The sequence below is a fragment of the Streptomyces sp. NPDC086777 genome (assembly GCF_040702065.1).
GTDB lineage: Bacteria > Actinomycetota > Actinomycetes > Streptomycetales > Streptomycetaceae > Streptomyces.
Map to the genome: position 1 here is coordinate 1 of NZ_JBFBJI010000039.1, position 55348 is coordinate 55348.

The 55348-nt window shown below is 73.2% G+C and carries 54 protein-coding genes and 2 pseudogenes (1 of these 56 cut by a window edge); 28 read left to right on the forward strand and 28 right to left on the reverse strand.

What is annotated here, in order from left to right:
• Together AB0472_RS36900 and AB0472_RS36905 are read right to left on the reverse strand one after the other, a co-directional pair.
• A pseudogene (locus AB0472_RS36900) lies at positions 1-669 on the reverse strand (hypothetical protein); the annotation flags it as partial.
• A complete protein-coding gene (locus AB0472_RS36905; protein ID WP_366363250.1) occupies positions 666-1946 on the reverse strand; it encodes an FUSC family protein in 1281 nt (426 codons plus the stop codon). The pseudogene AB0472_RS36900 and the gene AB0472_RS36905, both read right to left, overlap by 4 nt.
• A 197-nt stretch (positions 1947-2143) precedes the next feature.
• Here AB0472_RS36905 and AB0472_RS36910 point away from each other — a divergent pair, with 197 nt between their 5' ends.
• The 4 genes and pseudogenes from AB0472_RS36910 (at position 2144) to AB0472_RS36925 (ending at position 5787) form a co-directional block, all read left to right on the forward strand.
• On the forward strand, positions 2144-2542 hold the full coding sequence (locus AB0472_RS36910; protein ID WP_366363252.1) for a DUF3592 domain-containing protein: 399 nt from the start codon (positions 2144-2146) through the stop codon (positions 2540-2542).
• 448 nt (positions 2543-2990) lie between these two features.
• A pseudogene (locus AB0472_RS36915) lies at positions 2991-3946 on the forward strand (reductase); the annotation flags it as partial.
• 220 nt (positions 3947-4166) lie between these two features.
• Positions 4167-5456, forward strand: a complete 1290-nt coding sequence (locus AB0472_RS36920) for an ROK family transcriptional regulator (RefSeq protein WP_366363254.1) — start codon at positions 4167-4169, stop codon at positions 5454-5456.
• A gap of 109 nt (positions 5457-5565) precedes the next feature.
• On the forward strand, positions 5566-5787 hold the full coding sequence (locus tag AB0472_RS36925; protein ID WP_366363256.1) for a hypothetical protein: 222 nt from the start codon (positions 5566-5568) through the stop codon (positions 5785-5787).
• Between the two features lie 243 nt (positions 5788-6030).
• Here the strand turns inward: AB0472_RS36925 and AB0472_RS36930 are convergent, their stop codons facing one another.
• The 3 genes from AB0472_RS36930 to AB0472_RS36940 all read right to left on the reverse strand — a co-directional run bounded on the left by AB0472_RS36930 (position 6031) and on the right by AB0472_RS36940 (position 9045).
• Positions 6031-6993: an SDR family NAD(P)-dependent oxidoreductase gene (locus AB0472_RS36930; RefSeq protein ID WP_366363258.1), complete on the reverse strand. Its 963-nt coding sequence runs from the start codon at positions 6991-6993 to the stop codon at positions 6031-6033.
• Positions 6994-7295: 302 nt separating this feature from the next.
• Positions 7296-7958 (reverse strand): HAD family hydrolase, encoded by a 663-nt coding sequence (locus tag AB0472_RS36935; RefSeq protein WP_366363260.1) that lies wholly within the window; start codon positions 7956-7958, stop codon positions 7296-7298.
• Positions 7959-7992: 34 nt separating this feature from the next.
• Positions 7993-9045, reverse strand: coding sequence for a PHP domain-containing protein (locus tag AB0472_RS36940; protein WP_366363261.1), 1053 nt, complete (start codon positions 9043-9045; stop codon positions 7993-7995).
• 67 nt (positions 9046-9112) lie between these two features.
• Between AB0472_RS36940 and AB0472_RS36945 the strand changes: the two genes are divergently transcribed.
• On the forward strand, positions 9113-9370 hold the full coding sequence (locus AB0472_RS36945; protein ID WP_366363263.1) for a hypothetical protein: 258 nt from the start codon (positions 9113-9115) through the stop codon (positions 9368-9370).
• 16 nt (positions 9371-9386) lie between these two features.
• Here the strand turns inward: AB0472_RS36945 and AB0472_RS36950 are convergent, their stop codons facing one another.
• Both AB0472_RS36950 and AB0472_RS36955 read right to left on the reverse strand, forming a co-directional pair.
• Positions 9387-10631 (reverse strand): family 16 glycosylhydrolase, encoded by a 1245-nt coding sequence (locus AB0472_RS36950; RefSeq protein ID WP_366363264.1) that lies wholly within the window; start codon positions 10629-10631, stop codon positions 9387-9389.
• Positions 10632-10800: 169 nt separating this feature from the next.
• A complete protein-coding gene (locus AB0472_RS36955) occupies positions 10801-11490 on the reverse strand; it encodes a VanZ family protein (protein WP_366363378.1) in 690 nt (229 codons plus the stop codon).
• Between the two features lie 239 nt (positions 11491-11729).
• Between AB0472_RS36955 and AB0472_RS36960 the strand changes: the two genes are divergently transcribed.
• Positions 11730-11855: a hypothetical protein gene (locus AB0472_RS36960; RefSeq protein ID WP_366363382.1), complete on the forward strand. Its 126-nt coding sequence runs from the start codon at positions 11730-11732 to the stop codon at positions 11853-11855.
• 72 nt (positions 11856-11927) lie between these two features.
• Here the strand turns inward: AB0472_RS36960 and AB0472_RS36965 are convergent, their stop codons facing one another.
• Positions 11928-12560 (reverse strand): DUF4230 domain-containing protein, encoded by a 633-nt coding sequence (locus tag AB0472_RS36965; RefSeq protein ID WP_352366637.1) that lies wholly within the window; start codon positions 12558-12560, stop codon positions 11928-11930.
• A gap of 224 nt (positions 12561-12784) precedes the next feature.
• Positions 12785-13597: a helix-turn-helix transcriptional regulator gene (locus tag AB0472_RS36970; protein WP_366363266.1), complete on the reverse strand. Its 813-nt coding sequence runs from the start codon at positions 13595-13597 to the stop codon at positions 12785-12787.
• 77 nt (positions 13598-13674) lie between these two features.
• Between AB0472_RS36970 and AB0472_RS36975 the strand changes: the two genes are divergently transcribed.
• Both AB0472_RS36975 and AB0472_RS36980 read left to right on the forward strand, forming a co-directional pair.
• Complete coding sequence (locus AB0472_RS36975) at positions 13675-14391, forward strand: SDR family NAD(P)-dependent oxidoreductase (RefSeq protein ID WP_366363268.1); 717 nt, start codon at positions 13675-13677, stop codon at positions 14389-14391.
• A 59-nt stretch (positions 14392-14450) separates the two neighbouring features.
• Complete coding sequence (locus AB0472_RS36980; protein ID WP_351486593.1) at positions 14451-15407, forward strand: ribose-phosphate pyrophosphokinase; 957 nt, start codon at positions 14451-14453, stop codon at positions 15405-15407.
• A 172-nt stretch (positions 15408-15579) separates the two neighbouring features.
• Here the strand turns inward: AB0472_RS36980 and AB0472_RS36985 are convergent, their stop codons facing one another.
• Positions 15580-15972, reverse strand: coding sequence for an anti-sigma factor antagonist (locus AB0472_RS36985; RefSeq protein WP_366363270.1), 393 nt, complete (start codon positions 15970-15972; stop codon positions 15580-15582).
• Positions 15973-16186: 214 nt separating this feature from the next.
• A complete protein-coding gene (locus AB0472_RS36990; RefSeq protein WP_366363272.1) occupies positions 16187-16615 on the reverse strand; it encodes a MarR family transcriptional regulator in 429 nt (142 codons plus the stop codon).
• A 116-nt stretch (positions 16616-16731) separates the two neighbouring features.
• On the opposite strand from AB0472_RS36990, the gene AB0472_RS36995 reads away from it, so the two are divergent.
• A complete protein-coding gene (locus AB0472_RS36995; RefSeq protein ID WP_366363274.1) occupies positions 16732-18189 on the forward strand; it encodes an aldehyde dehydrogenase family protein in 1458 nt (485 codons plus the stop codon).
• A gap of 25 nt (positions 18190-18214) precedes the next feature.
• On the forward strand, positions 18215-19321 hold the full coding sequence (locus AB0472_RS37000; protein WP_366363276.1) for an NAD(P)-dependent alcohol dehydrogenase: 1107 nt from the start codon (positions 18215-18217) through the stop codon (positions 19319-19321).
• A gap of 9 nt (positions 19322-19330) precedes the next feature.
• Here the strand turns inward: AB0472_RS37000 and AB0472_RS37005 are convergent, their stop codons facing one another.
• The 3 genes from AB0472_RS37005 to AB0472_RS37015 form a co-directional block, all read right to left on the reverse strand.
• Positions 19331-20281, reverse strand: a complete 951-nt coding sequence (locus tag AB0472_RS37005; RefSeq protein WP_366363278.1) for an NADP-dependent oxidoreductase — start codon at positions 20279-20281, stop codon at positions 19331-19333.
• Positions 20282-20379: 98 nt separating this feature from the next.
• Positions 20380-20946: a TetR/AcrR family transcriptional regulator gene (locus AB0472_RS37010; protein ID WP_366363280.1), complete on the reverse strand. Its 567-nt coding sequence runs from the start codon at positions 20944-20946 to the stop codon at positions 20380-20382.
• Positions 20943-21305, reverse strand: a complete 363-nt coding sequence (locus tag AB0472_RS37015; protein WP_366363282.1) for a DUF1304 family protein — start codon at positions 21303-21305, stop codon at positions 20943-20945. Before AB0472_RS37015 ends, AB0472_RS37010 begins: the two co-directional genes overlap by 4 nt.
• A gap of 347 nt (positions 21306-21652) precedes the next feature.
• On the opposite strand from AB0472_RS37015, the gene AB0472_RS37020 reads away from it, so the two are divergent.
• Genes AB0472_RS37020 through AB0472_RS37040 form a run of 5 tightly spaced genes read left to right on the forward strand, consistent with a single transcriptional unit; the run spans position 21653 to position 26099 of the window.
• Positions 21653-23482, forward strand: a complete 1830-nt coding sequence (locus AB0472_RS37020) for an ATP-binding protein (RefSeq protein WP_366363284.1) — start codon at positions 21653-21655, stop codon at positions 23480-23482.
• 5 nt (positions 23483-23487) lie between these two features.
• The gene (locus AB0472_RS37025) at positions 23488-23898 is read left to right on the forward strand and encodes a roadblock/LC7 domain-containing protein (RefSeq protein ID WP_046733906.1); all 411 of its coding nucleotides are present in this window, start codon (positions 23488-23490) and stop codon (positions 23896-23898) included.
• Complete coding sequence (locus AB0472_RS37030) at positions 23895-24266, forward strand: DUF742 domain-containing protein (RefSeq protein ID WP_366363286.1); 372 nt, start codon at positions 23895-23897, stop codon at positions 24264-24266. Before AB0472_RS37025 ends, AB0472_RS37030 begins: the two co-directional genes overlap by 4 nt.
• Positions 24247-24852: an ATP/GTP-binding protein gene (locus AB0472_RS37035; RefSeq protein ID WP_366363287.1), complete on the forward strand. Its 606-nt coding sequence runs from the start codon at positions 24247-24249 to the stop codon at positions 24850-24852. Before AB0472_RS37030 ends, AB0472_RS37035 begins: the two co-directional genes overlap by 20 nt.
• Positions 24849-26099 carry a cytochrome P450 gene (locus tag AB0472_RS37040; protein WP_366363289.1) on the forward strand — a complete coding sequence of 417 codons (1251 nt, stop codon included), beginning with the start codon at positions 24849-24851 and terminating at the stop codon, positions 26097-26099. Before AB0472_RS37035 ends, AB0472_RS37040 begins: the two co-directional genes overlap by 4 nt.
• A gap of 59 nt (positions 26100-26158) precedes the next feature.
• Here AB0472_RS37040 and AB0472_RS37045 read toward each other — a convergent pair whose 3' ends face one another.
• The 3 genes from AB0472_RS37045 to AB0472_RS37055 form a co-directional block, all read right to left on the reverse strand.
• On the reverse strand, positions 26159-27889 hold the full coding sequence (locus AB0472_RS37045) for a hypothetical protein (protein ID WP_366363291.1): 1731 nt from the start codon (positions 27887-27889) through the stop codon (positions 26159-26161).
• 619 nt (positions 27890-28508) lie between these two features.
• A complete protein-coding gene (locus AB0472_RS37050; RefSeq protein WP_366363292.1) occupies positions 28509-30143 on the reverse strand; it encodes an amidohydrolase family protein in 1635 nt (544 codons plus the stop codon).
• A 12-nt stretch (positions 30144-30155) separates the two neighbouring features.
• Complete coding sequence (locus tag AB0472_RS37055) at positions 30156-31649, reverse strand: APC family permease (RefSeq protein WP_366363294.1); 1494 nt, start codon at positions 31647-31649, stop codon at positions 30156-30158.
• A 128-nt stretch (positions 31650-31777) separates the two neighbouring features.
• On the opposite strand from AB0472_RS37055, the gene AB0472_RS37060 reads away from it, so the two are divergent.
• Together AB0472_RS37060 and AB0472_RS37065 are read left to right on the forward strand one after the other, a co-directional pair.
• Positions 31778-32506 (forward strand): TetR/AcrR family transcriptional regulator, encoded by a 729-nt coding sequence (locus AB0472_RS37060; protein WP_366363296.1) that lies wholly within the window; start codon positions 31778-31780, stop codon positions 32504-32506.
• 54 nt (positions 32507-32560) lie between these two features.
• Positions 32561-32953: a VOC family protein gene (locus AB0472_RS37065; RefSeq protein WP_366363298.1), complete on the forward strand. Its 393-nt coding sequence runs from the start codon at positions 32561-32563 to the stop codon at positions 32951-32953.
• A gap of 6 nt (positions 32954-32959) precedes the next feature.
• Here the strand turns inward: AB0472_RS37065 and AB0472_RS37070 are convergent, their stop codons facing one another.
• A complete protein-coding gene (locus tag AB0472_RS37070) occupies positions 32960-33265 on the reverse strand; it encodes a DUF4235 domain-containing protein (RefSeq protein WP_366363300.1) in 306 nt (101 codons plus the stop codon).
• A 16-nt stretch (positions 33266-33281) separates the two neighbouring features.
• Entirely contained in the window at positions 33282-34298 is a 1017-nt protein-coding gene (locus tag AB0472_RS37075) for a glutathione S-transferase C-terminal domain-containing protein (RefSeq protein ID WP_366363302.1), read from the reverse strand.
• A gap of 116 nt (positions 34299-34414) precedes the next feature.
• Here AB0472_RS37075 and AB0472_RS37080 point away from each other — a divergent pair, with 116 nt between their 5' ends.
• Positions 34415-35392 (forward strand): cation diffusion facilitator family transporter, encoded by a 978-nt coding sequence (locus AB0472_RS37080; protein WP_366363304.1) that lies wholly within the window; start codon positions 34415-34417, stop codon positions 35390-35392.
• 209 nt (positions 35393-35601) lie between these two features.
• Here AB0472_RS37080 and AB0472_RS37085 read toward each other — a convergent pair whose 3' ends face one another.
• The gene (locus tag AB0472_RS37085; RefSeq protein WP_366363306.1) at positions 35602-36042 is read right to left on the reverse strand and encodes a nitroreductase family deazaflavin-dependent oxidoreductase; all 441 of its coding nucleotides are present in this window, start codon (positions 36040-36042) and stop codon (positions 35602-35604) included.
• A gap of 123 nt (positions 36043-36165) precedes the next feature.
• On the reverse strand, positions 36166-36798 hold the full coding sequence (locus AB0472_RS37090; protein WP_366363308.1) for a LysE family transporter: 633 nt from the start codon (positions 36796-36798) through the stop codon (positions 36166-36168).
• A 293-nt stretch (positions 36799-37091) separates the two neighbouring features.
• On the opposite strand from AB0472_RS37090, the gene AB0472_RS37095 reads away from it, so the two are divergent.
• Both AB0472_RS37095 and AB0472_RS37100 read left to right on the forward strand, forming a co-directional pair.
• Positions 37092-38333, forward strand: coding sequence for a cytochrome P450 (locus AB0472_RS37095; protein ID WP_366363310.1), 1242 nt, complete (start codon positions 37092-37094; stop codon positions 38331-38333).
• Between the two features lie 12 nt (positions 38334-38345).
• Positions 38346-38546 carry a ferredoxin gene (locus AB0472_RS37100; RefSeq protein WP_133022756.1) on the forward strand — a complete coding sequence of 67 codons (201 nt, stop codon included), beginning with the start codon at positions 38346-38348 and terminating at the stop codon, positions 38544-38546.
• Between the two features lie 197 nt (positions 38547-38743).
• Here the strand turns inward: AB0472_RS37100 and AB0472_RS37105 are convergent, their stop codons facing one another.
• Positions 38744-39295, reverse strand: a complete 552-nt coding sequence (locus tag AB0472_RS37105) for a TetR/AcrR family transcriptional regulator (protein WP_366363311.1) — start codon at positions 39293-39295, stop codon at positions 38744-38746.
• An 88-nt stretch (positions 39296-39383) separates the two neighbouring features.
• Between AB0472_RS37105 and AB0472_RS37110 the strand changes: the two genes are divergently transcribed.
• From AB0472_RS37110 to AB0472_RS37120, 3 genes are all read left to right on the forward strand, one after another.
• Positions 39384-39842 (forward strand): nuclear transport factor 2 family protein, encoded by a 459-nt coding sequence (locus tag AB0472_RS37110; protein ID WP_366363313.1) that lies wholly within the window; start codon positions 39384-39386, stop codon positions 39840-39842.
• A 21-nt stretch (positions 39843-39863) separates the two neighbouring features.
• Positions 39864-40397, forward strand: a complete 534-nt coding sequence (locus AB0472_RS37115) for a flavoprotein (RefSeq protein ID WP_366363315.1) — start codon at positions 39864-39866, stop codon at positions 40395-40397.
• Positions 40398-40502: 105 nt separating this feature from the next.
• A complete protein-coding gene (locus AB0472_RS37120; protein ID WP_366363317.1) occupies positions 40503-41471 on the forward strand; it encodes an aldo/keto reductase in 969 nt (322 codons plus the stop codon).
• 94 nt (positions 41472-41565) lie between these two features.
• Here the strand turns inward: AB0472_RS37120 and AB0472_RS37125 are convergent, their stop codons facing one another.
• A complete protein-coding gene (locus tag AB0472_RS37125) occupies positions 41566-42348 on the reverse strand; it encodes a phytanoyl-CoA dioxygenase family protein (protein ID WP_366363319.1) in 783 nt (260 codons plus the stop codon).
• A gap of 69 nt (positions 42349-42417) precedes the next feature.
• On the opposite strand from AB0472_RS37125, the gene AB0472_RS37130 reads away from it, so the two are divergent.
• Positions 42418-43314 (forward strand): helix-turn-helix domain-containing protein, encoded by an 897-nt coding sequence (locus AB0472_RS37130; protein WP_366363321.1) that lies wholly within the window; start codon positions 42418-42420, stop codon positions 43312-43314.
• A gap of 414 nt (positions 43315-43728) precedes the next feature.
• Entirely contained in the window at positions 43729-45594 is a 1866-nt protein-coding gene (locus AB0472_RS37135; RefSeq protein ID WP_366363323.1) for an RICIN domain-containing protein, read from the forward strand.
• Between the two features lie 12 nt (positions 45595-45606).
• On the opposite strand, the gene AB0472_RS37140 is transcribed toward AB0472_RS37135, so the two are convergent.
• The 5 genes from AB0472_RS37140 to AB0472_RS37160 form a co-directional block, all read right to left on the reverse strand.
• Complete coding sequence (locus tag AB0472_RS37140; RefSeq protein ID WP_366363324.1) at positions 45607-46095, reverse strand: universal stress protein; 489 nt, start codon at positions 46093-46095, stop codon at positions 45607-45609.
• Positions 46096-46149: 54 nt separating this feature from the next.
• Positions 46150-47409, reverse strand: coding sequence for an SLC13 family permease (locus AB0472_RS37145; protein WP_366363380.1), 1260 nt, complete (start codon positions 47407-47409; stop codon positions 46150-46152).
• Between the two features lie 70 nt (positions 47410-47479).
• Complete coding sequence (locus AB0472_RS37150; protein WP_366363326.1) at positions 47480-48736, reverse strand: hypothetical protein; 1257 nt, start codon at positions 48734-48736, stop codon at positions 47480-47482.
• 191 nt (positions 48737-48927) lie between these two features.
• Complete coding sequence (locus AB0472_RS37155; RefSeq protein WP_366363328.1) at positions 48928-49647, reverse strand: DUF4232 domain-containing protein; 720 nt, start codon at positions 49645-49647, stop codon at positions 48928-48930.
• A 128-nt stretch (positions 49648-49775) separates the two neighbouring features.
• Positions 49776-51182, reverse strand: a complete 1407-nt coding sequence (locus AB0472_RS37160; protein ID WP_366363330.1) for a serine/threonine-protein kinase — start codon at positions 51180-51182, stop codon at positions 49776-49778.
• A gap of 46 nt (positions 51183-51228) precedes the next feature.
• Here AB0472_RS37160 and AB0472_RS37165 point away from each other — a divergent pair, with 46 nt between their 5' ends.
• The 3 genes from AB0472_RS37165 to helR form a co-directional block, all read left to right on the forward strand.
• A complete protein-coding gene (locus AB0472_RS37165; RefSeq protein ID WP_366363332.1) occupies positions 51229-51777 on the forward strand; it encodes a sigma-70 family RNA polymerase sigma factor in 549 nt (182 codons plus the stop codon).
• 171 nt (positions 51778-51948) lie between these two features.
• Positions 51949-53148, forward strand: coding sequence for a glycosyltransferase (locus AB0472_RS37170; protein ID WP_366363334.1), 1200 nt, complete (start codon positions 51949-51951; stop codon positions 53146-53148).
• A 398-nt stretch (positions 53149-53546) separates the two neighbouring features.
• Positions 53547-55348, forward strand: the 5' portion of a protein-coding gene (helR, locus tag AB0472_RS37175) for an RNA polymerase recycling motor ATPase HelR (RefSeq protein ID WP_366363336.1). It continues 370 nt past the right edge of the window; 1802 of the gene's 2172 nt are visible here — the first part of the coding sequence; the start codon lies at positions 53547-53549; its stop codon lies off the right edge, out of view.

Genomic DNA, 55348 nt, shown 5'->3' on the forward strand with positions numbered 1-55348 from the left:
GGACCGGGGAGGGGCGCGGTCAGAGCAGCCCGCGCTCGCGGGCCCGGCGTACCGCGTCGCCGCGCCGAAGCCGCCGGCCGACCGGCTGCTGCGCAGCCGCTCCCGGCCCAGCCGCTCCCGCCGCAGCCGCTCCAGCCGCTGGTACTCGGCGAGAGCCTCCTGCGACAGCGGGAAGGACTGGAGCTGCACCCCGCCCCACACCTCCTCGCCGGTGACCTGCCCCTCCACCGTGGCGCCCAGCCCGAGCGGCACCGCCACGAACTGGCGCACCGTGCCCTTGCCGGAGTTGATCCCGTCCAGCCACGGCTGCCGGGGGAGCGCCAGGTAGTTCTGCGGCTGCTGCGAGAGCCGGTCGCTCCACGGCTTGCCGGACACCGCGCACACCTTGCCGACACCGACCTGGAGAGCCGCCGGCCGTGTCGTGCCCGCGAAGCTCAGCCACATCGCCTCGCGCAGGTACACCGGCAGCATCACACCGCCCCGCGCCCGCCACTCCCGCGGAACCGTGTCCGGGTGGTCGCTCACCCGCCGCACGGGGAACTCCCCGAGCCCCGGCGGCAGCGGATGCGTGCCCGTCTCCGGCAGCCGCAGCGTGCGCACGAACCGCACCGCCACCCCGCCCGGCAGCCGCAGTGTGTTCCCCTCGATCCGTACCGCCGTGCCCGTCATCGGCGTACCCCCTTCCCCGTCCTTGACGGAGAACGTCCCGGACCGCCTCCCCGGTTCCGCCGCAGCCGCTCCGGTACGCCCACCCGCTCCCGCAGCCAGGTCAGCCGCGGCCGCCTGGCGCGCTGCTCCCCGGAGACCCGGTCCAGCTCCTCCAGCAGGCGGCGGGTGCGGTGCTCGGTGTCCAGCTCGTCGAGGAGCCGGTTGACCTCGGTCAGCACGGCGCCGAGCAGCTGCCAGTTCCAGTCGTCGTGGCGGACCTCGTCCTGGAGCAGCTCGGCGAGCTTGTCACGGGTGCCGGCCGCCGCGTGCAGTTCGGCGGCGAGCCGGGCCTCGGCCGACTCCGCGTTCTCGCTGATGCTGGTGGTCACCAGCACCGCGAAGCTGACCACGCCGTCGGCGATCTGGGACAGCAGCTGCTCCAGGACCGTACCCGCGTCCGACGCGAACAGCGGTTCGGGCTCGCGGGCCTTCGCCAGGTCCGTGAACGTGCGGGCCAGCACCCGCAGCACGACCGTGCAGATCTCCAGCGTGTCCAGGCCGGTGCGCAGCACCACCCGGTGCAGCAGGCCCTCCCGCACCCGCGGGTTGAGCCGCAGACTGTCCTCCGCCTGCCGCAGCGCCGCGTCCACCTCGACGATGGCGTGGTCCAGCCGGCGGGCCTCGTGCAGCCGGGCGGCGGCCTGCTGCCAGGGCATGATCTCCGCGGCCTCCTCGCCCATCCGCAGCATCAGCTGCCGCAGCCGGCGCGCCAGGCCCTCGATCGACTCCCCGGCCTCGTCCACCCACACCGGGGGCGGCAGCAGCAGGTTGCAGCCCATGCCGACGACCGCGCCGATCAGGGTCTCCACGATCCGCGCCCACGCGGTACTGCTGATGGTGGTCACCCCCAGCACCAGCATGGCGCTGATCGCCACCTCCGGGATGTACTCGTCGACGCGCACCAGGTGCCCCACCGCGAGCGAGGCCACGATCAGCAGGGCCAGGCTCCACCAGGTCAGCCCCACCAGCTGGCTGAAGGCGATGGCGACCAGCACCCCGGCCACCACCGCGTTGACCCGGCGGAAGCCGTTGGTCAGGGTGGCGTACAGGGTCACCTGGACGACCAGCAGCGCGGTCAGCGGGGCGGTGAGCGGAGCCGGCTCCGGGCTCAGGTGCAGGGCGACGACGTAGGCGATCGTGGCCGCGGTGGCCGACCGCAGCGTCTGCACGACCACCGGGTCCCGGTGCCGCCGCAGGAGTCGCGACAGCCCCTCGGTCCACTTCCGTACGTTTTGCATCCCTTGCCCTGTTCCCACTCGGGTGTCACGGCGAACGTGTTTTCCGCAGATCGCTCACCTCCTGGTGGCCGGTTGACCAGAGCCGATGACGCAGGGTCCCCGATGCGCCGCCCACGCCTCGGCAACCGAACGCCACGCCGACGCGTCTTGTGCACCCGAGGTGCTGAACGGTCCGACGGGGCGGAAGGGTTGGGGCATTGAACTTCGGCGCGGTGCTGTGCGCGGTGGCCGGCCTGGGGCTGCTCGTGGCCGCGGTGCGCGAGGGCTCGGTGGTGCACCGGCTGCGACGGAACGGGGTGCACACCTGGGGACTCGTCGTGGACAACGTGCGCACCACGGACCGGGACGGGCCGAAGTGGGTCCCCGTCATCGCCTTCACGGACCGCCTGGGCTACCGGGTCGAGTTCTCGCCGCGGGCGCAGGGGACCGGCATGGGACTGGCCACGGGACGGCAGGTGGAGGTCGTCTACCTGGCGCAGAACCCGCAGGTCGCCCGGGTGCGCATGGGGCGGCACGTCGTGGGACCGGTGGTGTTCCTCGCGTTCGGCGGGCTGGTCTTCCTGGGGACCGGGGTGCTCATCGCCGTGACGGGCTGACCCCGGACCGGAAGGACCGTGACCGGGCCGACCGGGCCGACCGAGACCGGCTGGGGTCGGCCGGCATCGGACCGGCGACAGGGGGAACCCGACGGAACGCACGGCCCCCGTCACGGCGCGGGGCGCGCCGCCGCCGCGCCACAGGGCCGCCCTGTCCACCCCGGCGACGACCACCGGCCCGCGGAGAGCCGGATCGTCGGCGGGACCCACGACGAAGCCCACCCGGCCGGGCCGCCGGTCCACGGCACCCCGGACCACCGCCGCCGGGCGGCCGGCGCGGCCCGGGTACGGCCTCCCCGGCCGGGACCGGCGGCCAGGCACCCGGCCTGAGCACGCCCAAGGCGTAGGCGCGGGCGACCAGTTCGGTGCGGCTGGCCGCGTCCCAGCGGCCGACAGCCGGCGCAGGTGGTCCGACGACGCCACCGCCTTCGCCGCCTGGCTCGACGGCGACCCCGACACCGTCCTCGACATCCGCGCCACCCGCCCGCGCCACGACGGCCTCGCCGTGGACCGCCCGCTCACGGCACGCCAACTCCTCACGCATCAGGTCCAGTTGCGGAAGCGCCCGAGCACCCGCCAGCTCTCCCTCTTCGCCGCCGCGAACCCCTGCCCGCCCGAGCGGGCGACCTTCGCCGCCCTGCGCGACGACCCGCGCACCCTCGTCGAGATCATCGAGGACCACCCCGCCCTGCGCGGCGCCCTCGACCGGCCCCGCCTCCTGGACCTCCTCGCCCCGCTGAGGCCCCGGCACCACTCGATCTCCTCGTCCCCGGCCGCCGACCCCCGCCACGCCGACCTGGTGGATTCCCTGCTGGGGCCCCCGCCAGGTCCGGCAGGGGCACCTACCGGGGCACCGGCTCCGGTCACCTGACCACCCTGTGCCCGGGCGACACGGTCTACGCCCGAGTCCGGCCCTGCCGGGGCGCCTTCCGTATCGACGACTCCGCACCGGTCGTCATGATCGCGGCCGGCACCGGCCTGGCCCCCTTCCGCGGCGCCGTCGCCGACCGCACGGCAGCACTCGCGGCGGGCAGCCGACTCCGGCCCGCCCTCTGCTACGTCGGCTGCGACGCCGCCGACGCGGACCTCCTGTACGCCGAGGAGCTGCGGGCCGCCGAGACGGCCGGCGCGATCTCCCTGCGTCCTGCCTTCAGCACCGCGGGCACCTTCGTCCAGCACCGCGTCGCGGCCGAGGCCGACGAGGTGTGGGCGCTGCCGGCGGAGGGCGCCCGGGTGTACGTCTGCGGGGACGGCAGCCGGATGGCCCCGGGGGTGCGGGAGGCGTTCCGGGAGGTGTTCCGGGAGGTGTTCCGCGACCGCGTCCCTGGGGGAAAACCCCGCGAATGGCTGAACTCCCTGGTGGCGGACGGCCGTTTTGTGGAGGATGTGTACGCAGCGTCGTGATCGGTGTCCCGGGCGTCGGCGTGCCCCGCAAGGGCGCGCGGAACCGCGCGAGCAACCGGAGCGGACCCGATGTCCGCACACGACCGTGACCCGCGGTGCGACCCGGCATGAACCCCTCCTTAGCTCACAGCGTGAACTAAGGGTTGGGAAAATATCGCTTCCGGCCCCCCGAAGGAGTATGTTGCAGGTCGGGCAGGGTTCGTGAAGGGAGCGGAGCCACATGGCGGGGCGGAACGGGCGCACGGTACGCGACCTCAGAAGGGCCAACCGCACGGCCGTGCTGCAGCGGCTCTACTTCGACGGCCCCCTCAGCCGCTTCGAGCTGGGCCCGGCCACGGGCCTGAGCTCCGGCTCGGTGAGCAACGTGGTCGCCGACCTGGTCGCCGACGGCCTGGTCGAGGAGGCCGGCAGCGTCGACTCCGACGGCGGCCGCCCCCGGACCCTGCTGCGCGTCGCTCCGCACAGCGGCCACATGATCGGCGTGGACGTCGGCGAGACCCGGGTCCGCGTCGAGCTGTTCGACCTCAACCTCACCGAACTGGCCCGCGTCGAGCGCCCCTTGGAGCAGCAGGGCTACGACGTCGAGGTGATCGTCGGCCACATCCGGGACGGCATCGACGAGGTCCTCGCCACCGAGGGCGCCTCGCCCGAACTGCTCCTCGGCGTCGGTGTCGGCGTCCCCGGCATCATCGAGCACACCGAGGACCGGGGCGCCCTCGTGCACGGCCAGACCATCGGCTGGGACGCCGTCCCGCTGGAGGAGCTGCTCCGCTCCGGCTGCCGGCTCCCGGACTCCGTGCGGTACTTCATCGACAACGGCGCCAAGACGCTCGGCCAGGCCGAGATGTGGTTCGGCGCCGGACGTGGCGCGGACAACGCGGTCGTGGTCCTCTTCGGCTCCGGCGTCGGCGCCTGCCTGGTCACCGCCGACGTGGAGAACGGCCGGGCGGTCGAATGGGGACACCTGACCGTACGGGTGCGGGGCCGCCGCTGCCGCTGCGGCGCGCTCGGCTGCCTGGAGGCGTACGCCGGTGCCGAGTCGCTGCTCGCCCGCTGGCGCGAGGAGGGCGGCTGGCCCGACGAGGGCATCGACGAGGAGAGCGCGCTCACCGCGATGCTCGCCGCCGCCTACCCGTCCGAGGGCACCGAGTCCGACCCGGTCGCGCTCGCCGTCCTGGAGGAGACCGCCGAGTACCTGGGCGCCGGCCTCTCCGACCTGATCAACCTCTTCCAGCCCGAGCGCATCCTGATCGGCGGCTGGGCAGGCCTCCAGCTCGGCGCCCGCTTCCTGCCCGCCGTACGCCGGTACGCGACCACGTACGCGCTGCGCCACCCCGCCGAGCGGGTCACCATCGACCTCGGCCGGCTCGGCCCGGACGCGGTCACCGTGGGCGCCGCGATCCTGCCCCTCGCCGACTTCTTCAGCCGTGGCGGCCGCCGTGCGGAACCGGCGACCGAGCACCGGTTCCCCGCCTGGCGCGCGGCCCTGGAGGAGCGCAGCCCCCGCTGACCCCACGCGCCTCGCCGCCCCCCGCGTTTCGCCCGGTTCCGCCGCGGTACTCGCCCGGCGTCCGGAACGAGGCCGACGAGGCCCCGGAACGAGGCGAGGGGAGTACGCCGTGGGTGAGAAGCAGGACGGCAAGCCGGTGCCCCGGGATCTGCCGGACCAGCAGGCCGGGTCCGGTCGGGATCCGTGGGAGGCGGCGCAGAGCGGTCGGCCCGGGGAGCGCGGCGACGGCGACGTCCCCGACCCCGACGAGGCCGGCGCGGGTACCGGCGGCACACCGCGCTCGGCCTCGCTGCACCCCGAGGACCCGGTCCCCGACGAGCCGTCGGCCTGAGCACCGCAGGGCCACGCTGCTGCGGGGCGCGCGGTACCTCACCGCGGGCGGCGCGCTCGGAGCCGTCCTGTTCGGCGGCCGGCGGGTGCCAGCGGCCGCCTCCGGTCTCGCGCTGCCGGCCGGTTCGGCCTGTACACGGTTCGGCGTGTTCGCCGCGGGCGCGGCGTCCGCGGCGGAGCCGAAGTGCACGGTGGTCCCGCGGCGGGAGCGCGCCGACGCCGCCTGACCTGCCCGACCGGGCCGTCAGCCGAACGCGTTCACGCCCGTCAGCTCCGCCGACAGGTCCCACAGCCGGGCGGCCTGCTCCGGGTCGACGGCCCAGGCCTTCACGCCGGTCGGCTCGCCCTCGACGGCGGGCTCGGCGACGTCGCAGTCCTCCAGGTACACCCCGCCCAGGTCCGCCAGCTGCGCGGAGGTGGCCGCCCACGTCTGGGTGGCCGCGCCCTGCTCGGGGGTCTTCATGCCCGCGACCTCCAGCAGGTTGCCCTGCTCGTCGGTCCAGCCGCGCTCGATCTTCTCGGCGAGGGGGATGTGCCGCTGGAGCGGGGTCATGATGCCGCCGGGATGCAGGGCGAAGGCGCGTACGCCCGAGTCCCGGCCCAGCCGGTCGAGGTGCACGGCGAACAGCACGTTCGCGGTCTTGGCCTGGCCGTACGCCTCCCACTTGTCGTAGCCGTGCCGAAACTGGACGTCGTCCCAGCGCATCCCGGAGAAGTGGTGGGCGCGCGAGGAGACCGACACGACCCGGGCGCCGCCGGGTGCGAGGGCCGGCCAGAGCCGGTTGACGAGGGCGAAGTGCCCGAGGTGGTTGGTGGCGAACTGGGCCTCCCAGCCGGGCCCGACCCGGGTCTCCGGGCAGGCCATGATCCCGGCGCTGTCGATCACGAAGTCGACATTCCGTCCGGAGGCCAGGAACCGCTCCGTGAAGCCGCGCACGCTCTCCAGGTCACCGAGGTCGAGTTCGTCCACCTCCACCCCGTCGAGCCCGGCCAGCGCCTCGCGGGCGGTCTCGGCGCGCCGCGCGGGGACGACGACGCGGGCGCCGGCCTCGGTGAGGGCCCGGGTGGTCTCCAGCCCGATCCCGGAGTAGCCGCCGGTGACGATCGCGAGCCGGCCGCCGAGGTCGAGCCCGGCCAGGACCTCGTCGGCCGTGCTGGCCGCGCCGAAGCCGGAACCGATCTTGTGCTGAGGTGTCGTAGCGCTCATGACCCGAACGCTACGAATTGGAGTGCGCTCGAAGTCAAGCGCGTGATCGCGGGGCGCGGGCACGGTCCCGAGCGGCCCCGGACAGGGGAAAGCCCCGGCCGCGACGGGGGATTCGCGACCGGGGCGGTCAGGCGGTGGGCACGGATGGCGGTCGCCTCTCGGCGAAGGGCTCCACAGGGCTTCAGCCGAACGATCGTCCCTGTGGGCTGGAGGTGAGGCCCGGGGACACTGTCCCATCCGCACCCACGACTGGCTCAACGGGCAACCACCCCCGGCTGTTCCGGGCTCGCACGTGACGCGTGTCACTGCGCGGCGAGCGGGCTGTCCGCCAGGGAACCGAGCAGGTCGGCGGGGTCGGCATAGATGTCCTCCGCCCCGGCCGCCACCAGGTCCGAACGGGGGATCCCGCCGCACAGCACCCCCACGCAGCGCACCCCGGCCTTGGTGCCCGCCCGCATGTCCCACACCGTGTCCCCGACGAACACCGCCCGGTCCGCCGGCACCCCGGCCAGCTCCAGGGCGTGCTCGACCGGCTCCGGCGCCGGTTTGCCCCGGGTCACGTCGTCGGCGCTCGCGGTGGCGTCGATCACGTCGTCGGCGTCGATCGCGCGGCGCAGCGCGGCCAGCTCGGGTCCGCTCGCCGAGGTGGCCAGCACCACCCGCCAGCCGTCCCGGTGCAGGCGCCGCAGCAGCTCGCCGGCGCCCGGCAGCGGTGCGAGCCGGTCGAAGAACTGCCCGTAGAGCGCGGTGTGCGTGGCGGCGAGCTCGTCGTCCCGGCTCCGGTCGCGGTCCTCGCCCAGGAGGTGGTCGATCAGGTCGCCGGAGCCGAGCCCGACGGAGTGGTGCACGGCGTTCATGGTGACCTCGTGACCGGCCTGCCTGAAGGCCTCCCACCAGGTCGTGACGTGCAGATGGTTGGTGTCGACGAGGGTCCCGTCGACGTCGAACACGGCAGCCCGCTCCATCGCTCGGCGCTCCTTCCTGCGGTTCGGTCCCGGCTCACCGGGTACCGCGTCGGGCGCCGGTCACGCGTGCCGGGACCCGTCCCTCGCGGGTCCAGGCCAGCAGCTCCTTCACGGACCACGTGGTCACCACCCGTTCGGCGGGCACCGCGCACTCCTCGGCCCGGGCGCAGCCGAGGATCTGCCAGTCGAGCTGGCCGGGGGCGTGGGCGTCGGTGTCGACCGCGAACAGCACCCCGGCGCCGACGGCCCGGCGCAGCAGTCGCCGGGGCGGGTCGAGCCGCTCCGGGCGGCTGTTGATCTCCACGGCCGTACCGGACTCGGCGCAGGCGGCGAACACCTCGTCCGCGTCGAACGCGGACTCCGGCCGCCCCCGTCCGGTGACCAGGCGGCCCGTGCAGTGGCCGAGGACGTCGGCGTGCGGATCGCGGACGGCGGCCACCATGCGCCGGGTCATCGAGCGGGCGTCCATCCGCAGCTTGGAGTGGACCGAGACGACGACCACGTCGAGCCGCTCCAGCAGCTCCGGCTCCTGGTCCAGCGAGCCGTCCTCCAGGATGTCGCACTCGATGCCGGTGAGCAGCCGGAACGGTGCCCAGGCGGCGTTGAGACGGGCCACCACGGCCAGCTGCTCGCGCAGCCGCTCCGGGGACAGCCCGCGTGCCACGGTGAGCCTGGGGGAGTGGTCGGTGAGCACCGCCCAGTCGTGCCCGAGGGCCGCGGCGGTGCGGCCCATCTCCTCGATCGGGCTGCCGCCGTCGGACCAGTCCGAGTGCAGATGGCAGTCCCCACGCAGCAGCTCCCGCAGCGCGGACCCGGGGCCGGCCGCCGGCTTGGCTGTTTCTTCCTCAAGTCTGCGCAAATATCCGGGCAAATCTCCGGCCAGTGCCTCCTGGACCACCTGGGCCGTCTTCGGGCCCACACCCCGCAGCGACTCCAGGCTCCCGGTCCGCGCCCGCGCGGCGACCTCGCCGGCGGGCAGAGCGGCCAGGACCCTTGCGGCGGTGCGGAACGCGCGGACCCGGTAGGTGGGTGCCAGTGAGCGTTCCAGCAGGAAGGCGATGCGTTCCAGCGCGTCGACGGGGTCCATGGCCACCTCCCCCGTCAGGGTGACTCAGGACGGTCACTTCCGCCCCGGGAGTTCTACCCTCGATTGCATGACCGAGATAGCGAGCCCGTACATCTCCCAGCCGCGGATCCTGGTGCTCGGGGTCATGACCGGCAGGCCCGGCACCCCGCCCTTCCGCATCGTGGAGATCGACGGAGAGGTGGTCTGCCAGGCGCGCACCGTCACGGACGTCCTGGAGGTGGCCGCGTCCTTCGGGATACCGGTCCACGACCTGGACGACCCGGACGTGGTCCGCTGGGTGGGCGGGGACAAGTTCACCTGGGCGCCCCGCCCGTCGCGCCGCTAGCCGGCGCGCCCCGTGCTCAGCCGACCGTCCACTTCTGGTTGGCGCCGCCCGAGCACGTCCAGATCTGCAGCCGGGTGCCGTTGGCCGAGTTGTTGCCGGTGACGTCCAGGCACTTGTTCGCCTGCGGGTTCACGATGTCGTGGGCCGAGGAGACGGCCCACTTCTGGGCGGCCGTGCCGTTGCAGTCGTAGAGCTGGACCTGCGTGCCGTCCGCCGTGCCGCCGCCGGTGACGTCCAGGCACTTGCCGAGCGCGCGGACGGTGCCGTCGCTGCCGACGGTCCACTGCTGGGCGGCGGTGCCGTTGCAGTCGTAGAGGTCGACGGGCGTGCCGTTGGCCGTGTTCGCCCCGGCCACGTCCACGCACTTGCCGGCCAGGCCCTTGATCGCGACACCGGTGGCGCTGTCACTGGTCGTCACCGACACCGAGTCCACGACCAGCTGTGCCGGGAAGGCGGTCGAGCCGTCCGGGTCCCCCGGCCAGTAGCCGCCCACGGCCAGGTTCAGGATGAGGAAGAACGGCTTGTTGAACGCCCACGTGTTGCCGCCCACGTCGGCGGGGGTCCGGGTCTCGTAGACGGTGCCGTCGACCGACCACTTGACCGAGTCGGGCGCCCAGTCGACGGCGAAGGTGTGGAAGCCGTCCGCGAAGGCCTGGCCGTTCGGCAGCGAGTAGGCCGCGCCTATCCCGTTCGAGCCGGAGTAGCCGGGACCGTGGATGGTGCCGTGCACCGTCGACGGCTCGTAGCCGACGTTCTCCATCACGTCGATCTCACCGGAGTTCGGCCAGCCGACCGACCCGATGTCGGTGCCGAGCATCCAGAAGGCCGGCCACATGCCCTGCCCGCGCGGGATCTTCATCCGGGCCTCGACGTGCCCGTACTGGGCGCTGAACTTCCCGAAGGTGTTCATGCGGGCCGAGGTGTACTGGCAGGTGCCGTACCAGCACTGGTAGTTGGCGGGGTTCTCCTTCCTGGCCGTGATGACCAGGTGTCCCTGGCCGTCGAGGGCCGCGTTCCCGGTGCCCGAGGTGTAGTACTCGCGCTCGTGGTTGTTGACGTTGTCGCCGGTCTCCAGCGTCCACTTCGAGGAGTCGACCGGCGAACCGGCGGCCCCGTCGAAGTTGTCGGAGAAGGTCACGGCGGCCGCGCTCGCGTCGGCGGCCTCGGCGCGGTGGGCGGGCCCGACCGCGACGGACCCGACCAGGGCGGCGGCGGACAGGGCGGCGAAGAGGCATCGGCGGAGCAGTCGTGGCGAGGCCATGGCTCTCCCTTCCGTACGGCGGCCGGGCGCGGGGAGGCGGCCGGCCGGGGGTGGGGGGGGTAAGGGTGACGCCTCTTGATTTAAGGAGTGAGATAAGTGGCGCGTCAATACGTTGGTCCGGACCAGTACAGGACGATCTCCTGACTGGATCCGGACCTGCGTCCCGCCGTCAGGCCTTGCGCCTGCGGGCGTGCACCGCGCGGCCGAGCCGCCGGCCCAGCAGCAGCCAACCGACCAGCGCCCCCGTGGTGTTGAGGATGACGTCGTCCACGTCGAAGGCCCGGCCGGTGACCAGCGCACCCTGCGCGAACTCGACCAGCAGCATCACGATCGCGGTGAGCAGCAGCACCCGCAGCACGCCGCGGGCGCCGGGTGCGAGCACCGGTACCAGGATCCCGAACGGGACGCCGAGCAGGACGTTCCCGCCGATCTGCTTCACCGCGTCACGGAACGCCGGCTGGTCGAGATAGATCCTGAGCGTGGCGCCGGGGTGCAGGTTGGTGTGCGCGATCGACACCGACGCGGGGGACGGATCGAGCGTCAGCTTGGCCAGGACGACCGCGAACGCCACCATCACGACGAAGGCGCACATCATGGCCAGCAGGCGCAGCGGGAGGGGGAGCGGGCGGCGCTCGTCGGCGCCCGCCTTGGCGGAGGCCTTGGCGGGCGTCTTTCCCGGGCCGGTCTTCCTGCCGAGGCCACGGGCCCTGCCGGTGGCGCCCTCGCTCCCGGCGGCGCCCTTCTTCCCGAGGGCACTCTTCCTGCCGGTGGCCGGGGGCTTCGAGGTGCCGCCCTTCTCCGTGGTGGCCCCCGCCGCGGGGCGTCGGACGCCGACCAGGCCGGCGGCCCTGGCGAACAGTCCGGTGCTCCTACCAGGGCTTTTGCCCTTCTCCCGCTCCTTGATCGGGTCGCCCTTGGCGGTACGCAGGCGTGAGACGGCGCTGGCCATCCGGTCCTCCAGTCGTGAACTTGGCGGCGTGGTAACGCTGTTACCCGCGAAGCGCCCCAAGATGCCCTCCTCCTGGCGGCGCCCGGGGCACACCACCGGTTTCCGTCCGCGCTGCCTGGGCACCGCGGCGGGGCGCGCTCACCTTCGGCGTGGTCCGCCGGGCGCTGCCGGTGCGCCGCCCGCAGTCGGGGCACGTCGGGGACCACGCGGCCTGGCTGCTGGTCGGCGCCGCCGCGCTCGGGGCGCCGGCGGCGCCGGGCGTGCTGGGCGGTTGACCGTCCGGCACGTCACCCGGCCGGTCGCACCGCGCGTCGCCCGGCGCCGCCGGTCCGACCGTGCGGCGCCGGTCAGACCGTCCCGTAGGACACGTGCACCTCCGTGAAGCCGAGGGAGTGCAGCAGACCCTCCAGCATGCCGGTCGTGTTGGTCTCGGCGCGGGTGGTCAGTCCGCTGTCCTTCGCCGCGTCCGAGATGTGCTTCACCGCGAGCTTCTGCACCGCCTGTTCGCTGTTCGGGTTGTCCGAGAACAGGTCGCCGAGCCGGTCCAGCAGGCCGCGCTGCTTGGAGACGGCGTACGAGTGGTCGGCGTCCAGGGTGGCCTTGCCCAACTGCGCGTGCGGCAGCCGGATGGTGGCCTCGGTCCGGTCGGCGTTGACCGTCACGTCCCTCTGGGCGATCTTGCCGAGGTCGACGTAGGAGTCGACGGTGCCCGCGCCGACGTACAGGGTGCGGGTGCCGCGGATCGCGCTGGGCAGGTACTTGGCGTCCTTCTCCAGGTCCACGACGACCTGGAAGTTGCCGGAGGCCGCGTCGTACCGGCTCATGTCCTGGATGGACTTGAGCAGCGCCGGGCCGGTGTTGTCGCGGGTCTCCGTGCCGAACAGGTCCTTGATCCCGGGCAGCACCGCCAGTTTGATCCCGGCGAACAGCACCACGAGCACCAGCACCAGCGCGGTGACCAGCTTCGCCCAGCCGGGCATGCGCCGGGGCCGGGCCGTGACGGGAGCCTCCTGAGTGGAGCTCGCCTTGCTCTCCTTGGTGGAACTCGCCATGTGACGGTCCTCCTTTCCAACGAGACGAATGCCCGCCAACGGCCGTGCCAGACCGCGTTGTCGGCTGATTGAGACAGCTGGGTCAGGACTGATACACGCGGTGCCGAAACGTGTCCGGCGGCCGGCTGCCGCCCTCGCGTCCGGAAGGCCGGTCAGGTCCTCCCGGCCAGCTCCGCGATACGGTGCGCCGACGCCGAACCCGGGTCCGCGGTGACCAGGACGACCTCCTGGTCGTCCTCCGGCACCAGCAGGACGTCGCAGTTCAGGCGCAGCCGCCCCAGCTCCGGATGGTCGAGGACCTTGGTGCGGTGGCCGGGGGCGTGCACCGGATGGGTCGCCCAGATCCGCCGGAAGTCCTCGCTTCCCGCACGCAACTCGCCCAGCAGCGAGGCGAGGTACGCGTCGTGCGGGTAGCGCTCGGCGGCCCGCCGCAGCCGCGCCACCACGATGTGCCCGGCCTCCTCGGCGCTGCGGCTCTCGTACATCCGCCCCTCGCCGAGGAACCGCCGCCGCGCCAGATTGGTCGTGCCGTGTCCGAGGTCGCCGCCGAACAGCAGTTGGGCGAGGGGGTTCCAGGCCACCAGGCCGTAGGCCGCGTCGGTGACGATCGCGGCGGTGTCGGGGAGCCGCTCCAGCAGGCCGGCCACGTGCGGCCGTACCTGCCGCACCGCCGCGCTGCCGGGCGGCGGCGCGGCCGAGCCGGCCAGCCGGAAGAGGTGGCTGCGCTCGGCGGGGGCCAGCCGCAGCGCCCCGGCCAGGGCGTCCAGGACGCGCGGGGAGGGCCGGGGACCGCGGGCCTGCTCCAGCCGGATGTAGTAGTCGACCGACATGTGCGCCAGCTCGGCGACCTCCTCGCGGCGCAGCCCGGGGGTGCGGCGGTCGGTGCCGGGCGGCAGCCCCACCGTCTGCGGGCGCAGCCCCGCCCGGCGCTCGCGCAGGAAGCGGGCCAGCTCCTGCCTCGGCATGCCGCCGTCGCCTCCTCGGTCCGCCTGGTACGGACGGTCCCTGGCAGGGCGGACGCGGCCGGGGGACCGTGGCTGTCATGAACGATCGCACAGCACTCGTCACCGGTGCCAACACGGGCATCGGATTCCATGTCGCCAGACTGCTGGCCGAGGAGGGCTTCCACGTCCACGTCGGTTCCCGGGACGCCGGGCGCGGTGCGCGGGCCGTGGCGGAGATCGGCGCGAACGCGCGCCTCCTGGTGCTGGACGTCACCGACGCCGACAGCATCGAGCGGGCCGCCGCCGGCGTCGGCCGCCTCGACGTCCTGGTCAACAACGCCGGTGTCCAGCCGGTGACCGGCACCCCCTCCGAGACCGGCGTCGAGGGCTTCCGGGACACGTACGAGACCAACGTCTTCGGCGTGGTCGCGGTCACCAACGCCTTCCTGCCCGCCCTGCGCCGCTCCGCCCACCCGCGCGTCGTCAACGTCTCCAGCGGCACCGCGTCCCTCGCCTGGAGTACCGGGCCCAATCCGCAGTTCGCCCACGGCAGCCCCCGGGCCGCCGCCTACCGCTCCGCCAAGGCCGCGCTGAACGCGCTGACGGTCCTGTACGCCCAGGAGCTGGCCGAGGCCGGGATCAAGGTGAACGCGCTGGCCCCGGGGCGGCGGGCCACCGCCCTGGTGCCCGGTGCGGCCGTCGGGGGCGGCGACCCGGCCGAGGGCGCGCGGGGGGCGGTACGGCTGGCGCTGCTGCCCGACGACGGTCCCACCGGTGGGTTCTTCTCCTGGGACGGCACACCCGTGCCGTGGTGAGAGCGGCACGGTCCGTAGCATGAGCCCGTAGCCCGTATTGATCATGCGAGGAGCGGATCGTGCGAGACATCGCGGTCTTCAGCGGCAGCGCCCACCCCGAGCTGGCCGAGGAGGTCTGCGCGCACCTCGGGGTGCCGCTCAGCCCGACGCGGGTCAGCCGGTTCGCCAACGACTGCCTGGAGGTGCAGCTCCAGGCCAACTGCCGGGAGCGGGACGTCTTTTTGGTCCAGCCCCTGGTCCGGCCGGTGCAGGAGCACCTGGTGGAGCTGCTGCTGATGTGCGACGCGGCCCGCGGTGCCTCCGCGGGCCGGATCACCGTCGTCATGCCGCACTACTCCTACGCGCGCTCCGACAAGAAGGACGCCCCGCGGATCTCGCTCGGCGGCCGGCTGGTGGCCGACCTGCTGGTGGCGGCCGGCGCGAGCCGGGTCCTCGCCATGACCCTGCACGCCCCCCAGGTGCACGGCTTCTTCTCGGTGCCGGTCGACCACCTGCACGCGCTGCGCGAGCTGGCGGCGCACTTCCGGCGGTACGACCTGTCGCGCACCACCGTCGTCTCGCCCGACCTCGGCAACGCCAAGGAGGCCGCCGCCTTCGCCCGGCTGATCGGCGCCCAGGTGGCGGCCGGTGCCAAGCAGCGGTACCCGGACGACCGGGTCACCATCAGCTCGGTGATCGGCGAGGTGGCCGACCGGGACGTCATCGTGCTCGACGACGAGATCGCCAAGGGCAGCACGGTCGTCGAACTCCTGGAAAAAATCAGGGAGTTGGGGCCGCCGCGGTCGATCCGGATCGCGTGCACCCACGGGCTGTTCGCGGCCGGGGCGCTCAAACGGCTCAGCGAGCAGCCCGACGTGCTGGAGATCGTCTGCACCAACACCGTGCCGGTACCGGCCGAGGAGCACACCGACAAACTGCGGATCCTGTCCATCGCCCCGGCGCTGGCGGAGGCCGTACGCCGCATTCACAACGGTGAGTCCGTGAGCGCCCTGTTCGACGAGCCGCGCAACCTCTAGACGGGAAGGAGGAGTTGTGGCGCCGCACCGCGCTCGCCCCCAGTTCTGCTGAGGAGGGCCTGAAGTCCGCGATCCGCGAGGGCGGGCGGACCGTCGGCGCCGGTCAGGTGACCAGGATCCGCAAGTGACCACGGGGGCTGCGGACTCTCGGGTGAGCACCGTGGCAACGGTGTCACAAGGTGCCGGACGTGGCCTCGGGCTGCCCCAGGGCCGCGTCCAGCGTCGGCCTGGGCGGCAGCAGCCGCGACAGCCCGGTCACCTTCAGCACCCGCAGGGTCAGCGGATGGGTGCAGACCAGCTGCAGCTGTCCGCCGCGCTCCAGCACCCGGCTGCGTGCCCGGTAGAGCAGCCGCAGCCCCGAACAGTCGAAGAACGCGACGGGCAGCAGGTCGATCACCACCCGGGCGTTCTCCTGGGCGGTCACCCGGTCCAGGTGGGGCGCGATCTCCGTCGCCGCCGCGATGTCGATCTCGCCGCGCAGCTCCAGCACCGTGTGGCCGCGGTCCTGGTGGATGCGCAGGTACCGGGAGAGCGGCGCGGGATCCTGCCGGAGTCCCTGGCGCACGACGGCATCACCTCCCACCCCTGCCGGTTCAATTCCGTTCCCCGCCCTGCAAGTTACCCTCGATGGAGGGAATTTGAGCATGTTCGATTGACATATGTCTGCTGCTTCGGCTCGCCATTTTCTGTGGCGTGCGCGACAGTCGGGGAACCGGCACGTGGGAGCGGTGCCACCCGCCGGGCGGAGAGCGGGCCCGGAGCGCGCCGGGGGAGCGGCGCTAGGAGAGTGCGTGCCACGCCTTGCCCAGCGCCTGGCGGAACTGCTCCTCCTGGTGTGCGGTGAGCTCGCGGACCATCCGCTCCTCCAGTTCCCGCACCGGCCCGGCGACCTCCGCGAGCAGCTCACGCGCGGCGTCGGTCAGCAGGATCAGCAACTCGCGCCGGTTGCGCGGGTTGCGCTCCCGCCGGATCAGCCCGCGCGTCTCCAGCGACCGTACGAGGTCGGCCATCGACTGGGCGGTGACGAACGAGTCCCGGGCCAGCTGGGCCGCCGACAGGCCGTCGTGGCGCTCCAGGACGGTCAGGGCCGTGTACTGCAGCGCGGTGATCCCGGCGGGCCTGACCAGCTCGTCGAGGTGTGAGCGCACCACCAGCTCCACCTGCTTGACCATGTACAGCAGCGAGGGGCGTGTCTTTGTACCGACCATGCGTCCACCCTAGAGCATTGACAGGAATCCTGTCTGTAATCAGACTGCGGTCCAGGGATGAAACAAACAGGAATCCTGTTTATTGAAGGCTTGGCGATCGACGCTGGGAGTGGGCAATGACGACCACCTTCGAGACCGGACCGGGGCGGCTGTTCATCGGCGGACGGTGGCGGGAGGCCGCCGACGGGGCCCGGACGGAGGTGACCGACCCGGCCACCGGTCAGGCGATCACCACCGTCGCCGAGGCCGGCGCCGCCGACGTGGACGCCGCCGTACGCGCCGCCCGTGGGACCTTCGACGCGGGGGAGTGGCCGGGACTCAGCGGCCGCGAGCGCGGCCGCGTCCTGCACCGCGTCGCCGAGGCGATCCGCGAGAACGCCGAGGAGATAGCCGCCCTGGAGAGCCTGGACGTCGGCAAGCCGATCACACTCGCCCGGGCCGTCGACGTCACCAACGCGGCCAACGACTACGAACACTTCGCGGCCCTCGCCCACACGCTCGACGGCGCCGTCCGGGACGTCCCGATGAACGCGCTGGCCTACACGCGGCGCGAGCCGGTCGGTGTCGTCGCCGCCATCACCCCCTTCAACTTCCCGCTCATCCTGGCCGGTTCCAAGATCGGCCCGGCCCTCGCCGCCGGCAACACGGTCGTCCACAAGCCCGCCGACGAGACCCCGCTCAGCGCCCTGTACATGGCCCGTCTTTTCCAGGAGGCGGGCCTCCCCGACGGCGTGCTGAACGTCGTCACCGGCGGCGGACCGGTCGCGGGCGAGGCCCTGCTGCGCCACCCGGGCATCGACAAGGTCGCCTTCACCGGCTCCACCGCCGTCGGCCGGCACGTCGCGAGCACGGCCGGGGAGGCGCTCAGGCCGGTCACCGTGGAACTCGGCGGCAACGCGGCCCACCTCGTCTTCGAGGACGCCGACCTGGAGAAGGCCGTCGGCGCGGTGATCAAGGCGTTCGTCTTCAACACCGGCCAGTTCTGCATGGGCGGCCCCCGGCTCCTGGTCGCCCGCCCGGTCTACGCCACGCTGCTCGGCATCCTCGCCGACGCCGTCCCCGGCGTCCCGGTCGGCGACCCGCGCGACCCCGCCACGGTGGTGGGCCCGATGGCGGGACAGAAGCACCTGCGCAAGGTCGAGGAGTACGTCGAACTCGCCCGCAAGGAGGGCGGCCGCATCGTCTGCGGCGGCGAACGCCTCGACCTGAACGGCGGGTTCTACTACCGGCCGACCGTCGTCGCCGACCTGCCGAACGACTCCCGGGTGGTCCAGGACGAGATCTTCGGCCCCGTCCTCACCGTGCAGCCCTTCGACACCGAGGACGAGGCCGTCGCCCTCGCCAACTCCACGCCGTACGGCCTCGCCGCGGGCATCCAGACCGGCAACCTCGCCCGTGCGCACCGGGTGGCCGCCCGCCTCCAGGCCGGGATCGTCTGGGTCAACGACTGGGCGCTGCTCGACCCCGCCGTCCCCTTCGGCGGCGTCAAGGCCTCCGGCTTCGGCCGCGAGTACGGCCCCGAGGCGCTCGCCGCCTACACCAAGGTCAAGTCCGTCGTCGTCTCGCTCGACTGAGCCCCGCAGACCAGGAGTTCCCACGATGACCCTCACCACCCGAGCCGCCGTGGTCGAGTCCGGCGGCGCCCCCTTCACCCTGCGCGACGTCCAGCTCGACGCGCCGGGGCCGTACGAGGCGCTCGTCCGCATGGTCGCCACCGGCCTGTGTCACACCGACCTCGGTGTGGCGAGCGGCGGACTGCCCTTCCCGCTGCCCGGAGTCCTCGGCCACGAGGGCGCCGGCGTCGTCGAGGCCGTCGGCTCCGCCGTCACCGCCGTGGTCCCCGGCGACCACGTCGTGCTGTCCTTCACCTCCTGCGGCACCTGCCGCAACTGCCACGGCGGCCACCCCGCCTACTGCACCACCTGGCTGCCGCTCAACCTGATCGGCGGCCGGCGCGCCGACGGCACCGCCACCGTCAGCCGGGACGGCGAGCCGCTCGGCGGGCACTTCTTCGGCCAGTCCTCCTTCGCCGAACGGGCCTTGGTGGACGAGCGCAGCCTGGTCAAGGTCGACCCGGAGGTCCCGCTGGAGTCGATCGCCCCGCTCGGCTGCGGGGTGCAGACCGGGGCCGGCGCCGTGTGGAACGTCCTGGAACCGGCCCCCGGCAGCACGGTCGTCGTCCTCGGCGCCGGAGCGGTCGGCCTGTCGGCCGTCATGGCCGCCGCCCTCACCCCCGCCACCACGGTCGTCGCCGTCGACCGGGTGCCCGAACGCCTCGAGCTGGCACGGGAGGTGGGCGCCACCCACACCGTCGACGCGACCCGGGAGGACGTGCCCGAGGCCCTCCGTCGTGTCACCGGCCGAGCGGGCGCCGACGGCATCGTGGAGACCACCGGCAACGTCGGCGTCCTGCGCCAGGGCGTCGACGCGCTGGCCGCCCGCGGCACCCTGGTCGTCGTGGGCGCCCCGCCCTTCGGCACCGAGGTCCCGCTCGACGTCAACGGGTTGCTGTCCGGCAAGCGGATCGTCGGCCTCACCCTCGGCGACAGCGAGACCCAGGCCTTCGTCCCGGCCCTGGTCCGGCTGGTCCGCGAGGGGCGGCTCCCGCTGCACCGGCTGGTCAGCACCTACCCGTTCGCCGACATCGACCGGGCCGTGCGGGACATGAGCACGGGCAAGGCCATCAAGCCCGTGCTCGTCTTCTGACCGCGCCGGTCAGTCCACGACCAGGACCAGCTTCCCGGTGGTCCGGCCGGTGCCGCCCAGCTCGTGCGCCTTGGCGGCATCGGCCAGCGGGAAGGTCCCGGCGACCGTCGCGCGCAGCTGCCCCGCCTCCACCAGCTCCGCGACCGCCCGCATCCCGGCCCGGTCGGCGTCCACCAGCATCCGCACCGCCCGCACGCCCAGCCGCTCGGCCTCCTCGTACAGCGCGGGCGAGCCCACCGGCAGGATGGACACGACGATCCCGCCCGGCCGCAGCACCCGCAGCGAACCGACCGAGGTGTCCCCGCCGACGGTGTCGAGCACGACATCGACGTCCCGCACCGTCTCCGTGACGTCCACGGACCGGTAGTCCACCGGCTCGTCCACGCCGATCTCCCGCAGGAAGTCGTGCTTGCCGGCGCTCGCCGTACCGATCACGTACGCGCCGCGCGCCTTGGCGATCTGCACCGCCACGTGCCCGACCCCGCCGGCCGCCGCGTGGATCAGCACCCGCTGGCCCGGCTTGACGTCGGCGTTCTCCACCAGCGCCTGCCAGGCGGTCAGGGACACCAGGGGCAGCGCGCCCGCCTGCACGTGGTCGATCACGGCGGGCTTCGGCACCAGTGCCCGCGCAGGGACGATCGCGTACTCGGCGTGCGTGCCGTGCCCGAACGGGTAGGGCGCCATGCCGAAGACCTCGTCACCGGGCCTGAAGGCGGCGACGCCGATCCCGGTCTCCGCCACGGTGCCGGAGACGTCCCAGCCGAGGACGAAGGGCGGCCTGCCCAGGAAGCCGCCGTTCTCCCGGTGCTTCCAGTCGGTCGGGTTCAGGCCGGCGGCCCGCACCCGGACCAGCACCTCGTTGGGGCGCGGCTTCGGCCGCTCCGTCTCGATCACCTTCAGCACCTCGGGGCCGCCGAGGACGTCCTGGCTGATCGCTCGCATCGTGTTCACATCGTTCATGGTCACCCAGCCTGCCGGGACGCGCCCGGCGAGGAAATGGCACGATGGCCAACCTTCGATGGAATTGTGCCAGCCTCCGCGCTCCCGTGCCCGGCCGCTCAGCGGCTCATGTGCAGGGCGACCAGCAACTGCCAGACCTGGTCCGCGAGTTCGTCGGGGCCCGCGTCCAGCAGGCCGTGCAGCCAGTCGGCCAGCACCCCGGCGAAGGTGGCGGCCACCGCCGAGGCCACCAGCGGGGCGTCGGCCGCGCCCACCAGCTCCCGCTCGGCCAGGCTGCGGGCCCGCAGGTCCCGGTGCAGCACCCGGCCCAGCGGGCCTCCGCCGCCCGGTGCGAGCAGCTCCCGGTACAGCGCCCGGTGCGGGACCAGTCCGGCGAAGAACTCCCGCAGCGCCGGCGGTGCGTGCACCGGGTCCGGACGGCCGCGCCAGGCGTGCAGCGCCTCGACCGCCTCCCGTACGACGTCCGCGCAGGCGTCGACCGCCAGCGCCTCCAGGCCGTCGTAGTGCACGTAGAAGGTGGCCCGGCCCACCCCGGCCCGGCGCACCACCGCGGCCACGGCGGCCTCGGCGAGCGGTCGTTCGGCGCACTCGGCCAGGAGCGCCGCCCGCAGCCGGGCCCGGGTGCGGGCGGCCCGCGGGTCCTCTGCGGCCGGGCGGCCGGTCATCGGGCGGCGAGGACGGCCGCCAGGGCGAGCGCGCCGGGCAGCGCCTGCGCGAACAGGATCCGCCGGTTGGCGGTGACCGCGCCGTACACCCCCGCCACCACCACGCACGACAGGAAGAACACCTGGGCCCGGAAGCCGGTCGGGTCGGCCGCGACCAGCCCCCAGACCAGACCGGCCGCCAGGAACCCGTTGTAGAGGCCCTGGTTGGCGGCGAGCGGCGCGGTCCGCCGGGCCAGATCCGCGTCGAAGCCGTGGAAGCGCATCCCCGGACCCTTCTGCCACAGGAACATCTCCATCACCAGGATGTACGCGTGCAGCGCGGCTACCAGGCCGACCAGCACGTTCGCCAGGATTTCCATGATCGACGGACCCTCCCCATCTCTTGAACAGATGTCCACCATACCTGGACAGGTGTCCAGGATGCCCCGGAGGTCCTGGGGTCGGGGATGGGGGTGCATGTCGCGAAGTCGCGGACGAGGATGGGTATTTGTTGATTTGCCGCCAACTGGCGGAGCGTGACGGAACCCTCACTTCCTCTGCTCGCCGAGGTTGATCCTTTCGGGTTCAAACCCGATAAGCTCCCTTCCGTCACAGCGAGTTGACGCACCCCAGGGTGGGTCCGTCCCGCCGTGCGTGCTCGTGAGTGCGGCCTACGCACACCGCCCCTGTTCGCTGTTGTTCGATCGTGTTGCTTCGAGGGATGCAGATGGAACTCGCCACTCCGCCGCCGGCGGCGCGGGCCCCTGTCGCCTGGTACAGCTGGTGGCTGATGCCGCTGGCCTTAGGAGGAGGGACGGTCGCCGCCACGTTCATGAGCTCGGAGCGAATAACCGCGGCCGTCGCCGGTGCCGCGGCCACCGTCGCGAGCTCGGTGTGCGTGCGCCTGCTGATTCGCTCGCAACGCCAGTTGCGCAGCGCCGAAGGGACGTTCCGCAGCTCCCAGGCCGAGCACTCCCAGCAGTGGCAGCAGCACGTCTCCGGCCTGGAGCGCAAGTTCTCCGCCGAGCGCGCCACGCTGGAAGGCCGGATCGACGAGCAGTCCGCCTCCTTCGACGCCCAGCTCGCCGAGCAGGCCTCCGCCTTCGAGGCCCGGCTCGCCGACCGGACCGCCCACTACGACGCCCAACTGGCCGAGCAGGCCCGGGCGTACGAGGAGCGGTTCGCCGACCAGCTGAAGTCCTCCGAGGCGCAGCTCGCCGACCAGGCCGAGGTCTGGCAGGAGCAGCTCACGCACCAGCGGGCCGCGATCTCCCGGCTCGCCGTCGAGCAGCTGCCCGACGCGCTGACGCGGCTGCGTGAGGGCGACGCGATCGACGACCTGCTGCCCGTCACGGAGCAGTGCGCGAACGTCGACAAGGACGTCCGGGCCGACCTGCGGCGCATCCTGCGCACCTCACTGATCGGGGTGGAGGAGGAGTTCAACCGCTCCACCTCCGCCGAGCAGGCCGTGATCAGCATCGGCAACCGTATCCACGTCCTGACCAGCAAGCTGCGCGGCCGGCTGCACGAGATGCAGGGCGAGCACGGCCGGCTGCCCGCCGTGGCCCGCGGTCTGATGGAGCTCGACCAGGAGCTCGGCCCCGCCGACTCGCTCGCCGCCAGTATCGGTGTGCTCGGCGGCTCGGACCGCCCGGGCCGCCAGTGGCAGGAGCCCCAGCGCCTGCTCAGCGTGGTGCGCGGCGGCATCGGCCGGATCAAGGACTTCCACCGTGTCGAGGTCCGGCATCTGCCCGAACTCGGCGTCGACGGCGGTCTGGTGGACCACCTCACGCTGATCTTCTCCCACCTGCTGGACAACGCGGCCCGCTACTCGCCGCCCACCGAACCGGTCGTGGTCTCCGGCAAGGAGGTGCCCAACGGCGTCGGCATCGAGATCCAGGACTCCGGCAAGGGCCTGAGCGAGGAGAAGAAGCGCGAGGCCGAGCACTCCCTGGCGGGCACCGAGGCCGGACCCGGTATCGGAGGCATCTCCGAGGACGCCAACATCGGCCTGCGGGTGGTCGGCATCCTGGCCCGGCGCTACGGCATCCGGGTCACCTTCGCGGACTCGCCCTGGCTCGGCACCTCGGTGGTCGTCGTGGTCCCGCACAAGTTCTTCAGCCCGCTGCCCGCGGCCGCCACCGCTCCGGCCCCCGCGACGGCCGCCCCCGCCGCCGCGTCTCCGGTGCAGGCGCACGGCCCGGTCGCCGTCGAAACCGTCACCCCGCCGGAGTCCGGCGAAGCCGTGGACACCACCCCGGGCGGACTGCCCCGGCGGCGCAGCCGGCGCCGTGAGGAGGAGCAGCCCGAGGAGCGCACCGCCCGCACGGAGCGCACGGAGGGCACCGCGTTCCCCGCGGTCCCGCCCGAGGAGTCCTTCGCCGGCCTGGCCGCCTTCGCCACCGCGGGCCGCGTGTCCGCCGCGGACGAAGAGGCGGACAGCGAGGCCGAGTTGACCGGAGACGTAGACGACGCGGCACCCGCGAGTCCGGCCGGCGCCGATGACGCCGCCGCCGGACGCGAGTCCGCCGAGCACCGCACTGAAGAGAGCGACTAGTCCACATGACGCAACAGGGAACCGACGTGAGCTGGGCGCTCCGTGATCTGGTGGAGAGCATCCCGGAGATCCGGTTCGCCCTCGTGGCCTCCAGCGACGGCAAGGCCATCACCTCCTTTGGTGCCGAGGACCCCGACGACGTGGACCGCTTCGCGGCCGTGGTGGCCGGGCTGCAGGCCCTGGCCCAGCCGGTCGCCGAGCAGTTCCCCAAGTACGCGGGGCAGCTGCGGCTGGCGATGATCGAGGTCGACGGCGGTCACCTCTTCGTCGTGCGGGCCGGTGTGGAGACGTATCTCGGGGTCCTCGCCCGCGAAGGACTCGACCAGGGGCTGCTCGGCCATCAGATGCGGGACCTGTCCAGGCGGATGGGCGAGCTGCTCGGCACCTCTCCGCGCCTGGAGGAGCACTCTGGATGAGTGCTCCCCGCCGACCGTCGGATCCGTCCGGTCTCGAACGCTATTACGTCCTCACCGGGGGACGGAGCGGACCGGGCGGGTCGGCGTCGAGCCTCGACGTGGCCACCCTCGTCGTCTCCCGGACCGCCCCGGTCCAGGGGATGCAGCACGAGTACGAGGAGATAGTCCGGCGCTGCCGTGATCCGCTGTCGGTGGCCGAACTCACCGCCCATCTCGGATTGCCCTTCAACATTCTCGCGGTGCTGTTGGCGGATCTGCTGGACGCAGGCCGTATTGAAGCCCGTGATCCCATTCCGGCGCACCGCGCCGGACGCGGGCCTGACCTCGCGCTCCTCCAGGAGGTACTCAGTGGACTTGAAAGGCTTTGACCATCCCGGCGACCCCGGTGCCGGGGGGACCCGTTCGGTCAAGGTGATGATCGCCGGGGGGTTCGGCACCGGGAAGACCACCATGGTCCGCTCCGTCAGCGACATCAGGCCGCTCACCACCGAGGAGACGCTCACCCAGGCCACCGTCGGCGTCGACAACCTCATCGGCGTCGCGGACAAGGCCGAGACCACGGTCAGCCTCGACTTCGGCAAGATCAGCATCAACGAGAACCTGATGCTGTACCTGTTCGGCACCCCCGGACAGGAACGGTTCTGGTTCCTGTGGAACGGCCTGTTCAAGGGCGCGCTCGGTGCGATCGTCCTGGTGGACACGCGGCGGCTGGCCTCCAGCTTCCGGGCGATCGAGGAGATGGAGCGGCAGAACGTGCCCTTCGTCATCGCTCTGAACGTCTTCCCCGACTGCAAGGAACACCCCATCGAGGAGATCCGGGACGCCCTCGACATCTCCCCGCACACCCCGATCGTGGCCTGCGACGCCCGGGACCGGGCCTCCAGCCGTGACGTACTGATCGCCCTGATACGTCATTTGAAGGAACGCTCCGCCGTCGCCCTGGAGCCCCGATGAACGACCAGAGCCCCGGCACTCCCGACGCCCCCCGCGGCTGCCCGGTCGCGCACGGCTCTCCCGAACCTGCCCGGCTGTACGGGCCCGAGGCGGCGACCGACCCGTTCGGCATCTACGAGCGGCTGCGCAAGGAGCACGGCTCCGTCGCGCCGGTGCTGCTGGAGGGCGACGTCAACGCCTGGCTGGTGCTGGGCTACCGGGACAGCCGGCGGGTGCTCGACAATCCCCGCCAGTTCGCCCGGGACGCGCGGATCTGGCGGGACTGGCAGGAGGGCCGGGTCGCGGAGAACCATCCGCTGGTTCCGATGGTCGCCTGGCGTCCGGACTGCGTGTCCCAGGACGGCGAGGCTCACCGCCGGCTGCGCGGTGCCGTCAACGACGGGCTCCAGGCAGCCGTGAGCCGCGGCATCCGGCGCCATGCCACCTATTTCGCCAACAAGCAGATCGACGCGTTCGCGGCCGACGGTCGCGCCGACCTGGTGGCGGACTACGCCGGGTACCTGCCGATGCTGATCCTCACCCGCATCCTGGGCCTCACCGAGGCGGAGGGGCGCCGGCTCGTCGAGTCCAGCGCCCTGCTGTTCCAGGGCGGCGAGGACGCGATCGTGCACGACGGCATCATCAAGGACATCCTCGGCGACGTCGTCGACCGCAAGCGGGCCGAGCCCGGCTCCGACTTCACCACCGGCCTGCTGGAGCACCACGCGGCCCTCGACCGCGACGAGGTCGTGAGCCATCTGCGTCTGGTGCTGGTGGCCGGGCACAGCACGACCAGCAATCTGCTGGCCCGGGTGCTGCAGCTCGTCCTCACGGACGCCTCGCGGCTCTCCGGCCTGACCAGCGGTCAGCTGACCATCACCTCGCTGGTGGAGGAGGTCATGTGGAACTCCCCGCCGCTGTCCGTGCTGCCGGGGCGCTTCGCCGTCAGCGACGTCGAGCTGGGCGGCCACCGCATCGAGGAGGGTGACCTTCTCGTCCTCGGTCTCGCGCCGGGCAACCTCGACCCCGAGATCCGGCCCGACCCGGACGTCTCGGTGCAGGGCAACGAGTCGCACCTGGCCTTCAGCGCCGGCCCGCACGAGTGCCCCGGGCAGAGCATCGGAATGTCCATCATCCAGATCGCGGTGGACGTCCTGCTGCACCGGCTGCCCGGCCTGCGTCTGGCCGTGCCGGCGGAGGAGCTCACCGCGACCGCGTCCACCTGGATGTCCGTGCTGGACAGCCTGCCGGTCGAGTTCGCGGTGTAGGTCCGGACACGCCGTTGCCCGGTCGGGTCGACCCGACCGGGCAACGGCGTGTCGGGGTGTCAGCCGTCGAGCCAGTCGCCCGCGACCTCCGTGGGACGGTAGCCCGTGGCGTTCCAGAGGAAATGCGGGTGCGCACAGCCGAACATGTAGGCGAGCAGCGTGGTGTCCTCCCGGCCGGTCACCGGGTCGTGCAGGGCGTGAAACCTTTCCGCTCCCACCGCACCGGCGTCCTGCTGGACCTGACGGGCGCGCTCCGGGGACGCCGCGGCGCCGGACGCCTCCACGGCGGCGATGTAGGTGCGGCGCAGGATCTCCCAGGCGTTGTCGGTGTCGCCGTGCCAGGGGCCGTGCACCGCCTCGAAGGCGTGGAGCTCGGCGTCGAAGAGGGGCCACGCCACGGGGTGCTGGGCCCGGCAGCGTGCGGACAGCTCGGCGGTCCGGGGGCTCAGGGCCGGTACGGTGGGCCGCGGGGCGATGGTGAGGGTCGTTCCGTGGGTGAGGATGCCGGTGCACGCGTTGGGCTGCAGGTCGCACAGCGCGCACCCCTCGGCCGGCGGGAGACCCTCGGTGATGCCGTCGAACCACAGGGCGTGCCGTCCCGTGAGCCCCATCCAGACGACGGTGGTGGTCAGCAGCCAGGTGTTCCACATCGGGCGGTGCGCCTCGGGCGTGCAGCCGTACTTGACGAGGGCTATCGCACAGGCGGCGTAGAAGGCCTTGGTGTGGGTGGGCATCTCGGCGAGCCAGAAGTTGCTGATCTCTCCGGTGAGAGCGTCGGCCCGGACGTCGGCCATGTCGTCGATGACACGGCACAGCAGCAGGGAGGCGAGGTTCTCCTCCTGCCACAGTTCGGTGTCCGGGGCGACGTGCCAGAACAGGCAGTCCAGCATCTGCAGGACCGAGTAGGAGCCGTGGCCCAGCGGGTTGGTCTGGGGGAGCGTGACGCTGCCCGCGTCGTGCTGCCGGAGCCAGTACTCGTCCACGGACCGTTTGTGGGCTGCGAAGAGTCCGGAGACCAGGGCCCGCGCGCTGTTGGTGCTGAAGCTCTCGGCCAGGCGGTCCTCGACGTGCTGGGTGAGGCGCGTGGTGTCGATGGTCTCGATCACGCGCTTGTACTCGTGGAAGACGAGGATGTCGTCCTCGAAGCGGTGGCGGTGGCCGAGATCGCGCTCCAGGTCGTTCATCTGGCGGGTCCAGGACCAGCCACCGGTCAGAACGCTGTCGAGCTCCCGGCGGTACGGCCAGGTCTTGACGGCGAGGGGACGGCCGGCGCTCTGCCGCCAGCGGTAGTCGTCCGGCGTGCGCGCGGGAGGTGCGGGCAGCCGGCGGCAGAGCGGGCAGGTGCAGGCGGTGGTCGGCTCCTCCGCATGCGGCGGGGCCAGTGCCCGGCTGCGCCAGGCCCCTTCCAGCATGGCGCAGGTCAGGCGGCAGATCTCGGCGTCGGCGCCGACCTCGGGGAAGGCCGCCTCGATCATGCGCAGGCTGGTGTCGAGGTGCCGCAGCCTGGCAAGGCCCTCCTCGTCGGGCGGGAGGAACTCGCGCGGCGCCTGGTGGAGGGCGCCCGCCAGATGCAGCGTGATGCCGGAGCGGCTGGATCCCAGCGCGTCCAGCCGCTGCCGGGCGGCGTTCTGGAGGTTCCGGTAGGCGTCCGTGCTTCCGTTCGTGCGCTGCACGAAGAGGCCGGCCAGGGCGTTCGCCGCCTCCGTGGGCCGGAACTGGGCGCCGGGCTGCGCCGGGAGCAGGCTGTCGGCGGACGCCTTCGGAACAGCACCTACGCCTCGGGTGTTCACAGCGATCTCCTTCAAGTTGTGGTCATGACAACGGAATCGGTCGGCTACGGTCGCCGGAGGTCGTGTCCGCGAACGGCCGGCCCCTTCCGTGAGGGCCTCGCCGGACGGCCGGACGCATGCGACCGGACCCGGCTCCTGCCGTGCACGGCCGAGAGGGGCAGGACCGCTGCGTCGGTGGCCGGGAGCGGGGCGGGTGGCCCGGCGGGGCGCGCCGGTCCACGGCGGACGCGTCCTCGGCGCCGCCGCGCTTTTGGGAACGGCCCGCCCTCGTCGCGGCGTTCGCGCCGCACGACGAGGACCTGGGGCGCGGCCTCAGCAGTGCTGCTGTGGCCGCGCCCCAGGTCCATGGGCCGGAGCCGGCGCGGCTGACGGGCGCGCGGACTCCGGATGCTCACCGGCGGGGGACTCGAAGGGCAGGTCGGAGGTGGCGTCCTGAGGCATGTGTTTCCTTTCGGGCGACAGTGCGCAGAGTCCCCCCGTCCCTGCGAAAGGGTGGCCTGTCGGCCACCCGTGCACTCGAACTGGCCTTCGTGGCTCGAATGTTGAGCCGTGAAGCGCTACGAGGCTGCCCAGAGCGTAAATGATCTACGCGTGACCTGGCCGTGACGTGTGTTACTGCTCATGCCTCCTGAGCCGAGTACACTCGCGCGCCCCCGACGTATGTGTGCGCGACGCACGCGTCCGCGATGCACTCCGGGGGCCCGGCGAACGGGTCGCGGTCCAGGACCACCAGATCCGCGAGCATGCCGACCTGCACCCGCCCGGTGTCGTCGAGGTGGTTCACGTACGCCGAACCGGCCGTGTACGCCCTCATCGCCGCCGTGAGTTCCAGCCGTTCCGCCGGCAGGAACACCGGCGCGTCACCGCCCGGTTCGACCCGGTTCACCGCGACATGGATGCCCTGGAGCGGGTCGGGGCTGCTCACCGGCCAGTCGCTGCCGCCCGCGAGCCGCGCCCCGGCGCGCAGCAACGACCCGAACGGGTACTGCCGCCCGGCCCGTTCCGAGCCGAGGAAGGGGATCGTCAGCTCGTCCATCTGCGGCTCGTGCGCGGCCCACAGCGCCTGGATGTTGGCGGTGGCGCCGAGCCGGGCGAAACGCGGTATGTCGGCGGGGTGCACGACCTGGAGATGCGCCAGGTGGGGCCGCGTGTCGCTCATCCCGTTGGCGGCCCGTGCCGCCTCGACCGCGTCCAGCGCGTCCCGTACGGCCCGGTCGCCGAGCGCGTGGAAGTGGCACTGGAAGCCGAGGGCGTCCAACTCGGTCACGTACGTCGGGAGGTGCGCCGGGTCGATGAAGCTCTTGCCCCGGTTGCGCGTCGCGCAGCCGCACTGGTCCAGGTAGGGGTCGAGCAGCGCCGCCGTGCCGTTCTCGGCGACCCCGTCCAGCATCAGCTTCACCGTGCCCGCCCGGAACCTGCCATGGCTCAACGCGGCCCGCTTATCGACGAGTTCGGGGATCTGCTCGGCCCCGCGCTCCCGGTCCCACCACAGCGCCCCGACCACCCGCGCGGTCAGTGAGCCGTCCCGGGCCGCCGCCAGATACGCCGACGCCGGGTCGTCCATGCCGAGGAAGTCCCCGATCAGCGCGTCCTGCCAGGCCGTGATGCCCAGCGCGTGCAGATGGCGCTGCGCGTGCAGCAGCGCCGTCAGCCGGTCCGCCTGGCCGGCCGGCGGGGCGAGCCGGCCGACCAGCTGCATCGCGCCCTCCTGGAGCGTGCCGCCCGGCGCGCCGGAGGCGTCCCGCTCGATCCGCCCGTCGGCCGGGTCGGGCGTGTCGCGGTCGACGCCGGCCAGCTCCAGCGCCCGGCTGTTGACCCACGCCCCGTGATGGTCGCGGTTGGGCAGGTACACCGGCCGGTCCGGTACGACGGCGTCCAGCAGCTCCTTCGTCGGCGTGCCGCCCTCGAACGCCTCCATGGACCAGCCGCCGCCCAGGATCCAGGCCCGCTCGGGATGCGCGTCGGCGTACGCGCGTACGGCGGTTACGGTCTGAGCCGCGGTCCGCAGCCCGGACAGGTCGCACTGGGTCAGTTCGAGGCCCGCCGGGACCGGATGGACGTGCGCGTCCTGGAACCCGGGCAGCAGCAGCCGCCCGGCGAGGTCGACCACCTCGGTGCGCGGCCCGGCGAACTCCCGCAGCTCCGCGGCGGAGCCGACGGCGGTGATGCGCTCACCGGTGACGGCGACGGCGGTGGCCGTGGGGTCCTCGTCGGTGAGGACGCGGCCACCGGTGAAGAGCAGATCTGCGTGCATGTTTCCTGTTCCTCAGTTGGGGGTCGTGAGCAGCTCGGGGGCGTCGGCGTCGGTGCCCTCGCCGGTGCGGAAGTACGGCGAGCGGCGCACGTACTTCGCCCAGCCGGCCGCGACGAACCCGGACACGATCATCGCCAGCGGGGTGGCCAGCAGGAACCACCCGTTGTCCGCGCTGACCTCGAAGTGGTCGGCGGAGGTGTAGAAGGACCAGCCGAGGTAGCCGCCGAGACCCAGCAGGGCGAGGGCGCTGAGCGCCGGAAGGACCACGGCCCGCAGCCCCTGCCGCCAGTCCTCGCGCAGCAGGGAGCGGAAGCGCGCGGCGGCGGCGAGCGCGGTGAGCGCGTACGACAGGGCGACGACGATGCCGACCGCGTTCACGGTCGCCATGATCATGTCGGCGAGCCGCGGGATCACCAGGGCGAGCCCGGCGACCGCCGTGGCCAGCGCGCCGATCAGCAGCGTGCCGGCCGCCGGGGTCCCGTACCGGGCGCTGACCCTGGACCACACCGGCCCGAGGGTGCGGTCCCGGCTCATCGCGAACATGCCCCGGGCCGTCGGGATCACCCCGGCCTGCAGCGAGGCCACCGCCGAGAACATCAGCGCCACCAGCGGCAGCGCGGCCCACGGCTGTGCGGCCAGCCGGTCGCCGAAGAACGCCAGTCCCTCGGCACCGTGACCGGCCAGCTCCCGCTCCGACAGCACCCGCTGGAAGGCCACCGAGCCGAGCAGGAACAGCCCCAGCATCGTCACCAGGGTGATCAGCCCGGCCCGGGAGGCGTCCCGCGGGTCGCGGACCTCCTCGTTGACGCTGAACGCGGCCTCGAAACCCCAGTAGCAGAACACCGAGAGCAGCAGGCCCTGGGCGAGCGCGGTGGCCGACGGGATCGCGAACGGGTCGAACCAGCTCAGGCTGAAGGGGTGCGGCCCCTCGACGATGCCGTAACCGCAGAACCCGAGCAGTACCGCGTACTCGAAGACCAGCAGTCCGGTCTGCAGGCGCGCGGCGGTGCGGATGCCGGTCACGGCGGTGAGGGTGACGGCGACCAGGACCACGATCCCGAGCACCGTGGTCTGCGCCGTCGAACCGGGGTCGAGGGCGAGCGAGCCGACCCGGTGCACCCCGGCCTCGCCCGCCAGCTGCAGCAGGGCCGATCCCGTGACCGCCGTGGTGTACGCGAGGAAGGCCACCGTCGCCACGATGTTCACCCAGCCGACCAGGAAGCCGAGCCACGGATTGAGCGAACGGCCCACCCACACGTAGCCGTTGCCCGCGTTCGGCTCCACCCGGTTCAGCCGGGAGTAGGCGCCCGCGATGCCGAGGACCGGCACGAACGCCAGCAGCATGATGGCCGGGAGATGCAGCCCGACCACCCCGGCAGTCACCCCCAGACCGATGCCGATGCTGGTGGTGGCGGCCGTACTGGACGCCGCGACCGCTACTCCGTCGAGGACGCCGAGGGATCTGCGCAACTCAGGGGGGTCCGCTGGGTAGGGCTGGTCGGTCATGGCCGGCACACTCCGCTCGCACCTGGGGGCCGGACTGGTCGGCCCCGGTGACGGGACATGAAACTGCCGGTGCCCTTCACAGGTCAACGGTGTTGTCATAAGGTGCCCGCACGTCAGGAGGAGGTCCGTTGAGCGAACGCGTCGTCCCGGCCGCCGCCCGGCAGCGCCGGCGCCCCACCAAGCAGGGCGTGGTCCTCTCCGAGGAGCTGATCGTCGAGACCGCGATGCGGCTGATCGAGGAGCACGGTGCCGACGCCCTGTCGGTGCGCCGCCTCGGGCGTGCCCTGGGCGCCGACCCGAGCTCCCTCTACCGCTACTTCCGGCACACCGACGACCTGATGCTCGCCGTCGCCGACGAACTGATCGGACGTACCCTGCGCGCCTGGCGGCCCACCGGCGACTGGCGCGCCGATTTGCGCGACCTCGGCCTGCGGATGCACGCCGGCGCCCTCGCCCACCCCCGGGCCGCGGTGCTCAGCGCCCACCGGGTGACGGGACGGACGTACGAGATCCAGGCCGTCGAGTCCATCCTCGGGATACTCCGCGACGCCGGTTTCCCGGACGCCGAGGCGGTCCGCGTCTACCACGCCTTCGTCGACCAGGCCCTCGCGTACGGCGCCCTCGACTCCGCCAACACCGCCCTGCCCAGGGCCGCCCGGGACGCCGAGGCGGACGTGTGGCGGGCGACCTACGCCCGGTTGCCGGCCACCAGCCACCCGAACATCGCGGCCACCGCCCGCCATCTCGTCGCCTCGATGCGGGGGAGCTCCTATCCGGCCGCCCTCGACCTGCTGCTGACGGCTGCCGAAGCCCGGCTGGCCCGACCGGGCAACGGGAGCCGGCCGGTGGGCGACTGAACCGGCCGATCGGGGACAGACGTGTGCCGGGAGAACCTGCCGAGGGAGGAAGACATGGCACTGGTGACCGCGGCCGTCGTGGTGCTCGACTGCGCAGAACCCGAGAAACTCGCCGAGTTCTACCGGGAGTTCCTGGACGGTGAGGACGGCGAGGCCTCGGCCAACCTGGTCGAGATCCGGACCGCCGACGGCTTCCGGATCGCCTTCCGGCGCGACGTCAACGCGACCCCGCCGAGCTGGCCCCGGCCCGAGAACTCGCTCCAGGCCCATCTCGACTTCCTGGTCCGGGACCTCGACGAGGCCGAGCGCCGGGTGGTCGCCCTCGGCGGACGTCCGATCGAGACGAAGGACCCGGCCGGGCCGTACGAGGAACGCGGGTACGCCGACCCGGCCGGACACTCCTTCACCCTGCGCCTGGTGCCGCCCTCGGCGCCCAAGCAGGGCTGAGACCGCTCAGTCCCGGCCGCCCCCGCCCACCGTCGGCCACACCCCGGTGGAGCGCTCTATCGCCGTCGCGCCGGTACGGTCCACGGCGCTGCGCACCACCGCGAAGACCGCGCCCTGGACCGCCGCGGCCAGCAGCACCTCGCCCCAGCCGCGGTCCCGGTCCAGCGCGTCCGGCGCGTCGTCCTCGCCGCGCAGCGCCTTCCAGGTCCGGCGGAAGGCCAGCGCGCCCAGCGCCCCGCCGGCCCAGCTCAGCACGAGACCGAGGGGTGCGTACACGAGCGGGAGCTTCAGCTTCTTCCTGGTCCTGGCCATGCCTGCCTCCGTGTTCTCAGGGCCGTCCGGCGACCGCGACCTCCTCGGCCGCCCGCACCGGGCCGGGTGGCGTCCCGTCCCCGAAGGGCCGGCCGCCGAGCTCCTCGCGGTGATGGGGCGCAAGCCACCCGGCGAGATCCGGACCGAGGGGCACGACACGGGTCGGGTTGATCCCGGTGTGGACCTGGTAGTAGTGCCGCTTGATGTGGTCGAAGTCGACGGTGTCACCGAATCCCGGTGTCTGGTAGAGGTCCCTGGCGTACGCCCACAGCACCGGGCTCTCGGCGAGCTTGTAGCGGTTGCACTTGAAGTGGCCGTGGTAGACCGCGTCGAACCGCACCAGCGTGGTGAACAGCCGGATGTCGGCCTCCGTGATCGTGTCCCCGACCAGGTAGCGCTGCCCGGCCAGCCGCCCGGCGAGCAGCTCCAGCCGCCGGAACACCCCGGCGCACGCCTCCTCGTACGTCTTCTGCTCCGGCGCGAACCCGGCACGGTAGACCCCGTTGTTGACGTCCTCGTACACCTCCGCGATCACCGTGTCGATCTCGTCCCGGTGCCGTGCCGGGTACAGGTCCGGCGCGCCGTCCCGGTGCAGTGCCGTCCACTCGGTGGCCAGGTCCAGGGTGAGTTGCTGGTAGTCGTTGGTGACCAGCTTCCCGCTCGGCACGTCCACGACCGCGGGCACGCTCACCCCGCCGGGGTAGCCGGTCTCCCGGCGGTCGTACGCCTCGCCGAGGTACCGGATGCCGAGCACCGGGTCACGGTCGCCGGGATCGAGGGTGAAACGCCAGCTGCGGTCGTCCTGGATCGGGTCGGTGACGGCGAGCGACAGGGCGTCCTCCAGGCCGAGCAGCCGCCGGGAGATCACCGCCCGGCTCGCCCACGGGCAGGCCCGGCTGACCACCAGCCGGTAGCGTCCGGCCGCCACCGGCCAGCCGCCCCGTCCGTCCGCGGTGATGCGGTCCGCGAAGTGACTGGTGGACCGTTTGAATGCCTTGTGTCCCAGCGCGCTGTTGCCGTCGCCGCCGCTCATGCGTCCTCCTTGCCCGGGGGCCGCCCCATGGTCGACCGGCGGCCCTGAGGGAATGCGTTCCCCCATTTCCGCCTCTCGCACGGAGTGATCAGCACGCGTCGGGGCAGTCGGCGGTCGTGAGCAGTACACCGTCGCAGAACCGATCGGAACAGCCGTATGCCGACCGCCGGACCCGGGTCACCGTGTTCGTGGCGCTCGCCGCCAACCTGGTGATCGCGGTCGCCAAGGCCGTCGGCGGAGTCGTCGCCGGCTCGCCCGCGCTGTTGTCCGAGGCCGCGCACTCCGTCGCCGACAGCCTGAACGAGGTGTTCCTGCTGGCCGCGTTGCGCCGCAGCCGCCGCCCGCCCGACGCCCGGCACCCGTTCGGCTACGGCAAGGAGCGCTTCTTCTGGGCCCTGCTCGCGGCCGTCGGGATCTTCGTCATGGGCGGCTGCTTCTCCTTCTTCCAGGGGATCGAGGCACTGCGCAACGGCGCGGACGAACAGCTCGGCGGCTATGTGGCCGGCCTCGTCGTGCTGGGCGTCGCCCTGCTCGCCGAGGGCGCTTCCCTGCTCCGGGCGCTGTACCAGGCCCGCCGGGAGGCGCGGGGGCTGCGGGATCCGGCACTGCGCACGGTGATCGCCGAGGACGGCACGGCCGTGCTCGGCGTCTGCCTCGCGATCGTCGGCATGGTGCTGCACATGGTGACCGGGCAGGTGGCCTGGGAGGCGTCGGCCTCGCTGGCGATCGGTGCCCTGCTGGTGTTCGTCGCCTACCGGCTGGGCGCCGAGGCCCGCGACCAGCTGATCGGGGAGGCCGCGGATCCGGAGCTCAGCGCCAGGATCCGGGAGCAGTTGGAGACAGAGCCCGAGATCGACAGCGTGGAGGCGCTGTTCACGATGCAGATGGGTCTGGAGTCGACTTTGGTCGCGGCCCGGATCGACCTGGTGCCCGGTCTCGACAGCGAGGAGGTGGAGGAGGTCCTGGTGCGCATCAAGGGGGCCCTCACCGACACGTTCCACGAGACCGACCAGGTCTTCCTGGACGTGACCGACCGCTCCGCGCAGGAGGCACGAGAAAGCCCCGCCGCGACGGGGGAACGCGGCGGGGCCTGATATTCGGCTGCCCGGCCCGAAGCCGGTTCATGCCTCCCGGAAACAGATTTTTCTAAATTCCGCCGGTCCCCGGCCGGATTGAATTCCCGGAACCGCCAATTCCCCGTGCCGCGGTTCCGGCCGCTCCGGTTCCGGCCGCATCGGACACGACCGTTCCGGTTCCGGCCACCTCCGTTCCGGCTGTTTCGGTTCCGGCTACCGGGTTCCGGCTACTTGGGTTCCAGTACGAACACCGGGATCTCCCGGCTGGTCTTCTTCTGGTAGTCGGCGTACGGCGGATACGCCGCGACCGCCCGCTCCCACCACTCGGCCTTCTCCGCGCCGGTGACCTCGCGAGCGGTCATGTCCTGCTTGGCCGGCCCGTCCTGGAGCTCGACGACCGGGTGTGACTTGACGTTGAAGTACCAGACCGGGTGCTTGGGCGCGCCGCCCTGCGAGGCGACCACGGCGTACTTCCCGTCGTGCTCCACCCGCATCAGCGGCGTCTTGCGGATCTTCCCGCTCTTCACCCCCAGGGTGGTGAGCAGGATGACGGGCAGGCCGGTGTCCATCAGGGTCGTGCCCTCCTTTCCGCCCGAGCTCTCGTACAACTCGACCTGCTCGCGCACCCAGGCGGCCGGGCTGGGCTCGTACTCGCCCTCAAGAGGCATGAGGTCCGTCCCCTCGTCGGTTCCAAGACTGACGTCATGATTCAACACGCGAAGTGCCCCGGATCATCCGTACGACACCGCTCCCGTGACGCGATCTCGCCCACGCGCCGCGTGCGCCGGACGTCAGCCCGGTGACAGCACCATCCGGGCCGCCAGCCCCAGCATCACGCAGCTCGACAGCAGCGCCGTGACCAGGCGCCCCCGGTGCCCGGTCAGGCCGCGGCCGAGGAGCGCCCCGCCGCCGGCCAGCAGGAGCTGCCAGCTCGCGGACGCCGCGAAGGCCGCGAGGACGAAGGCCCCCTGCTCCAGCGGCCGCACCGCATCGGCGGAACGCGTGCCGACCACCAGCGCCGCGAAGTAGATCACCGTCGTGGGGTTGAGCAGCGTGATCCCGAGGAGGCCGAGATACGCCCGTCCGGGGCCGGGTACCGGCCGCTCGGACCGGGTCGCGAGCCGCCGCTCCCGGTACTGGCGCAGCGCGACTGCCGCACCACGCACGGCGAGCCCCACGAGCACCAGCGCCGACGCCAGCCGAAGCGGCCCGAGCACCGGCACCAGCGCCGCCGCCAGGGCGGCGCCGCCGACGGTCGCCAGCAGGGCGTACAGGCCGTCGGCGCTGGCCACCCCGAGCGCGGCGCAGGCGCCGGTCCGCAGTGACGTGCGAGCCGTGAGGGACACTAGATACGTGCCGACCGCGCCGACCGGGACGGCTATGCCGTACCCGGCGAGCAGGCCGGCGAGCAGCGCGGCCGTCACGCGCGTGCGGGCTCGGGCCTCCGGGGACGCCCCGGCTGCTGCTGGACCCGCACCCGACGGAAGGTCGTGGAGGTCAGCGGCGCAGTGGCGTCAGGAGAGTTCATGCGCAGATCCTGGGGCCCGCGCCGCCGCACCGGCAAGCGAATTTCGGCGCGGAATCGTCCCCCGACCGAACGCGGTTCGGCCAGATCATCCGATGCGGCGATCTGGCCGAACTTCCGGTCGCCACATAGGTGCCCCGAGCATCTAATGAAGATCGGCACGACGTACGAAACTCGTCTGCGAGGTCTTCCATGAAAGAACTGACGGACCTGACGGAACCCACCTCTCCCGCCGGCCGGGCCGACCCCGTGGCCTGGCCGCAGGACCGCACGTGCCCCTACCACCCGCCCACCGGCTACGACCCGCTGCGCGACGGCGCCCCGCTGTCCCGCGTCACCCTCTACGACGGCCGCACCGTCTGGGCGGTCACCGGCCACGGCGCGGCCCGGGCGCTGCTCTCCGACCCCCGGCTCTCCAGCGACCGCCGGCGGGAGGACTTCCCGATGCCGAACGCCCGGTTCGCGGCGGCCCGGGAGCGCCGCCAGGTCGCACTGCTCGGCCTCGACGACCCCGAGCACCAGATCCAGCGCCGGATGCTGATCCCCGACTTCACCCTCAAACGCGCGACCGGGATGCGGCCCGCCATCCAGCGGATCGTCGACGAGCTGCTCGACAGAATGATCGCCGCGGGACCGCCCGCCGACCTGGTCGGCTCCTTCGCGCTGCCCGTGCCGTCCATGGTCATCTGTGACCTGCTCGGTGTGCCCTACGCCGACCACGAGTTCTTCGAGGCGCAGTCCCGGCGGCTGCTGCGCGGTCCGGAGCCCGCCGACTCCCTGGACGCGCGCGACCGGCTGGAGGCCTATCTGGGCGACCTGGCCGACCGCAAGAGCCGGGACGAGGCGCCCGGCGACGGGGTCCTCGACGACCTCGTGCACGAGCGGCTGCGCGAGGGCGCCCTGGACCGCGCCGAGGTCGTCGCGCTGGCCCTCATCCTGCTGGTCGCCGGGCACGAGACCACCGCCAACATGATCTCGCTCGGTACCTTCACCCTGCTCCAGCAGCCCGAGCGGCTCGCCGAGCTGCGCGCCGACCCCGCGCTGGTGCCCGCCGCCGTCGAGGAACTGATGCGGATGCTGTCCATCGCCGACGGGCTGCTGCGCGTCGCCCTGGAGGACATCGAGACGGGCGGCACCACCATCCGCAAGGGCGACGGCGTGCTCTTCGCGACCTCGGTGATCAACCGCGACGAGTCCGTGTACGACGCCCCCGACACCCTCGACTGGCACCGCCCGGCCCGCCACCACGTGGCCTTCGGCTTCGGCATCCACCAGTGCCTGGGCCAGAACCTGGCCCGCACCGAGCTGGAGATCGCCCTGCGCACCCTGTGGGAGCGGCTCCCGGACCTCCGGCTGGCCGCGCCCCCGGAGGAAATTCCCTTCAAACCCGGCGACACGATCCAGGGGATGCTGGAACTCCCCGTGACCTGGTAAGAGGCTCCTGCCATGCACATCGAGATCGACACGGACGTCTGCATCGGCGCGGGGCAGTGCGCCCTGACCGCCCCGAACGTCTTCACCCAGGACGACGACGGCTTCAGCGCCCTGCTCCCCGGCAAGGAGGACGGGGGCGGCGACCCGCTGGTCAAGGAGGCGGCCCGGGCCTGCCCGGTGCACGCCATCACGGTCAAGGAACCGACGGGTTAGGGGGTGTCCGGCAGATCACGCCGCAGACGCGGTGTCCGGCCCGAGCACCGCCGTCCGGTGGCCGCCGAGCCGACCCGCGTCGACGCGGCTCCCTTCCCGGCCTTCCCGGCCTTCCCGGTCGGCCGGGAGGAAGCGGCCGCCGCCTTCCTGCCCGGGGCCCGCACCGCCCGGTCCCGGCCGGCCGCCGCGGACCGGCCTCACCCCGCGCGCAGCAGCACCCGGGCCGCCGCGCGGGCCTCCGCCGCGGGCTCCGTGCTCCCGGTGACGCCCGCGGTGACCATCGCCCCCTCGGCGAGCAGGAACAGCGGCCCGGTGAGCGCGGCGTCCAGCCCGGCGTCGGCCACCAACTGCGCCAGGTAGTCCCGGAACGCCCGCTTGTGGCCCCGCACCCGGGCCACCACCCGCGGGGAGGTGGCGCCGAGCTCGCCGTACGCATTGATCCAGGCGCACCCCCGGAAGTCCGCCTCCCCGAACCACCCCTCCAGCCAGTCGAAGACCGCGAGCAGCCGCTCCCGGGGGTCCTCGTGAGCCCGGACGTACTCGGCCAGCCGCTGCCGCCAGCGCACGTCGCGCCGCTCCAGATAGGCCGTCACGAGCTGCTCCTTCGCGGGAAAGAGCTGGTAGAGCCGTTTGAGGGAGACGCCGGAGGCGCCGCGTATGTCGTCCATGCCGACGGACTGCACCCCACGCCCGTAGAACAGCCGTTCGGCGGCGTCCAGCGCCTGCTCACGCGCGACCACGCTGTCCATGGGCTCCTCCTTGACGTGAGAACGTGCGTTCTCCTACGGTAGCAGCGACTCGGAGAACGCACGTTCTCCCTTCGACCAGGAGGAGATCATGGCCGACCGCCCGCCCCTGCCGCCCTTCACCCGGGAGACCGCCCTGCAGAAGGTCCAGGCCGCCGAGGACGCCTGGAACACCCGTGACCCCGAGCGGGTCGCGCTGGCCTACTCCGAGGACTCGCTCTGGCGCAACCGCGACACGTTCGTCACCGGCCGCGCCGCGATCGTCGAGTTCCTCACCGCGAAGTGGGCCCGCGAGCTCGACTACGCGCTCCGCAAGGACCTGTGGGCCTTCGACGGCGACCGCATCGCGGTCCGCTTCCAGTACGAGTGCCACGACGCGGACGGCCAGTGGTGGCGCTCGTACGGCAACGAGCTGTGGGAGTTCGACGGGCACGGACTCATGACCCGGCGCGAGGCCAGCATCAACGACGTGCCGATCGGTGAGCACGAGCGCCGGATCCACGGTCCGCGTCCGGAGTCCGAGCGGGGTCTGTCCTTCCCGCTGCGGTAGCCGCCCGCATAGGGTTCCCGGATGACCGACGAGCCCCGCAAGCCCTTCCTCTACCTGGTCGTCTGCGCCGCCGGCATCGCCGCGGGCGTCGGCAGGCTCATCGCCGCGGCCCAGGACCGCGGCTGGGAGGTCGGGATCATCGCCACACCCGTGGCGGTGAACGGCTTCTTCGACATCGCCGAGGCGGAGGCGCGCACCGGCCGACCGATCCGGTCGGCCTGGCGCCGCCCCTGCGACCCGCGCCCTTTCCCCGCGCCGGACGCCGTGGTCGTCGCCCCCGCCACCTTCAACACGGTCAACAAGTGGGCCGCCGGACTCGCCGACACCCTCGCCGTCGGCACCCTGTGCGAGGCCCTCGGACTCGACGTCCCGATCGCGGTCCTGCCCTGCGTCGCCGGCGCGCTCGCCGCACACCCCGCCTACCAGGAGAGCCTGACCCGGCTGCGCGCGCTCGGCGTCCGCTTCGGCGACCCCTACGCCGGCCAGGCCGCCGCGGACGGCGGCCGCCCCGAGTTCGCCTGGGAACGCGCGCTGGACCTGCTGGACCGGCCCTGACGGTGCCCCGCCGCGTCCGATAACCGCCGCCACGACAGGAGGCCGGCCGGCCGGCCGACGTACGCTCGCCTCTGTACGACGTGATCTCGACGGTGGGAGACAGCGATGGAGTACGTGAAGCTCGGCCGAACCGGCATGGACGTGTCCCGCATCTGCCTCGGCTGCATGACCTACGGCCTGCCCGACCGCGGCACCCACGAGTGGACCCTCGACGAGGCGGCGGCCCGCCCGCTGATCCGGCAGGCGCTCGATGCGGGCATCAACTTCTTCGACACCGCCAACGTCTACTCCGACGGCACCAGCGAGGAGATCGTCGGCAAGGCGCTGCGCGACTTCGCCCGGCGCGACGAGATCGTCCTCGCCACCAAGGTGCACGGCCGGATGCGCCCCGGCCCCAACGGCGGTGGCCTGTCCCGCAAGGCGATCCTCGCCGAGATCGACCACAGCCTCAGCCGCCTGGGCACCGACTACGTCGACCTGTACCAGATCCACCGCTACGATCACGCCACGCCCGTCGAGGAGACGATGGAGGCGCTGCACGACGTCGTCAAGGCCGGCAAGGCCCGCTACATCGGCGCGAGTTCGATGTACGCCTGGGAGTTCTCCAAGGCCCAGTACACGGCCGAGCGGCACGGCTGGACCAGGTTCGTCTCCATGCAGAACCACTACAACCTCCTCTACCGCGAGGAGGAACGCGAGATGCTGCCGCTCTGCGCCGACCAGGGCGTGGGCGTACTGCCGTGGAGCCCGCTGGCCCGGGGCCGTCTCACCCGGGACTGGGGCACGGTCACCGAGCGCAGCGCGAACGACAACTTCGGCAGCCGCCTCTACCAGGAGGGCGACCGCGCGATCGTCGAGGCGGTCACCCGCATCGCAGACGACCGGGGCGTCCCGCGCGCCCGGGTGGCCCTGTCCTGGCTCCTCCACCAGAACACGGTCACGGCCCCGATCATCGGCGCGTCGAAGCCGAACCACATCGAGGACGCGGTGGCGGCCGTCGAACTGGTCCTCAGCGACAAGGAGCTGGAGGAACTGCAGCAGCCCTACGGCCCCCATCCGATCTCCGGTCACTGAAGCGCCCCCTCAGGGGCGCCGACGGTCCCCCCGGCCGCTGGCCGGGGGGAGGAGACGCGCGATCAACCCTCACCCACCCCCACCCGCACCCGGATCACAACCGCTCGGTCCCGCACGGACCACCCCCTTCGCTCTCCAGCAGAGGTACAGGTTCCCCACCCATGGACAACGTCCGGTAGTACCCGCCGATCCGCTCGGCCGACCGCCCCACGTAATGCCCGATGAACGACCGCCGGAACCGCCCGGCGGAGCTGTTGGGCTGTGACCCGTGCACCAGGCTCCCGTTGAAGAACAGCACGTCCCCCGGCCCCATGTCGACCGGCACCGCCGTGAGCCCCTCCGGCGGTGCCACGTACTCCCGCGCGAACGACAGCTGCGCATCCGACTCCTCGGGGCAGAACAGGTCCATCCGGTGCGTCCCCGGCACCACCTCCAGGCCGCCGTTCTCCCGGTCGATCGCCTCACAGGCGACCCACGCGGCGACGCACGTCCCCGGCTCCACCCGCAGGTAGAAGTTGTCCTGATGCAGGGCCTGCCCCCGGGCCCCCGGCGGCTTGAAGTAGAACATGCTCTGCGCGGCCAGCACCTCCTCCCCGAACAGCGCCTCCAGGACCACCCGCAGCCGCGCGTCCAGCAGGAACCGCCGCGCGAGCGCACTGATCTCGTGCGGCTGCATCACCCGCGGATACCGCTGCAGCGGATCCCCCGCCGGCCGCGGCTCGAAGTGGCCCGGCACGGGCCGCCCCGCCGCGTGCAACGCCGCGAACTCCGCGCACAGCCGGTCGATCTCGTCGTACCCGAACAACCCCCGCACGACGGTGAACCCGTCCTCCTCGAACTGCCGCGAGACGGTGGTGTCGATGCCCGTGGCTGTCATGCCCGCCCTCCTCGGTCCGGTGCCCTGGACCTGTCACGCTAGGGCGACGCCACCGCGGAGAGGATGCCCATGAGCGCTGCGGAGCTGCCCGGCACTGCTGTCCCCGCCCCGCCGCCGGGCATGGTCGTCACCGGCCGCTACGACGAGGGACCCGGGTACCGGATCAACCGCCCCGAGGGGGCGAGCAGTTGGCTGCTCACCTGGACGACGGCCGGCAGCGGCCTGCTCGGGCAGGGTGCCGTGGAGACCGTCGCCCGCGCCGGCGACCTCGTCGTGCTCGCCCCGGGCGTCCCGCACAGCTACGCCGTCGAGCCCGGCGCGCGCCGCTGGCGGTTCTGGTGGACGCACTGCCAGGTCCGCCCCCACTGGGTGCCGTGGCTGGCTCCCCGCGCCCTCGGCGACGGCGTGTACGCCGTCGGCGCACCGGACGGCACCCACGCCCGGATCGAGGCGGCCTTCCAGCGCGTGCTCGCCGACTCCCGCTGGACCGGCAGCGGCGCGCCGCCCGCTCCGGCGGCCGGTGACGACCCCGTCGCCGTCGCGCACGGCAGCGCGGCCCGCGAACTCGCCCTGTGTGCGCTGGAGGAGGTCGTTCTGCTCGCGACCGCCGGCGCGCAGCCGGCGGTGCCCGGACGGGACGCCGGGGACGAACGGGTGCGCCGCGCCGAGGAACTGATCGCCGCCGACCCGGGCGCCCCGCACACCGTCCGCTCGCTCGCCGCGCGTGTCGCGCTGTCGCCGTCCCGTTTCGCCCACCTCTTCACCGCCCGGACCGGCGTGCCGCCGATGCGCGCGCTGCGTGAGGCGCGGCTGCGACACGCCGTCCGGCTGCTGGAGGGCAGCGACCTGACCGTCGAGCGGGTCGCCGCCGCGTCCGGATTTCCCAGCCCGTTCCACTTCAACCGGGTTTTCCGAGAAAGATACGGTGTCCCGCCCGGCGCCTACCGCTCCGGCGAACGTCCGTAATGCGCCCGGTTATTGGTTCCGGACCGCCGGTCACCCGGCGGCTCGTGCAGGTCGGGGCGTGGTTCAATGGTTCGTGTCGATACCGGGGCGGTCGGCTCTGAATCCCCGCCCAAATGGTGATGTCGATACGGCGACAAAGTGCCCACCCTGTCATTGACAAAGCGTCAAATTGGCGTAGTGCCCGGGCAATGCGCAAAACCCAGGGATCTCTTGTTCTGCCGTGCTGGCCTGTGCAAAGGTGTGGCGTGTCGGCATGCGGACAATTATTTTCGACCGCCGCGTGCGCGAGGCCGCTCCCCGCGTGCCGAACCCCCCAACAAGCCCATCCGGCCTTGGCGTCGGCGGGGCCGCATACCGGCCGCATACCAGACGGTATGGGCTGAATCCCGCGTTGCGTCTGGAAGGAATGCAGCCGTGAATGACGCAGGCCTGGGGAATTCCCCTACCCCCGCCCGGCCGTTCGGCGTCACCGACGAGCAGCTCAGCGCCGAGCTCAAGCAGTGGACGGGTACGGCACCCGCCCTGCATCCCGTCGGTGAACTCCTCGACCGGCACTGGGAAGCGGCCTTCGCCTACGCCCGTCTGTGCGCCGACGGGACGCGCGGCGCGGGAATGCTCACCACCGCCGCATTCACCCGGCTCTTCGGCGAATCCCTCCGCCAGGCCGGGCCGACCGCCGCCTGGCGCCCCCAGCTCCTTGTCACCGTCCGGCGCATCGCCGCCGAATGGGACCACGACGGCCGCGGCGAACTGCTCCACCCGCAGTTGCGCGCCGGCAAGGGCGAGCGGGCCGCCTCCCGGCTGCTCCCGCCCGCGAACCGGCGGCTGCTCTCCCGCGCGTTCCAGCGGCTCACCCCGTCGTCGCGGACCGTGCTGTGGCACACCGAGGTCGAGTCGGAGCCCCTGGCCGCCCCCGCGGCACTGCTGGGCCTGGACGAGCAGGACGCGCACGTCGAACTGCGCCGGGCCCGCGAGCGGATGCGCGAGGAGTGCCTCCAGGTGCACCGCGAACTCGCCCACGAGGACGAGTGCCAGCGCTACGTCCGGATGATCGACGTGACCTTCCGGCGCGGCGGGATCGACGTCGACCGCGACCTCCAGCAGCACCTGAACGGCTGCAAGCACTGCCGGTACACCGCCGACCAGCTCCACCAGTTCAACGGCGGCCTCGGTATCGCCCTCGCCGAAGCCGTGCTCGGCTGGGGCGCCCGCGCCTACCTGGAGTCCCGCGCGGCACGACCGGCCGAACAGCCCGCCGAACCCCCGGCCGCACCCGCCGCCGGGTTCGCGGGCGGCGAGGCCTTCGCACCGCCCACCGCCCCGGGCAAGGACCTGCTCGTGCACCCGGCCGCCTCCCGCCGCGCCAAGCAGCGCGCCGCCCGCCGGGTCCGCCGCCGCAACCTCGCCGTGGCCGTGGGCACCGTGAGCGGCCTGGTCGTGCTGCCGCTGGTGCTGTGGTCGGTGCTCGGCTCCGGCGACGACGCCACCTCGGCCACCGCCAAGCCGTCCGCCACGCCGGCCGGCTCCGCCACCTCCGGACCGTCCTGGGTCGGCACCAGCCGCACCACCCAGGGCACCCTGCGCGGCCGGCTGCACAACATCGCCTCCGGCCTGTGCATCGGCGTGGTCGGCAAGAAGGCCGTCAAGGGTGCCGAGACCGAACTCGCCGAGTGCTCCTCGGTCGCCGGCCAGCAGTGGACGTACGACGGTGACGGACTGCTGCGCAACGCGGCCGCCCCCGGTCTGTGCCTCGACTCGCACCTCGGCTACTCCGTCCGGCTCGCCCCGTGCACCGCCGCGGACGGGACCAAGGCGAAGAGCGTCCACTACGACTTCACCCTCCAGGGGGCGCTGGTGCCCCGCTGGGACCAGGACCTGGCGCTCGCCCCGGCCGCCACCGACGGCGGTGGCGCCCTGGTGGTCAAGAACCGGACGAACGCCAATGCCCAGCGGTGGGTGATGGACACGTCCCAGCCCGACCTGCAGATGCAGATCGTCAACTGGGACGCCGACACCACCCCGACGCCGACCCGGGCCCCGGCCGCGTCCGCGTCCGCCACGCCGACCACCAAGGCCGTGAAGCCCGCGACGCCGACGCCGACCCCGTCGGCGTCCAGGACGGCCGCGCAGCCGACACCGTCGAGCAGCACCGGCTACGACCCGTGCGTCGAGTACCCGGGCTACTGCTACGGCTCCGGGAGCGGCCAGTACGGCGGCTGGGGCGGCGGCGGTTACGGCGGTGGCTACGGCGGCGGTGGCGGGGGCCGCTACGGGCACTGAGCCCGGGCGGGGTCAGGGGTGCGGCGGCGCGGGCGGCATCGTCCTCAGGTCCGGCGCGCCCTCCGGCCACACCAGCAGCACCGGGCACGGCGCGTGGTCGACCACGAACCGCGCCGCCCTGCCCAGGCTGTGCGGCCCGAGCCGGGACCGGTCGCCGTCCCGGGCCAGGACCAGCAGACCGGCGTCCTCGGCGGCGGCCACCACCTCCCGCTCGACCCGGCCGACCCGCTCCAGCCGGGTGCACGGCCGCCCCAGCCGGGCCTCGGCCGCGGCCAGCAACTCCGCCGCCGACGTGTCGCCGAACTCCACCAGCCGCCCCTCCGGGTCCGGTTCCGAGCCGGCCCGGCCCAGCAGCCCCGCGAAGGCGCCGTGCGCGAGCCCGGCCACCCCGGGCTCGGCCACGTGCAGCAGCACCACCTCGGACGCGTCCGGCGCATAGCCGCGCGCCGCCTCCACACAGGCGGGCCAGGTGCCCTCGACCAGCCAGACGATCACCCGCATGTCCATCGCCTCCGAGCTAGCTGCCGACTGGATTCCCGACTACGCCGGACCCGTTCACACTCCGACCACCTGGAGCGCCCCCCACAGTGCCACCACCGCCGCGCACAGCGCGGTCGGCACGGCGAGCAGGCCCAGGCGGGTGAACTCGCCGAGGTCCACGCCGTGGTCGTGCTGGTGCACGATCCTGCGCCACAGCAGGGTCGCGAGCGAACCGGCGTAGGTGAGGTTCGGGCCGATGTTCACCCCGAGCAACACCGCCAGCACCGCGCCCGGACCGGCCGGGGCGGCCAGCGGCAGCAGCACCAGCACCGCCGGCAGGTTGTTGACGATGTTCGCGAGCACGGCCGCCAGCGCCGCGACGCCGAGCAGCGCCGGCAGCCCGGTCCCGCCCGGCAGCACATGGCCGAGCGCGTCCGCGAGCCCGTTGTCGACGACCGCCCGCACCACGATCCCGAGCGCCAGCACGAACGCCAGGAAGGCGGGCGCGGCCGCCTTCACCACCGTCAGCGGCGTCGCCCGCCGCCGCAGCAGCGCCCGCCCGGCCAGCACCAGCGCACCCGCGCACGCCGCCCAGGCCGGGTCGACGCCGACCGCCGAGGTGAGCACGAACCCCGCGAGCGTGCAGGCCACCGTCGCCAGCGCGAACACCGGCAGCCGGGGCGGCTCGCCGGAGTCCCCGGAGCCGGGGGCCGCCGAGGACAGGTCGCGGGCGAAGAACCGCCGGAACACCAGGTACTCGGCGCCGATCGCCACCAGCCAGGGCAGCACCATCAGCGCCGCGAACCGGGTGAAGCTCAGCCCGCTCGCCGCGAACGCCAGCAGGTTCGTCAGATTGGACACCGGCAGCAGCAGCGAGGCCGTGTTCGACAGGTGCGTACAGGCGTAGACGTGCGGTTTCGCCCGCACCCCGGACCGGGCCGCGGTCGCGAACACCACCGGCGTCAGCAGCACCACCGTCGCGTCCAGGCTCAGTACGGCGGTGATCACCGAGGCCAGTGCGAAGACGGCGGTCAGCAGCCGCACCGGCCGCCCGCCCGACCAGCGCGCCATCCACGCCCCGCAGGCCTGGAACAGGCCCTCCACGTCGCAGAAGTGGGCCAGCACCAGGACCGCGGCGAGGAACCCGACGACCGGCCCCAGCTGCTCGGCCTCCGCCCGCGCGTGGTCGAGGGAGATCGCCCCGGTGGCGACGACGACGCCCGCCGCCGGCACGGCGAGCACCGCCTCCGGCCAGCCGCGCGGCCGGATCACGGCCCAGGCCAGCACGGCGGCGAGCAGGAGGACGGACAGGGTCTCGGCGAGCGGGGTGTTCAGGGCGCGTCCCTCGGAGGCGTGATCAAGTACGGCCTTCCCATGAAAGCAGATGAAGGCGGACCGGCCCCGGCTACGCGGAAGGAGTACCCGCTGCGCCCAGGAACTCGCCCCAGCCGCCCGTCGGCTCCTGGCCCGGGTTCAGCGTGCGCAGCGTTCGCAGCACCGCCGGGTCCTGCGCCTCCAGCCACGCGACCAGCTGCTTGAAGGACACGAAGCGCACGTCGTCGTACTGGGCCATCCGGCCGATCGCCTCCTCGACGGCGTCCATGTAGATGCCGCCGTTCCAGCGCTCGAAGTGGTTGCCGATGAAGAACGGCGCCCGGTTGGTGGTGTAGGCCCGTTCGAAGCCTGCCACGTAGCTGTCACGGGCCTGGGCGCGCCAGGCGTCGTACTGCGCCTTGTCGCCCAGCGGGTTTCCGGCGGACTGGTTGTACATCATGTTGTAGTCCATCGACAGGACCTGGAAGGAGTGACCGGGGAACGGTATGGACTGCAGGGGGAAGTCCCAGATGCGGTTGCCCTGTACCTTGCCCGGCCAGATCTGCAGGCCGCCGGGGGAGGAGGCGTCGTACTTCCAGCCGAGCGCGGCCGCGGTGGGCAGCAGGTTGGCCTGGCCCTCCAGGCACGGGGTGCGGCCGCCCGCCAGCTCCTTGCGGTAGTCGAAGGGCAGCGGCTCCAGGTCGGTGAATCCGGTGTTCGTCTTCCACTTGGTGACGAAGTCCACGGCCTGGTCGATCTCGCTGCGCCACTCGGCGGGGGACCAGTTGCGCACGCCGTCGGAGCCGCAGAAGTGCCCGTTGAAGTGGGTGCCGATCTCGTGGCCCTCCAGCCAGGCGGCGCGCACCTGCTGGAGCGTGTTGTGGATGTGCCCGTCGGAGAGGTAGCCGATCGCGGAGGCGCCGACCGGATGCTGCGGGGGACGGTAGAGGTCCTTCTTGGACTCGGGCAGGGTGTAGATGCCGGAGAGGAAGAACGTCATCTTCGCGCCGTGGTCCGCGGCCACCTTGCGGAAGCGGGAGAACAGCTTGTTGCTGAGCTCGCCCGCGCCGTCCCAGGAGAACACCACGAACTGCGGAGGCTTGCTGCCGGGTGCCATCCGGGCCGGCTTCGGCTGGTGCGGCTGCGCGCCGGTGTCGGCGGTGGAACCGTCGCCTATGAGCTTCAGCGGCTCGGCCGTCGCGCCGCTCTTGGCGCCGCCGTCCCTGACGCCGTCGGCCGAACCGCTGCCGCCCGGTGTCCAGCTGCCGTTCGAGCATGCGGAGAGTGCGCCCAGGGCCCCCGCCGTCGCGCCCGCCGTCAGCACCCGCCTGCGAGAGATGCCGCTCATGTCCGTCCCCGATTCCGTCGTCCCGGCCCCTCGCGGAGCCCCGTTGCCATGTGGTCGACGGGTTCGATGGGCGGTCGGACGGAAAAGATCGGAGCCGGCCGTGCGTGTTGCACGCCTGTGACAGTTGTGGCCCGGACATGACGAACCCCGCTGCCCGGGGGAGTGGGCAGCGGGGTCCGGTCAGGGGGTGGTCAGGCGCCGCTGCCGGCGCTGAAGACGCCCAGGCGCACCGACGAGGCGTTCCCGGAGACCGGGACCACGCCGTTCTTCCAGGTGACCTTCAGCGAGTCCTTCTCGTCCGGCGGGGTGACCAGGAGCGCGGCCGGCGTCGCCGTCCCGGCGCCGCTGATCTCCGGGTTGGAGAAGGTCAGCCCCGCCCAGGCGCTCTGGCCCGGCTTGAGGGTGACCGTCGACGCGGTGGCGCCGGACACGCGCTGCGGGTCCGGGCCGAGCTGGGTGCCGGAAGCGTTCACGAAGGCGGCGCCCGGGAAGCCACGCACCGTGCAGGTGCGGCCCGACTTGTTGGTGAGCACGATCGGGAAGTTCTCCTGGCCGGCCCCCGGGTTGTTGCCGCCCACCGAGGCCGACAGCTCGGAGGTGTGGCAGCGTGTCCCGGCGGCGCTGCCCGTCGTGGTGCCGCCGGTCGACGAACCGCCGGTCGCCGCGCCGCCGCCCGTCGACGAGCCGCTGCTCTGCGAGCCCGACGAGGATCCGCTGCCGGACGGGACGGCGGAGGTGCCCGAACTGTCCGTGCTCGACGCGTTGCCGGTCGCGGGCGCGGCCGTGCCCGACACCGACTCCGGGGACGTGCCCTGACCGCCGTTGCCGCACGCGGTCAGCAGGCCCAGGGCGGCGACCGTGCTCGCGAGCAGGGCCGCCCCGCGCCGCAAGGACTGGGACGTGTGCGCCATGTGTCTCACCACTCCTGGATGTGTCGTGGCACGCCCGCGAGGCGTGCCCGAGGCGCTCCGTGCGCCGTCACTCCCATCCGATGCGAGAAACGGCGGAAAAGTTCGGGGGCACGCCGGGATTCCTCGACTCAGGTGACCCGAAGGGACCGCAGTATGCCGTCCGTGACGGTCCTGTCGGCGGCGCCCTTCTGCCGCACCTGCACGTACACCTGCGGCCGGCTGTCCCCGCCGGCCGGGCGCAGGGCCGCCTCCTGGATGGAGCCGCCCGCGCCGGAACAGCCGCTCCAGCTGCGGACGCTGCCCTTCCAGTCGGTGCCGGTGAAGGCGCGGCTGCCGTCGTAGTGGCAGCCGGAGTGGGAGAGGGCGTCCACCTTGGCGGTGACGTCCCCGTGCTCGCTCAGGCCGATGAAGACGCCGTTCACCGCGCTCGTCAGGTCCTGCCACTCGGACACGTCGTCGGCGACCTCCAGGCCGGGCTGGTGCCCGGAGGCCAGTCCCAGGGCCTGCGGGTTCCAGCCGGAGTTCCGCAGCTCGCCCGCCCACCCGGACGGCACCTCGGCCACCACCCGCCCGGTCGAGTCGGCGACCCGCGTCCCGTCCCCCGCCGAACCGTTCCCGTCGAGCATCGTGACCGCGAGGGCCGTGCCCCCGGCCGCGAGGACCGCGGCGACGGTCAGCGTGACCGCGTTGAGCCGTCTGCGGACCCCGTCCAGGCGCCGGGGGCGGCGCGCCCTGCGGCCCGCCGCGGCCGCCGCCAGCCGGTCCAGCTCGTCCGCGAAGGCCTGCGCGGACGGCCAGCGTCGCTGCCGGTCCGGCTCCAGGGCCCGCAGTAGCGCCCGCTGCACGTCCTCGCCGAGGTCGGGCCGCAGCCGCTCCGGCCGGATCACCCGTCCGGGCGCCGCCGGTACCGTCCCGGTGACCAGCTCGTAGCCGACCGCGCCGAGCGCGTAGACGTCGGCGCGGGCGTCGATGCCCTCGCCGGGCTCGGCCTGCTCCGGCGGCTGGTACCCCGCCGAACCGGCGGCGAGGGTCAGCCCCGACGCCTGCGCCAGGCTCTTCGCCAGCCCCAGGTCGGCCAGCAGCACCCGCCGGGTGCCGTCCTGGGCGGTGCGCAGCAGCACGTTGGTCGGCTTGATGTCCCGGTGCACGATCCCGGCCCCGTGCAGGTCCGCCGCGCCGCGCGCCGCCAGCGCGGTCAGCCGCAGCGCGTCGGGGATCGGGAGCGGGCCGCCGCCGAGCAGGTCGGCGAGGGTGCCCGCGTCGGCGTACTCCATCACGAAGTACGGCCGCCCGTCCGGGAGTTCGCCGATGTCATAGACCTGCACCACGCGCTTGGAGTCGGCCCGCCGCAGCAGCCGCGCCTCGGAGAGGAAGCGGTCGTGGATGTCGAGCCGATGGGACCAGTTGTCGGCGAGCACCTTCACCGCGACCGGGGCGTCCAGCTGATCGTCGTGGGCGAGCCAGACCGTCCCGAAGGCACCGGTGCCCAGCCGCTGTTCGAGGCGATAGCGGCCGATCCGCTCCAGGGGTTGCATACGACTATCATGCCTGTCCTGAGATCGACTTCGAGGGGGACCTCCCGTGCCGGACGCCACGCTGACCGAAGACCTCGCCCGGCGGGCCGCCGCGGGCGACCAGGTGGCTCTGAACCAGCTGCTGTCCGAGGTCTGGCCGGACGTCGTACGCCGCTGCGGGCGGTTCCTGCCGTGCCGGGAGGACGCCGAGGAGGCGGCCCAGGACGTGCTGCTGCAGATCTCCCGGAAGATCACCACCTTCGAGGGCCGCAGCCGCTTCAGCACCTGGCTGTACACGGTCGTCGCCAACTGCTCCCGGCAGAAGTACCGGGACCTCAAGCGGCGGGCGGCGGAGCAGCCGGCGGCCATCGAACCCACCGCGCACGTCGACCCCCGCACGACGAGTGTGATCGCCGGGTCCCGGATCGATCTGCTGGAGGCGCTGGACCGGCTGGAGCGCGAGCATCCGCAGCTGGTCGCACCGCTCGTCTACCGGGACATCTGCCAGCTGGACTACGCCGAGGTCGCCGAGCGGGTGGGGATCCCGCTGGGCACCCTGAAGTCCCGGCTGCACGAGGCCCGCAAGCAGGTCCGGCCCTGGCTGAGCGCGCCGTGACAGCAGAAAGGGCCGCTCGACGGCGGCCCGCGGTGGGAGACACAGGGCGAGGTGTTCTTCTCCTCGCCCTTCTTAACGTATAGCGCACCGGGGGGCTTGCGGCAAGGCCCCCCTCGTCCCGCAGAATCGCAGGCCGAAGCCAGGAACCGCGGTATTTGGGGGATGCGCGACATGCGTGTGCTGTTGATGGGATATGGGTCGCGCGGCGACGTCGAACCGCTGGCGGGACTCGCGGTGGCGCTGCGCGAGCTCGGCGCCGAGGCGCGGGTGTGCGCACCGCCGGACGAGGAGTTCGTGGAGCTGCTGGCGCGTGCGGGCGTGCCGCACGTGCCGTTCGGGCCGTCGGTGCGCGCGCTGGTGACCCGGCCGAACCCGGCCCCGGAGGACGCGTTCAAACTCGCGCCCGAGCTGGTGGCCGCGCACTTCGACACGGTCGCCCCGGCGGCCGAGGACTGCGACGCGCTGGTCGCCGGCGGCCTGATGCCGGCCGGCGCGCGGTCGGTCGCCGAGAAGCTGGGCATCCGCTACGTGCTGACCTGCTTCCACACCGCGGGACTGCCGTCCTCGCGCTTTCCGCCGGCGGGCCGCCCGGGCCGCCCGGCCCCCGCCGACGCCGATCTGCCGACGCTGTGGAAGGTGGACGCCGAGCGGGTGAACGCCCTGTACGGCGAGGCGCTCAACACCCACCGGGCCGCGCTCGGCCTGCCCCCGGTGGACAACGTCCGCGACCACGTCCTCACCGGCCGGCCGTGGCTGGCGGCCGACCCGGGGTTCGCACCCTGGCAGGAGATGACGGACCTCGACCTCGTGCAGACCGGCGCCTGGCTGCTGCCGGACACCCGCCCGCTGCCCGCCGACCTGCTCGCGTTCCTGGCGGCCGGCGCACCGCCGGTGTACGTCGGCTTCGGCAGCATGGCCCTGCGCGGCGCGCCGGACGCCGCCCGGGTCGCCGTCGAGGCGGTACGCGCCCAGGGACGGCGCGTGCTCATCGGCCGCGGCTGGGCGGACCTCGCCCCGGACGACGGCGCCGACTGCCTCGCCGTCGGCGAGGTCAACCACCAGGCGCTGTTCCGCCGGGTCGCCGCCGTCGTCCACCACGGTGGCGCGGGCACCACGACGACGGCCGCCGTGGCGGGGGTGCCCCAGGTGGTCGTCCCCCAGATCGTGGACCAGCCGCACTGGGCCGCCCGGGTGGCCGCGCTCGGCATCGGCGCGGCCCACGACGGCCCGGTACCGACCGTCGGCTCGCTCTCGGCCGCGCTCGCGACCGCTCTCACCCCCGGCACCCGAGCCCGCGCGGCCGCCGTGGCCGGCACGATGCGCACCGACGGAGCGACCGTGGCCGCGCGGCTGCTCCTCGACGGCGCCTGAGCCGCCCCACCCGGCCACCGCTGGCGCTGCCCGACGGCGTGGGCCTCCCGCTCGGGCTCGGCCGGCCACGACGGCCCGTGGCCCGCCCGCCACCCACCGCGACCCGCGACCGGCCCCGGACGGCGGTCGCCGCCCCCGCCCCACCCGGCCACCGCTGGCGCTGCCCGACGGCGTGGGCCTCCCGCTCGGGCTCGGCCGGCCACTACGGCCCGTCGCCCGCCCGCCACCCACCGCGACCCGCGACCGGCCCCGGACGGCGGTCGCCGCCCCCGACTCCGCCCCCCCGTGTCCACCTGTTCGTCCCGCCCCCCCCCGTGTCCACCTGTTCGTCCCGCGTCCTTGCGGACGCCCTGCCGTGCGTGCCCGTGGCCGCACGGCCACCCCACGGAGCTGATTTTTTGAACCCCCTGACCACCAGCCCCTTCGACCTGCCCGAACGGCTCTCCGCCAAGGCCGACCCGGCCCTGATCGCCGACGACGAGCGGCACCTGGCCGCCGTCGCCGAGTGCCTCGCCCGGACGATCGCCGAACTCTCCGACCGCCTCGACGCCGAGCTCAGGGCGCCCGGCGGCACCGGCCGGGCCGCGATGGACCGGGACACCGAGGTCCACCGGCTCACCGCACGCCTGCGCACCCTGCGCCGCTTCGGCCTGGACCTCTGCCTGGGGCGCGTCGTCCCCGCCGACGACCCCGAGCCCGTGTACATCGGCCGCCTCGGCCTCACCGACGGCACGGGGCGACGGCTGCTGATCGACTGGCGCTCGCCCGCCGCCGAGCCGTTCTTCGCCGCGACCCACGCCGACCCGGCGGGGCTGCGCAGCAGGCGCCGGTACCGCTGGACGGACGGCCGGATCAGCGACTACTGGGACGAGGTGTTCACCGCCGACGGGCTCGTCGGGCACGCCGCGCTCGACGACCAGTCCGCGTTCATCGCCGGCCTGGGCGCCGACCGCTCGGAGCGGATGCGGGACGTGCTCGCCACCATCCAGGCCGACCAGGACGCGATCATCCGCGCCGGGTCCCGCGGCGCCCTCGTCGTCGACGGCGGCCCGGGCACCGGCAAGACGGTCGTCGCCCTGCACCGCACCGCCCACCTCCTGTACTCCGACCCGCGGCTCGGCCACCGCCGGGGCGGGGTGCTGTTCGTCGGCCCGCACCGGCCCTACCTGAACTACGTCTCCGACGTCCTGCCGAGCCTCGGCGAGGAGGGCGTGCAGACCTGCGTCCTGCGGGACCTCGTCGACGAGGGGGCGGCCGCCGTGGTCGAGACCGACCCGGAGGCGGCCCGGCTGAAGTCGTCCGCGGACATGGTGCGGGCGGTCGAGACCGCCGTCCGCTTCTACGAGGAGCCCCCGGACCGGGGGACGACGGTCGCCACCGACTGGGGCGACCTCCGGCTGACCGCCGACGACTGGGCCGACGCGTTCCGGGCACCGGCTCCCGGCACCCCGCACAACGAGGCACGCGAGCAGATCTGGGAGGAGCTGACCGCCATCCTGCTGGAGAAGTACCGCGGCGACGACGTGGCGCCGGAGGAGTTCCGCAGGTCGCTGCAGCGGGACCGGGACCTGGTGGACACCCTCGACCGCGCCTGGCCGCTGCTGGAGCCGACCGACCTGGTCGGGGACCTCTGGTCGGTGCCCGCCTACCTGCGGCTGTGCGCTCCCTGGCTCGGCCCGGACGACGTACGCAGGCTCCAGCGCGCCGACGCCCAGGCCTGGACGGTGTCCGACCTGCCGCTCCTGGACGCGGCCCGGCAGCGGCTCGGCGACCCGGAGACCTCGCGGCGCAGGCGCCGGCAGGAGGCCGTGCTCGCCGCCCAGCGCGAGCGCATGACCCAGGTCGTCGACAACCTGATCGGGGCCGTCCGGGACTCCGGCGCCGACGGCGACGACGGCGAGGGCCTGGTGATCATGCTCCGTGGCGAGGACGCCAAGGTCAGCCTGGTCGACGAGTCGGAGCTGGCCGTCCGCGCGCCGGACCTGCTGGCCGGCCCGTTCGCCCACATCGTCGTCGACGAGGCCCAGGAGCTCACCGACGCGGAGTGGCAGATGCTGCTGCTGCGCTGCCCGTCCCGGAGCTTCACCATCGTCGGGGACCGCGCCCAGGCACGGCACGGGTTCACGGAGACCTGGCGGGAGCGCCTGGCGCGGGTCGGGTTCGACCGGATCGAGCTCGCCTCGCTCAGCATCAACTACCG

Bases quoted from the DNA above. Each gene is read 5' to 3' on its own strand.
- AB0472_RS36905 (WP_366363250.1), bottom strand. From the start codon at position 1,946: ATGCAAAACGTACGGAAGTGGACCGAGGGGCTGTCGCGACTCCTGCGG.
- AB0472_RS36920 (WP_366363254.1), top strand. From the start codon at position 4,167: ATGGCGGGGCGGAACGGGCGCACGGTACGCGACCTCAGAAGGGCCAAC.
- AB0472_RS36930 (WP_366363258.1), bottom strand. From the start codon at position 6,993: ATGAGCGCTACGACACCTCAGCACAAGATCGGTTCCGGCTTCGGCGCG.
- AB0472_RS36935 (WP_366363260.1), bottom strand. From the start codon at position 7,958: ATGGAGCGGGCTGCCGTGTTCGACGTCGACGGGACCCTCGTCGACACC.
- AB0472_RS36940 (WP_366363261.1), bottom strand. From the start codon at position 9,045: ATGGACCCCGTCGACGCGCTGGAACGCATCGCCTTCCTGCTGGAACGC.
- AB0472_RS36945 (WP_366363263.1), top strand. From the start codon at position 9,113: ATGACCGAGATAGCGAGCCCGTACATCTCCCAGCCGCGGATCCTGGTG.
- AB0472_RS36950 (WP_366363264.1), bottom strand. From the start codon at position 10,631: ATGGCCTCGCCACGACTGCTCCGCCGATGCCTCTTCGCCGCCCTGTCC.
- AB0472_RS36965 (WP_352366637.1), bottom strand. From the start codon at position 12,560: ATGCCCGGCTGGGCGAAGCTGGTCACCGCGCTGGTGCTGGTGCTCGTG.
- AB0472_RS36970 (WP_366363266.1), bottom strand. From the start codon at position 13,597: ATGCCGAGGCAGGAGCTGGCCCGCTTCCTGCGCGAGCGCCGGGCGGGG.
- AB0472_RS36975 (WP_366363268.1), top strand. From the start codon at position 13,675: ATGAACGATCGCACAGCACTCGTCACCGGTGCCAACACGGGCATCGGA.
- AB0472_RS36990 (WP_366363272.1), bottom strand. From the start codon at position 16,615: ATGGTCGGTACAAAGACACGCCCCTCGCTGCTGTACATGGTCAAGCAG.
- AB0472_RS36995 (WP_366363274.1), top strand. From the start codon at position 16,732: ATGACGACCACCTTCGAGACCGGACCGGGGCGGCTGTTCATCGGCGGA.
- AB0472_RS37000 (WP_366363276.1), top strand. From the start codon at position 18,215: ATGACCCTCACCACCCGAGCCGCCGTGGTCGAGTCCGGCGGCGCCCCC.
- AB0472_RS37005 (WP_366363278.1), bottom strand. From the start codon at position 20,281: ATGAACGATGTGAACACGATGCGAGCGATCAGCCAGGACGTCCTCGGC.
- AB0472_RS37010 (WP_366363280.1), bottom strand. From the start codon at position 20,946: ATGACCGGCCGCCCGGCCGCAGAGGACCCGCGGGCCGCCCGCACCCGG.
- AB0472_RS37015 (WP_366363282.1), bottom strand. From the start codon at position 21,305: ATGGAAATCCTGGCGAACGTGCTGGTCGGCCTGGTAGCCGCGCTGCAC.
- AB0472_RS37020 (WP_366363284.1), top strand. From the start codon at position 21,653: ATGGAACTCGCCACTCCGCCGCCGGCGGCGCGGGCCCCTGTCGCCTGG.
- AB0472_RS37025 (WP_046733906.1), top strand. From the start codon at position 23,488: ATGACGCAACAGGGAACCGACGTGAGCTGGGCGCTCCGTGATCTGGTG.
- AB0472_RS37030 (WP_366363286.1), top strand. From the start codon at position 23,895: ATGAGTGCTCCCCGCCGACCGTCGGATCCGTCCGGTCTCGAACGCTAT.
- AB0472_RS37040 (WP_366363289.1), top strand. From the start codon at position 24,849: ATGAACGACCAGAGCCCCGGCACTCCCGACGCCCCCCGCGGCTGCCCG.
- AB0472_RS37050 (WP_366363292.1), bottom strand. From the start codon at position 30,143: ATGCACGCAGATCTGCTCTTCACCGGTGGCCGCGTCCTCACCGACGAG.
- AB0472_RS37055 (WP_366363294.1), bottom strand. From the start codon at position 31,649: ATGACCGACCAGCCCTACCCAGCGGACCCCCCTGAGTTGCGCAGATCC.
- AB0472_RS37065 (WP_366363298.1), top strand. From the start codon at position 32,561: ATGGCACTGGTGACCGCGGCCGTCGTGGTGCTCGACTGCGCAGAACCC.
- AB0472_RS37070 (WP_366363300.1), bottom strand. From the start codon at position 33,265: ATGGCCAGGACCAGGAAGAAGCTGAAGCTCCCGCTCGTGTACGCACCC.
- AB0472_RS37075 (WP_366363302.1), bottom strand. From the start codon at position 34,298: ATGAGCGGCGGCGACGGCAACAGCGCGCTGGGACACAAGGCATTCAAA.
- AB0472_RS37085 (WP_366363306.1), bottom strand. From the start codon at position 36,042: ATGCCTCTTGAGGGCGAGTACGAGCCCAGCCCGGCCGCCTGGGTGCGC.
- AB0472_RS37095 (WP_366363310.1), top strand. From the start codon at position 37,092: ATGAAAGAACTGACGGACCTGACGGAACCCACCTCTCCCGCCGGCCGG.
- AB0472_RS37100 (WP_133022756.1), top strand. From the start codon at position 38,346: ATGCACATCGAGATCGACACGGACGTCTGCATCGGCGCGGGGCAGTGC.
- AB0472_RS37105 (WP_366363311.1), bottom strand. From the start codon at position 39,295: ATGGACAGCGTGGTCGCGCGTGAGCAGGCGCTGGACGCCGCCGAACGG.
- AB0472_RS37110 (WP_366363313.1), top strand. From the start codon at position 39,384: ATGGCCGACCGCCCGCCCCTGCCGCCCTTCACCCGGGAGACCGCCCTG.
- AB0472_RS37115 (WP_366363315.1), top strand. From the start codon at position 39,864: ATGACCGACGAGCCCCGCAAGCCCTTCCTCTACCTGGTCGTCTGCGCC.
- AB0472_RS37120 (WP_366363317.1), top strand. From the start codon at position 40,503: ATGGAGTACGTGAAGCTCGGCCGAACCGGCATGGACGTGTCCCGCATC.
- AB0472_RS37125 (WP_366363319.1), bottom strand. From the start codon at position 42,348: ATGACAGCCACGGGCATCGACACCACCGTCTCGCGGCAGTTCGAGGAG.
- AB0472_RS37130 (WP_366363321.1), top strand. From the start codon at position 42,418: ATGAGCGCTGCGGAGCTGCCCGGCACTGCTGTCCCCGCCCCGCCGCCG.
- AB0472_RS37140 (WP_366363324.1), bottom strand. From the start codon at position 46,095: ATGCGGGTGATCGTCTGGCTGGTCGAGGGCACCTGGCCCGCCTGTGTG.
- AB0472_RS37150 (WP_366363326.1), bottom strand. From the start codon at position 48,736: ATGAGCGGCATCTCTCGCAGGCGGGTGCTGACGGCGGGCGCGACGGCG.
- AB0472_RS37155 (WP_366363328.1), bottom strand. From the start codon at position 49,647: ATGGCGCACACGTCCCAGTCCTTGCGGCGCGGGGCGGCCCTGCTCGCG.
- AB0472_RS37160 (WP_366363330.1), bottom strand. From the start codon at position 51,182: ATGCAACCCCTGGAGCGGATCGGCCGCTATCGCCTCGAACAGCGGCTG.
- AB0472_RS37170 (WP_366363334.1), top strand. From the start codon at position 51,949: ATGCGTGTGCTGTTGATGGGATATGGGTCGCGCGGCGACGTCGAACCG.